39 protein-coding genes and 2 rRNA genes (1 of these 41 only partly in view) are annotated in these 42,353 nt (G+C 35.7%); 13 read left to right on the forward strand and 28 right to left on the reverse strand.

The features are described from left to right. The 6 genes from gltB to ybaK all read left to right on the forward strand — a co-directional run. Positions 1–2,031, forward strand: the final stretch of a protein-coding gene (gene gltB, locus A9G41_RS12200; RefSeq protein WP_065582326.1) for a glutamate synthase large subunit. It extends 2,427 nt beyond the left edge of the window; the window shows 2,031 of its 4,458 coding nt (coding positions 2,428–4,458); its start codon lies off the left edge, out of view; the stop codon is at positions 2,029–2,031. Between the two features lie 16 nt (positions 2,032–2,047). Then, positions 2,048–3,460 carry an FAD-dependent oxidoreductase gene (locus A9G41_RS12205; protein WP_065582325.1) on the forward strand — a complete coding sequence of 471 codons (1,413 nt, stop codon included), beginning with the start codon at positions 2,048–2,050 and terminating at the stop codon, positions 3,458–3,460. Between the two features lie 1,194 nt (positions 3,461–4,654). After that, on the forward strand, positions 4,655–5,587 hold the full coding sequence (gene glyQ / locus A9G41_RS12210) for a glycine--tRNA ligase subunit alpha (protein WP_065582324.1): 933 nt from the start codon (positions 4,655–4,657) through the stop codon (positions 5,585–5,587). A gap of 10 nt (positions 5,588–5,597) precedes the next feature. Then, positions 5,598–7,670, forward strand: a complete 2,073-nt coding sequence (glyS, locus tag A9G41_RS12215) for a glycine--tRNA ligase subunit beta (protein WP_065582323.1) — start codon at positions 5,598–5,600, stop codon at positions 7,668–7,670. A gap of 75 nt (positions 7,671–7,745) precedes the next feature. After that, positions 7,746–8,564 (forward strand): hypothetical protein, encoded by an 819-nt coding sequence (locus tag A9G41_RS12220; RefSeq protein ID WP_065582322.1) that lies wholly within the window; start codon positions 7,746–7,748, stop codon positions 8,562–8,564. 91 nt (positions 8,565–8,655) lie between these two features. After that, a complete protein-coding gene (gene ybaK, locus A9G41_RS12225; protein WP_065582321.1) occupies positions 8,656–9,150 on the forward strand; it encodes a Cys-tRNA(Pro) deacylase in 495 nt (164 codons plus the stop codon). Between the two features lie 214 nt (positions 9,151–9,364). Here ybaK and A9G41_RS12230 read toward each other — a convergent pair whose 3' ends face one another. The 4 genes from A9G41_RS12230 to A9G41_RS12245 form a co-directional block, all read right to left on the reverse strand. Next, the gene (locus tag A9G41_RS12230) at positions 9,365–9,637 is read right to left on the reverse strand and encodes an HU family DNA-binding protein (RefSeq protein WP_065566205.1); all 273 of its coding nucleotides are present in this window, start codon (positions 9,635–9,637) and stop codon (positions 9,365–9,367) included. A gap of 174 nt (positions 9,638–9,811) precedes the next feature. After that, positions 9,812–10,405, reverse strand: coding sequence for a YjaG family protein (locus A9G41_RS12235; RefSeq protein ID WP_065582320.1), 594 nt, complete (start codon positions 10,403–10,405; stop codon positions 9,812–9,814). Beyond that, complete coding sequence (gene hemE, locus A9G41_RS12240) at positions 10,402–11,472, reverse strand: uroporphyrinogen decarboxylase (RefSeq protein ID WP_065566207.1); 1,071 nt, start codon at positions 11,470–11,472, stop codon at positions 10,402–10,404. The genes A9G41_RS12235 and hemE overlap by 4 nt, the downstream gene beginning before the upstream one ends. A 108-nt stretch (positions 11,473–11,580) precedes the next feature. After that, complete coding sequence (locus A9G41_RS12245; protein ID WP_065566208.1) at positions 11,581–12,474, reverse strand: LysR family transcriptional regulator ArgP; 894 nt, start codon at positions 12,472–12,474, stop codon at positions 11,581–11,583. Positions 12,475–12,682: 208 nt separating this feature from the next. On the opposite strand from A9G41_RS12245, the gene rpiA reads away from it, so the two are divergent. Both rpiA and serA read left to right on the forward strand, forming a co-directional pair. Beyond that, positions 12,683–13,339 carry a ribose-5-phosphate isomerase RpiA gene (gene rpiA / locus A9G41_RS12250; RefSeq protein ID WP_065582319.1) on the forward strand — a complete coding sequence of 219 codons (657 nt, stop codon included), beginning with the start codon at positions 12,683–12,685 and terminating at the stop codon, positions 13,337–13,339. 81 nt (positions 13,340–13,420) lie between these two features. Next, on the forward strand, positions 13,421–14,662 hold the full coding sequence (gene serA, locus A9G41_RS12255) for a phosphoglycerate dehydrogenase (protein ID WP_065582318.1): 1,242 nt from the start codon (positions 13,421–13,423) through the stop codon (positions 14,660–14,662). A 272-nt stretch (positions 14,663–14,934) separates the two neighbouring features. Here serA and A9G41_RS12260 read toward each other — a convergent pair whose 3' ends face one another. The 7 genes from A9G41_RS12260 to srlA form a co-directional block, all read right to left on the reverse strand. Continuing rightward, complete coding sequence (locus A9G41_RS12260; RefSeq protein ID WP_065582317.1) at positions 14,935–16,269, reverse strand: hypothetical protein; 1,335 nt, start codon at positions 16,267–16,269, stop codon at positions 14,935–14,937. A gap of 707 nt (positions 16,270–16,976) precedes the next feature. Further along, positions 16,977–17,756 carry a glucitol operon DNA-binding transcriptional repressor SrlR gene (srlR, locus tag A9G41_RS12265; RefSeq protein ID WP_065582316.1) on the reverse strand — a complete coding sequence of 260 codons (780 nt, stop codon included), beginning with the start codon at positions 17,754–17,756 and terminating at the stop codon, positions 16,977–16,979. A gap of 99 nt (positions 17,757–17,855) precedes the next feature. Next, positions 17,856–18,224, reverse strand: a complete 369-nt coding sequence (locus A9G41_RS12270; RefSeq protein ID WP_065582315.1) for a transcriptional regulator GutM — start codon at positions 18,222–18,224, stop codon at positions 17,856–17,858. Positions 18,225–18,297: 73 nt separating this feature from the next. Beyond that, positions 18,298–19,077, reverse strand: a complete 780-nt coding sequence (gene srlD / locus A9G41_RS12275) for a sorbitol-6-phosphate dehydrogenase (RefSeq protein WP_065582314.1) — start codon at positions 19,075–19,077, stop codon at positions 18,298–18,300. 11 nt (positions 19,078–19,088) lie between these two features. Then, positions 19,089–19,457, reverse strand: coding sequence for a PTS glucitol/sorbitol transporter subunit IIA (gene srlB, locus A9G41_RS12280; RefSeq protein WP_065568332.1), 369 nt, complete (start codon positions 19,455–19,457; stop codon positions 19,089–19,091). A gap of 93 nt (positions 19,458–19,550) precedes the next feature. After that, on the reverse strand, positions 19,551–20,537 hold the full coding sequence (gene srlE / locus A9G41_RS12285; protein WP_065582313.1) for a PTS glucitol/sorbitol transporter subunit IIB: 987 nt from the start codon (positions 20,535–20,537) through the stop codon (positions 19,551–19,553). A 21-nt stretch (positions 20,538–20,558) separates the two neighbouring features. Continuing rightward, positions 20,559–21,107 carry a PTS glucitol/sorbitol transporter subunit IIC gene (srlA, locus tag A9G41_RS12290; protein ID WP_065582312.1) on the reverse strand — a complete coding sequence of 183 codons (549 nt, stop codon included), beginning with the start codon at positions 21,105–21,107 and terminating at the stop codon, positions 20,559–20,561. Between the two features lie 257 nt (positions 21,108–21,364). Between srlA and A9G41_RS12295 the strand changes: the two genes are divergently transcribed. From A9G41_RS12295 to mutH, 3 genes are all read left to right on the forward strand, one after another. Further along, entirely contained in the window at positions 21,365–21,901 is a 537-nt protein-coding gene (locus A9G41_RS12295; protein WP_065580888.1) for a Dps family protein, read from the forward strand. A gap of 71 nt (positions 21,902–21,972) precedes the next feature. Continuing rightward, complete coding sequence (locus A9G41_RS12300; RefSeq protein ID WP_065582311.1) at positions 21,973–22,521, forward strand: NADPH-dependent FMN reductase; 549 nt, start codon at positions 21,973–21,975, stop codon at positions 22,519–22,521. An 80-nt stretch (positions 22,522–22,601) separates the two neighbouring features. Beyond that, positions 22,602–23,276 carry a DNA mismatch repair endonuclease MutH gene (gene mutH / locus A9G41_RS12305; RefSeq protein ID WP_065582310.1) on the forward strand — a complete coding sequence of 225 codons (675 nt, stop codon included), beginning with the start codon at positions 22,602–22,604 and terminating at the stop codon, positions 23,274–23,276. Between the two features lie 119 nt (positions 23,277–23,395). Here mutH and argA read toward each other — a convergent pair whose 3' ends face one another. The 5 genes from argA to aroE all read right to left on the reverse strand — a co-directional run bounded on the left by argA (position 23,396) and on the right by aroE (position 28,576). Then, the gene (gene argA, locus A9G41_RS12310) at positions 23,396–24,724 is read right to left on the reverse strand and encodes an amino-acid N-acetyltransferase (RefSeq protein WP_065582309.1); all 1,329 of its coding nucleotides are present in this window, start codon (positions 24,722–24,724) and stop codon (positions 23,396–23,398) included. Between the two features lie 303 nt (positions 24,725–25,027). Continuing rightward, positions 25,028–26,224, reverse strand: coding sequence for an MFS transporter (locus A9G41_RS12315; protein ID WP_065582308.1), 1,197 nt, complete (start codon positions 26,222–26,224; stop codon positions 25,028–25,030). A 273-nt stretch (positions 26,225–26,497) separates the two neighbouring features. Continuing rightward, positions 26,498–27,010, reverse strand: a complete 513-nt coding sequence (gene aroL, locus A9G41_RS12320; protein WP_065583008.1) for a shikimate kinase AroL — start codon at positions 27,008–27,010, stop codon at positions 26,498–26,500. Between the two features lie 218 nt (positions 27,011–27,228). Continuing rightward, positions 27,229–27,582, reverse strand: coding sequence for an Aca2/YdiL-like domain-containing protein (locus tag A9G41_RS12325; protein ID WP_065583007.1), 354 nt, complete (start codon positions 27,580–27,582; stop codon positions 27,229–27,231). A 163-nt stretch (positions 27,583–27,745) separates the two neighbouring features. Continuing rightward, on the reverse strand, positions 27,746–28,576 hold the full coding sequence (gene aroE, locus A9G41_RS12330) for a shikimate dehydrogenase (protein ID WP_065583006.1): 831 nt from the start codon (positions 28,574–28,576) through the stop codon (positions 27,746–27,748). A 372-nt stretch (positions 28,577–28,948) separates the two neighbouring features. Between aroE and rpmB the strand changes: the two genes are divergently transcribed. Further along, positions 28,949–29,185: a 50S ribosomal protein L28 gene (gene rpmB / locus A9G41_RS12335; RefSeq protein WP_034884345.1), complete on the forward strand. Its 237-nt coding sequence runs from the start codon at positions 28,949–28,951 to the stop codon at positions 29,183–29,185. A 15-nt stretch (positions 29,186–29,200) separates the two neighbouring features. Next, positions 29,201–29,368, forward strand: a complete 168-nt coding sequence (gene rpmG, locus A9G41_RS12340) for a 50S ribosomal protein L33 (protein WP_034884348.1) — start codon at positions 29,201–29,203, stop codon at positions 29,366–29,368. Between the two features lie 267 nt (positions 29,369–29,635). Here the strand turns inward: rpmG and gltP are convergent, their stop codons facing one another. From gltP to A9G41_RS12400, 12 genes are all read right to left on the reverse strand, one after another. Continuing rightward, positions 29,636–30,946: a glutamate/aspartate:proton symporter GltP gene (gene gltP, locus A9G41_RS12345; protein ID WP_065582293.1), complete on the reverse strand. Its 1,311-nt coding sequence runs from the start codon at positions 30,944–30,946 to the stop codon at positions 29,636–29,638. 94 nt (positions 30,947–31,040) lie between these two features. Then, positions 31,041–33,731: a DNA topoisomerase (ATP-hydrolyzing) subunit A gene (gene gyrA, locus A9G41_RS12350; RefSeq protein WP_065582288.1), complete on the reverse strand. Its 2,691-nt coding sequence runs from the start codon at positions 33,729–33,731 to the stop codon at positions 31,041–31,043. Between the two features lie 96 nt (positions 33,732–33,827). Beyond that, complete coding sequence (locus A9G41_RS12355) at positions 33,828–34,406, reverse strand: SIS domain-containing protein (RefSeq protein ID WP_065568336.1); 579 nt, start codon at positions 34,404–34,406, stop codon at positions 33,828–33,830. A gap of 15 nt (positions 34,407–34,421) precedes the next feature. Then, on the reverse strand, positions 34,422–34,793 hold the full coding sequence (locus tag A9G41_RS12360; RefSeq protein WP_218057389.1) for a YraN family protein: 372 nt from the start codon (positions 34,791–34,793) through the stop codon (positions 34,422–34,424). Continuing rightward, positions 34,759–36,600, reverse strand: a complete 1,842-nt coding sequence (locus A9G41_RS12365) for a penicillin-binding protein activator (RefSeq protein ID WP_065582289.1) — start codon at positions 36,598–36,600, stop codon at positions 34,759–34,761. The genes A9G41_RS12360 and A9G41_RS12365 overlap by 35 nt, the downstream gene beginning before the upstream one ends. Before the next feature lie 20 nt (positions 36,601–36,620). Then, positions 36,621–37,703 (reverse strand): 23S rRNA (cytidine(2498)-2'-O)-methyltransferase RlmM, encoded by a 1,083-nt coding sequence (rlmM, locus tag A9G41_RS12370; RefSeq protein WP_065582290.1) that lies wholly within the window; start codon positions 37,701–37,703, stop codon positions 36,621–36,623. 46 nt (positions 37,704–37,749) lie between these two features. Next, positions 37,750–38,700 carry an LpxL/LpxP family Kdo(2)-lipid IV(A) lauroyl/palmitoleoyl acyltransferase gene (lpxL, locus tag A9G41_RS12375; RefSeq protein ID WP_065568311.1) on the reverse strand — a complete coding sequence of 317 codons (951 nt, stop codon included), beginning with the start codon at positions 38,698–38,700 and terminating at the stop codon, positions 37,750–37,752. Between the two features lie 248 nt (positions 38,701–38,948). Beyond that, a complete protein-coding gene (gene thyA, locus A9G41_RS12380) occupies positions 38,949–39,743 on the reverse strand; it encodes a thymidylate synthase (RefSeq protein ID WP_065582291.1) in 795 nt (264 codons plus the stop codon). Next, the gene (gene lgt / locus A9G41_RS12385) at positions 39,740–40,609 is read right to left on the reverse strand and encodes a prolipoprotein diacylglyceryl transferase (protein ID WP_075539753.1); all 870 of its coding nucleotides are present in this window, start codon (positions 40,607–40,609) and stop codon (positions 39,740–39,742) included. The genes thyA and lgt overlap by 4 nt, the downstream gene beginning before the upstream one ends. Beyond that, a complete protein-coding gene (rppH, locus tag A9G41_RS12390) occupies positions 40,606–41,178 on the reverse strand; it encodes an RNA pyrophosphohydrolase (protein WP_065568308.1) in 573 nt (190 codons plus the stop codon). The genes lgt and rppH overlap by 4 nt, the downstream gene beginning before the upstream one ends. A gap of 588 nt (positions 41,179–41,766) precedes the next feature. Beyond that, positions 41,767–41,882, reverse strand: a 5S ribosomal RNA gene (gene rrf, locus A9G41_RS12395). Between the two features lie 170 nt (positions 41,883–42,052). Further along, positions 42,053–42,353, reverse strand: a 23S ribosomal RNA gene (locus A9G41_RS12400); the annotation flags it as partial.

The following is a 42,353-nucleotide window of genomic DNA, read 5'->3' on the forward strand; positions in this document are numbered from 1 at the left end:
TATGAAGATTACAAACGTTATGCTGATATTGTTAATCATCGCCCTATTACCACATTACGCGATTTATTAAAACTCAATCCACCTGAAAATGCAGCCATACTGCTTGAGCAAGTCGAACCCGAAGAGTCATTATTTAAACGCTTTGATTCAGCAGCCATGTCCATTGGAGCACTAAGTCCAGAAGCGCACGAATCCCTTGCCACAGCGATGAATACACTAGGCGGATTTTCCAATTCAGGGGAAGGGGGGGAAGATCCTGCACGTTACAACACCATAAAAGTTTCACGTATAAAACAAGTTGCATCTGGTCGTTTTGGCGTAACACCAAGTTACTTAATGAGTGCTGATGTTATCCAAATAAAGGTAGCACAAGGCGCAAAACCAGGTGAAGGCGGTCAATTACCAGGCGACAAAGTCACACCATATATTGCAAAATTACGCTTTTCTGTACCCGGTGTGACATTAATTTCACCACCACCACATCACGATATTTACTCGATTGAAGATTTGGCACAACTAATCTTTGATTTAAAACAGATCAATCCACACGCCATGATTTCGGTTAAACTCGTATCTGAACCCGGTGTTGGTACCATCGCAACAGGCGTTGCTAAAGCCTATGCCGATTTAATTACTATTTCAGGTTATGACGGTGGCACAGGGGCTAGCCCATTAACCTCGGTAAAATACGCCGGTTCACCTTGGGAACTTGGATTGGTTGAAACACAACAATCATTAGTTACCAATGGGTTACGTCACAAAATACGCCTGCAAGTTGACGGCGGCTTAAAAACAGGTGCTGATATTGTAAAAGCTGCTATTTTAGGTGCTGAGAGCTTTGGATTTGGTACAGGTCCTATGGTTGCTTTAGGGTGTAAATATCTACGTATTTGTCACTTAAATAACTGTGCAACTGGCGTTGCAACGCAAGACGAAAAATTACGTAGTGAGCACTATCACGGCCTGCCTGAAAAAGCGATGAATTACTTCCGCTTTATTGCTCGTAATACTCGAGAAGTCATGGCAGAACTTGGCGTAAGTCGTATTGTCGATCTAATTGGGCGCACAGATCTACTATTAGAACTTGAAGGGATCACCGCCAAACAACAAAAATTGGATCTATCAGGATTGCTAAAAACAGCAAAACCAATTGATGGTAAACCAGTTTATTGCGTTGAAGACAATAAGCCATTTGATAAAGGTGTACTAAATAAAGAGATCATCACACAAGCGCAACAATGTGTTGATAATCGCCAAAGCAAAAGTTTCTATTTTGACATTCAAAATACTGACCGTTCTGTGGGCACTAGCTTATCTGGCTATATTGCCAAAAAATATGGCGATCAAGGTTTAGCGACTGATCCTATTTCGCTCAATTTTAATGGGACTGCTGGTCAAAGCTTCGGCGTATGGAATGCTGGTGGCGTAGACTTAACGCTAACTGGTGATGCGAATGATTATGTTGGTAAAGGTATGACCGGTGGGCGTATTGTTATTCGTCCACCACAAGGTTCGGCATTTTTAAGCCATGAAGCAACTATTGCCGGAAATACCTGTTTATATGGTGCAACAGGCGGCAAACTATTTGCTGCCGGTCGCGCGGGTGAACGTTTTGCTGTGCGAAACTCAGGCGCAATTAGTGTGGTTGAAGGAATAGGTGATAATGGCTGTGAATATATGACTGGCGGTATTGTCTGCGTGTTAGGAAAAACAGGCATTAACTTTGGTGCAGGAATGACTGGTGGTTTTGCTTATATCTTAGATGCAGACGGTGATTTCCATAAACGCATTAACAAAGAACTCATAGAATTGCTCAATGTTGCTGATTACTCTATCCACGAAGAACATTTGCGTGGTTTAATCATGGAACATGCTCAACTTACGCATTCATCACGAGCTGAGGACATTTTAGCTAATTGGGATGACTTTGCTAAACAATTTGTCTTAGTCAAACCTAAATCCAGTGATGTCAAAGCCTTATTAGGGCACCGTAGCCGCTCATCAGCAGAACTACGCATTCAAGCACAGTAAGTAAGGAGAGCACGAAATGAGTCAAAATGTTTACCAGTTTATCGATTTACAACGTGTTGAACCGCCCAAAAAATCGCTAAACATTCGCAAAATAGAATTTGTTGAAATTTATGAAGGCTTTTCCGCCTCACAATCCCAAGCGCAAGCAGATCGCTGCCTAGCTTGTGGCAATCCTTATTGTGAATGGCGTTGCCCTGTACATAACTATATCCCAAATTGGTTAAAATTGGTTAATGAAGGTAAAATATTAGAAGCGGTTGAACTATCTCACCAAACCAATAGCTTGCCTGAAGTATGTGGACGCGTTTGCCCACAAGATCGCCTTTGTGAAGGATCATGTACTTTAAATGCAGAATTTGGTGCTGTCACCATTGGCAATATTGAACGTTATATAACAGATACCGCGTTTAAAATGGGATGGAAACCTGATTTATCCAATGTCGAAAAAACAGGATTGAAAGTTGCCGTAATTGGAGCTGGTCCTGCTGGTCTTGCTTGTGCCGATGTATTAGTGCGCAATGGTGTAACGCCTATCGTCTTCGATCGTCATCCTGAAATTGGTGGATTACTTACATTTGGGATTCCTGCCTTCAAACTTGATAAAGACGTATTAATCAATCGCAGACGTATATTTACTGAAATGGGTATTGAATTCCGTCTCAATACTGAAGTCGGCAAAAATATTCAATTAAATGATTTGATTAATGAATTTGATGCCGTTTTTGTCGGTGCTGGTACCTATCAATCCATGCGTGCAGGACTAAAAAATGAAGATGCCAACGGTGTTTATGATGCCTTACCATTTTTAATAGCCAATACAAAGCATCTTATGAATCACCCACAAACCCAAGATACACCATACATTGACATGAAAGGTAAGCGTGTTGTGGTATTAGGTGGTGGTGATACAGCAATGGACTGTATACGAACATCTATTCGCCAAGGAGCAAGCGAAGTCACCTGCGCCTATCGCCGAGATGAAGCCAATATGCCAGGCTCAAAACGAGAAGTCAAAAACGCCAAAGAAGAAGGTGCAAACTTCCAATTCAATGTCCAACCCTTAAGTATTGAAATTAATGGTACAGGGCAAGTAACGGGGGTAAGAATGGTCAAAACTGAACTTGGTGAACCTGATGAAAAAGGACGATGCTCACCAATTATTATTGAAGGTTCTGAATTTATTCTACCTGCCGAAGCCGTAATAATGGCATTTGGCTTCAAACCCCATGCCATGCCTTGGCTGACTGAGCATGGTGTTAATTTTGACCCACAAGGCCGAATCATCGCGCCAGAAGCTAACAGTTATCAAACCAGCAATCCCAAAATCTTTGCTGGCGGCGATGCTGTTCGTGGCTCTGATCTAGTAGTCACTGCTATTAGCGAAGGACGAAAAGCAGCCGAAGGAATATTGGATTATTTAGACGTTTAATAATCATTTACTATTAAATTAATAAACCCGCTGATTGCAAGCGGGTTTATTTTTGAATGATTAATGACAATAAAAGCTTAAGGAATTACGGAATGAAGAGCATCGGTAAATTTATCTTCATCAGCTGCTTTGTTATTACATTAATAGGATGTGATAATAAAACAAAGTTTGATCGAATACAGGCGTTTAATGAATATTCTCCAATTATTGAATATCCCCCCTTATTCAAGACATATTAAAAAAACAAACTATTGGTACTTACTCTGATGGTTTATTAGAAAGCATTACAACTATTTTGGGTGATAAAAAGGTAAGATTATATCATCTTATCATAATAGGAATGAGTATGGAGATTGGACAGCCGCAACAAGAATTTTAACAGACGATAATGAAGAAAATGCGGAAACAAAATTGGTGAATATAGAGAGAAAAATAGTACGTGGAATAGAATATTGGTAATGTAATTTTGCTTTACTTAGATTTCTAATAAAACTAGAAAGCATTATCAAAACTTTCACGTACATTTGTGTTTAGGTATAAAATTAGTTATTTTGGCTACTTTGGCTTAGGGTATTTTTATACACCTCACCCAATTCCCAAAATAACCTTAATTATACGCAAAAAACATTCAGAAAAGCAATTGATTTTATTTAATTTTTTTACCTTTTATAAAAACTGAATCCTTTTGTATCACTAAAAAGTTATTAAAACTATTTTTATTGGCATCAGAATTGGAGTTGCGCCCACCAAACAGGGATATTTGGTGAGATACCATTTTATCGGGAACAAATTAGTGCTAGTGTATTAAAACCGCGCAACAAAGCCTGGTGGCTGTAGACAACATTCGGCAACCATGCATATGGTATGTTTTTTTTATCATAAAAATCAATAAGCAGCGAATTTTCATCAACCGTTAATTTTATCCACAAAATTCTTAATCCCTCCATTTTTCCCCTAAAAACATTCAGAAAACATATTGATTTTATTTGATTTTTATTTTTATTTAAATCAATGAATTATAAAACACGACATTTGTTTATTGGGTAGCCTTTTATGTCTTTTTAACAACTTCAATCCAATTAGGCAATATATCAAATAGAATAAAATTAGGCATTTCACAAGTATTGATAAAAAGTATAAACTATAGCACTATTTAAATAGTCGAAATATCAATTCAACCATAAAGATAACATCATGCAAAAGTTTAATGTCAAAACCTTTCAGGGGTTAATTCTTACGTTACAAGATTACTGGGCGAATCAAGGCTGTACAGTGATTCAGCCTTTAGATATGGAAGTGGGTGCGGGGACTTCTCACCCTATGACCTGTTTACGCGCATTAGGCCCAGAACCGATAAATGCAGCTTATGTTCAGCCATCACGTAGGCCAACTGATGGTCGCTATGGTGAAAACCCAAATAGGTTACAACATTATTACCAATTTCAAGTTATCTTAAAACCATCTCCAGATAATATTCAAGAGCTTTATTTAGGTTCATTAAAAGAGCTAGGGCTCGATCCAACTATTAATGATATCCGTTTTGTGGAAGATAACTGGGAAAACCCAACACTCGGGGCATGGGGGCTAGGTTGGGAAGTTTGGTTAAATGGGATGGAAGTAACCCAATTTACTTACTTTCAACAAGTTGGTGGACTTGAATGTAAGCCTGTTACTGGTGAAATCACTTATGGGCTTGAACGCTTAGCGATGTATATTCAAGGAGTGGATAGCGTTTATGATTTAGTTTGGAGCGATGGTGTATTTGGTAAAACCACTTATGGCGATGTATTTCACCAAAACGAAGTTGAGCAATCCACTTATAATTTTGAATATGCGAATGTTGAATTTTTATTTTATTGTTTTGAGCAACACGAAAAAGAAGCAAAATTTTTGCTTGAGTTAGAAAAACCACTTCCATTACCAGCTTATGAACGTATTTTAAAAGCCGCCCACTGTTTTAATTTACTTGATGCACGTAAAGCGATTTCAGTGACTGAGCGACAACGTTATATTTTACGCATCAGAACATTAACCAAAATGGTGGCGGAAGCCTATTACGCATCACGTGAAGCACTTGGATTTCCTATGTGTCAAAATTCACAGTCTAACGAAAGTGCATCAAAGTAGGAATTAAAAGATTATGCAAAAAACATTTTTAGTGGAAATTGGTACCGAAGAGTTACCACCAAAATCACTCCGCACTTTAGCAGAAAGCTTTGCGGCTAATTTTATACAGCAGCTTGATAATGCCAATTTAGAACATGGCGAAGTACTTTGGTATGCATCTCCTCGCCGTTTAGCGTTAAAAGTCTTAAATTTAAATAACACACAACCCGATAGCCAAATTGTTAAACGCGGTCCGGCGATCAGTGCGGCATTTGATGCCAATGGTAATGCAACTAAAGCGGCCGAAGGTTGGGCACGAGGTTGTGGTATTACGGTTGATCAAGCCCAGCGTATAAAAACCGATAAAGGCGAATGGCTTTCTTATACTCACAATCAAAAAGGTCAACCAGTAGTCAATCTTTTATGTGATATGGTTAAAACGGCATTAAGCAAATTACCTATCCCTAAACCAATGCGTTGGGCTGCTCGTCAAGTCGAATTTATTCGCCCATGCCATACGGTCACAATGCTTTATGGGGATGAGATTGTAACAGGTACAATTTTAGATATTGAATCAAACCGAATTATTCGTGGTCATCGTTTTATGGGAGAACAAGAGTTCACTATCGATAATGCCGATCAATATCCCGACATTTTAGAACAGCGTGGTAAAGTCATTGCTGATTATGGCAAGCGAAAAGCTATGATTAAGCAACAAGCCGAAAGCGAAGCGGCTAAACTTCATGGTAAGGCTGATTTAACTGACACGCTACTTGAAGAAGTCTGTTCTCTCGTTGAATGGCCTGTTGTACTAACCGCTAAATTTGAAGAGCGATTTTTACAAGTTCCAGCCGAATCACTGGTTTATACCATGAAAGGCGATCAAAAATACTTTCCTGTTTATGATAAACAAGGCAAATTATTACCAAACTTTATTTTTGTGGCGAATATTGAATCGAAAGATCCACAAGTTGTGATTTCGGGTAATGAAAAAGTGGTTCGCCCACGCCTTGCTGATGCTGAATTCTTTTACCAAACCGATTTAAAACAGCGTTTAGAAGATCGCTTGCCTCGCCTTGAAACAGTCTTATTCCAACAACAGCTTGGAACAGTTAAAGAGAAATCAATTCGCATTGAGCTACTATCCGGCTTTATTGCTGAAAAAATTGGCGCAAATATTGAACAAGCGAAACGAGCAGGTAAATTAACTAAATGCGATTTAGTAACCAATACCGTTTTCGAATTTCCTGAAACACAAGGTATTATGGGGCGCTATTTAGCGCTTAAAGACGGCGAAAATATTGAAGTAGCTACTGCAATTGAAGAACAATATAAACCACGTTTTGCTGGTGATGAGTTACCAAGTACTGTGGTTTCTTGTACGGTTTCTATTGCTGAAAAAATGGATACCTTAGCGGGTATTTTTGGCATCGGTCAGCATCCTAAAGGTGACAAAGATCCTTTTGCATTGCGCAGAGCGGCTATTGGAATATTACGCATCATTGTTGAGAAAGTATTGCCGTTAGATCTTGTTGAATTAGCAAATTATGCCACATCGTTATATGGCGAAAAACTGAATAATAAAAATGTAGTTGAAGATATTGTTAATTTTATGCAAGGTCGTTTCCGCGCTTGGTATCAAGAACAAGGCTTTGCTATTGATACTATTCAAGCGGTTTTAGCGCTTAATCCAACAAAACCAGCTGATTTTGATGCGCGCATTAAAGCAGTCACTCACTTTAGAACCTTGCCAGAATCCTCATCATTAGCAGAAGCGAATAAACGAGTATCAAATATCTTATCTAAAGCCGAGATAGCTATTCCAGAGCAGATCAATGCAGCCTTGCTAGAAGCAGGCGCTGAAGGCGAATTAGCTAAAAAATTGGCAATTTTAACCGATAAACTTACGCCTTATTTTAACCAAGGTCGTTATCAAGATGCGTTAGTTGAATTATCGTCGCTAAAAGACACTGTAAACGCATTTTTTGATTCAGTCATGGTTATGGTTGACGATGAAAAAATTAAACTTAATCGATTAGCACTGTTGAAAAAGCTACAAAACCTATTCTTAAAAGTCGCTGATATTTCATTATTGCAAGCTTAGCTTAGAAGCTTGATTATTTATATTATAAATTGTGGTAACTAAAGTTGTTACCACCTATAAGGAACTTATATAGAAATGCAAAAACAAATCCCTTTTTCTTTAACTTTTACACAAACTCGCAATTTTATTTGTAATCGTATTACGCAATTTGTTCTTGTTAGTATAACGCTAGCTTTAATTCATGCGTTTTTTAATTCTTTCTTTGACAAACAAAATCTAGTTGAACAAATCTATTTTTCACGAAATTTAACTAACTATGTTTTATTCGTGATGTTAACATTGTTAATTGGCATTATTTTAAAAGCAATTAGTATAGCAACAATTTCTAACCTTTATATCAGCGATAAACTTAATTTTAATCTATTACTATCTAAAGCGTTATCAAATACATTAAAAATTATTATTTTTTATCTTATCATTGGCGTCTTTATATTTTTAGTCTCATTTATGTTATCTATAGTGCTTATTAGTCTAAATTTGTTTTTACCTAAGGCACTTATTTTTATATTAATTTTTTTAGTACTACTAATTCCAACCCTAATTTTAGTTATCTTTTGTAACTTCTTTTTTGCTTCGCTGGTTGAGCCTAATCAAAGCAATATTCTTGACTCACTTTCATTAAGCATTCAGTTATCAAAAACACAGTGGCGCTCAGCTATTTTGATGGTATTAATCTACCTAGCATTTGTGATGGCTTTTGCTCGATTAGCTATTGCATTTGATAGTGACAATTTTGTCCTTGATACAATCTTCTCTTTCTGTAGTATCTTTTTTGATGCTTTTGTTACTAGCTTCTTCTATCGTCTTTATACGCTAGCAAATAGTGCATCTAACTCAGTAGCACCGCCTAACAATGATGATAAAAATCAAGAAGACCACAAATTAATTCTTTAATTGTTATTCATATCCTTCCCAACTTTATTTTGGTAAGGATATCATTTTCCCTATACTATTTTGATTTAACTAAATCTATTGGATAAAAACTATGACTCCTGCAATTGATTTACTTAAAAAGTTAAAAATCAAATTTAATATCCACCAATATAAACACGATCCCAACCAAACTAACTATGGGCAAGAAGCGGTTGATAAACTCGATCCCAGTTTAAATGTCACCGCATCACAAATATTTAAAACGCTGATTGTCAATTTAAATGGTAATAATAAAACATTAGCGGTGTGCGTATTACCTGTTAATGAGCATTTAGATTTAAAAAAAGTAGCACAGAGGCTAAACTGTAAAAAAATAGATTTAGCCGATGCTAATTTAGCCCAAAAGGTAACGGGGTATTTGGTGGGTGGAATTAGCCCATTAGGTCAAAAACAACAACTTTTTACACTCATTGACAGTAGCGCCAACCAACACAAAACCATGTTTATATCAGGCGGTAGAAGAGGGTTAGAAATTGAAATTGCACCTCAAGATCTAACTGATATATTGCAAGCCCAATTGACTGATATCACTATTAAACATGATTGATCACATTCATATTTAATAAGATTTATAGGGTAGATTCGTTAAGATGATGATGAAGCAGAAAATGAAAATAATCGACGTTCTTTGATATGCGTATTTTATTTTTTTAATTGATACAAAAATAATGAAATAACAAATTAAAGCGACAAGGTCATGAAAATATGCTCATGACCTTAAAATAACTCCCATCAATAAAATCGACAGAAAGGCAGCAAACTTATTTGATTGCTTCTTTTAAACTTTTACCTGATACAAATGCAGGCACTTTGCTTGCTTCAATTTTAATTTCTTTACCTGTTTTCGGGTTACGACCAGTACGTGCTTTACGCTCGTTGACTTTGAATGTACCGAAACCAACTAATTGAACTGGCTCACCTGCTTTTAATGATTCAGTAATAGCAGCTAATGTAGCTTCCAATGCTGTTTTAGCAGCTACTTTAGTAATATCAGCTTTGCTAGCAATAGCGTCGACAAGTTCTGTTTTATTCATGGATATATCCTTACATATTATTTTATTGTTAAAGTTAACATTATAAACAAAGCTAAAATTTAGCTTCGCTACTGTAAACAGTGTTTAGATTACATTGCGGTTAAATGTAGTCTATATTCATCTAATATTAAAGAAAAATTTAATAAAAAATAAAAAAATTACACTTTAAACCGCTTAACCGCACAAAAAAACACCAATATTACTTACTCCAGATGCTCGAATTTCATCTTTTAAGCCTTTTATCAGCTCAATCATCTCATTATTTTCATCACGTAATAATCGTAATATCTCCCACTGTAAATCAAATTCATCAATCACACTGGGTAAAGTTTGTTGCGCATCTGGTGAAAGATTAACATTAGTTTTAGTCATTTCAAATTCAGCAATGGTGGTTGCCGATATGCTACTTACTTTAGCGGTATGATCAGCCATTTCACCACTCAAATAAGAGTGTAAAACCTCACCAAGCGCCTGACAAGCATCGATAGCGGGGTAAATCATATAAGGACTGTCATCTGTTACCGTTGGAATGATAGCTTCTAATTTTTCAAGTTGTAAATCAAAATTGATTTTTGCCTCTTCAACTAATAGTGATTCCCAGACTAAATCCAGTATTTTTTTGTAGCTTTTAGCGACTTCTTCGGTATGTTGTTGTTGACAATAAAAAACCAAATTCGGGTACATACGTTCACATAAACAAACCATAAACAAACGTTGCTGCCAAGGGGCTAACTTTGCTAATCTTAATTGGACTGGATTTTTAATCATGACAAAACCTTTTGGGACCGTTGATGCACAGCATCAATCAAATACTGCACATGTTCTACAGGAATATCTTGATGAATACCGTGACCTAAATTAAAAATATGCCCATTATAAGCACCAAATTCTTTCAGAACGGCATCAACATTAGACTCGATTATTAATTTGCTAGCATAGAGGACTGACGGATCCAAATTACCTTGTATCGCAATTTTTCCTTTTTGGTGAATATCGCGCAAATTAACGCTCCAATCAACACCAATCGCATCACAACCTGTGTTGGCAATACTATCTAACCACAGCCCCCCCCCCTTTGTAAAAAGCGTAACAGGAACATATGAGCTGATATCGTCAGTTTTAATGCCTCGTTTTAATTTTGATAAGATAAGTTGCATATAATGCAGCGAAAACGTTTGATAGCTCTGATGGCTCAATACACCACCCCATGTATCAAATATCATTATCGATTGTGCCCCAGCTTCGATTTGGGCGTTTAAATACAAAGCGACGCTTTCAGCGAGCTTTTCGAGCAGCAAATGTAATACTTTAGGTTTGCTATAAAGTAAGCGTTTAATTTTAGTAAAAGCTTTACTACTGCCGCCTTCTACCATGTAAGTTGCTAATGTCCATGGGCTACCCGAAAAGCCAATTAATGGAACCTTACCATTAAGCTCTTTTTTGGTTAAACGAATCGCATCCATTACATACTTAAGCGATTGCTCAGGATCAGGGATCGGTAATTGCTCAATATCAGATAAACAGGATATTGTTTTAGCAAATTTAGGACCTTCACCCGCTTCAAAGTGCAAACCCAGCCCCATAGCGTCAGGAATGGTCAAAATATCAGAAAAAATAATAGCAGCATCAAGATCAAAGCGTTTTAATGGCTGTAGCGTCACTTCACAAGCTAATTCAGGTGTTTGGCACATAGTCATAAAATCGCCCACTTTTGCTCTTAACTGACGATACTCCGGCAGATAGCGTCCAGCTTGACGCATCATCCAAATAGGGGTGTAATCAACAGGTAAACATTGCAATGCACGCAAATAACGATCGTTTTTTAATTGGCTCATATCTTCAGCTCTTTAAATCAAGTGTTTATTTTGTCAAAGAAGTTTTAGGTAAGCAGCGTTTTAATATAACATCATCTCACTTAACTATTATTTATTTGTGATTTGAAGCTAAGGTTGTGATAATGTATTTTTTGCATAACAAATCAACGTTTCAGAAATATTTTGCATGACACTGCTTTCAGGTGCAAAACGATGCCAATATAGCATACGCCTTTGATATAGCCCTTCTGTTAAATTAACCAATTCACCATTCTTCAGCTCTTGTTCAATCTGTAACTTTGGTAGCATACAGCACGCAGAGCCTTGTTTAGCTAATTGCACAAACGCCTCAGATGAACTGGTGATATGACACACCACACTACCTGGGGTAAGGTTAAAATTTTCTTGTAAAAAAGCCTGATGCATATCATCTAAATGGTCGAATGCAACCGCTGGCGCTTTAAGTAAAGACGATCGCGTGACACCATTTGGAAAGTACTTTTTAGCAAAATCAGGAGAGGCAACAAAAATATAGTCTAATGCACCTAATAAATCAGACAAACATCCTGGTAAAGGGTTAGCTTGAATACTAATTGCACCAACGACTGTGCCTAAGCGTAGCAATTCTAAAGTATGCTCTTCATCTTTTACTTGAATATCGAAACGTAAAATATTTTTATCTAAAACAGGCTTTAACGCAGGTAAAAGCCATGTTGCTAAAGAGTCAGCATTAATCGCAATCGACAATGACAATGGTGTAGTATTTTGTTCATTATCACCTAGCCATTGTTGTTCTAATAATTCAACTTGGTGTAGTAACCCCAAAAGGTGCTCGCCTTGTTTGGTTGCTTTTGGCGGAATGGTTCTCACTAATAGTTGTTGACCAAAAAAGCTTTCTAACTGCTTAATGCGTTGCGATACCGCGGGTTGTGTAATACACAGCTTATCAGCTGCTCGCTCAAATCCTCGTTCTTTTATCACTGCATCTAATGCTTGTAATGCTCTATAATCTGGACGCTTCATAATCTCTTTACTAATGATTTGATCACTGCTTGAATCTTCAAGCTACTTTAACATCGCAATAAGTTTTAAACATATCAAACATTGATATATTTTCTTAAAATCCTAATGATTTTTACTTTCTAATTGGGTACTATGCCATATCTTCAATAATTTTGCTTTTAAAATTTTATTTTTTTAAGAAAAAGTATCCTCAAAAATAGGTGATACCATGACACAAGACGAATTAAAAAAAGCCGTAGGCTGGTCAGCATTGAAATTTATTAAGCCTGACTCTTATGTTGGTGTGGGAACCGGTTCGACAGCATCCCACTTTATTGATGCATTAGCTACAATAAAAGATCAAATCAAAGGTACTGTATCAAGCTCTGAAGCATCGACACAAAAATTAAAGAGCTATGGCATTACTGTTCTTGATTGTAATGAAGTAGATAGTTTAGATATCTATGTTGATGGTGCTGATGAAATCAATCACCAGTTACAAATGATTAAAGGTGGAGGCGCTGCTTTAACACGTGAAAAAGTGGTTTCAGCCATTGCCAAACAATTTATTTGTATTGCCGATGAATCAAAAGTTGTTGATGTATTAGGTAAATTCCCGTTACCCATTGAAGTGATCCCAATGGCTCGCTCTTATGTTGCTCGTGAATTATTCAAACTAGGTGGTAAACCAATTTATCGCCAAGGCGTCATAACGGATAATGGTAATGTTATTTTAGACGTTCATGACCTTATCATTGCCAACCCCATAGAATTAGAAAATCGAATAAATAGTATTGCTGGCGTGGTAACGGTTGGGTTATTTGCCAACAAAGGGGCAAATATTGCGCTTATAGGAACACCTTCGGGAGTAAAAGAGCTAAAATAAATTTGTTTATCATAATCAAATTTATTGCTTTTATATCACTATAAGACTCAATTTATATTCTGAAAGCAATGAGAGGAAATAATGACTATTCAAACGTCAACCAAAGATGAAAACAAATTTTTATTACTTGAGGGTATTCATCCTAGTGCCATAGAAATATTAAAATCGGCAGGTTTTACCAATATTGAGTACCATAAAAGTGCATTATCGCCCGAAGAACTTAAGCAGGCATTAAAAGATGCTCGTTTTATTGGGATCCGCTCAAGAACTCAATTAACCAAAGATATTATTGATGCCGCCCCCAAACTTGCTGGCATTGGTTGCTTTTGTATTGGCACTAATCAGGTTGATCTTGATGCGGCAACGGTGAAAGGGATTCCTGTATTTAATGCACCATTTTCTAATACACGATCTGTTGCCGAGCTGGTCTTAGCTGAAGCGGTATTGCTACTGCGCCGAGTGCCCGAAGCCAATGCAAAAGCTCACCGAGGTAAATGGAATAAAATGGCTACTGGTTCACACGAGGCTCGTGGTAAGAATTTAGGTATTATTGGTTATGGACACATTGGTAGCCAATTAAGTATTCTAGCTGAATCGTTAGGAATGAATGTTTATTTTTACGATATTGAAACCAAATTACCGTTAGGCAACGCTAAACAAGTGTCATCAATGAAAGAGCTGTTAGCGATAAGCGATATCGTTTCAATGCATGTACCCGAAAATTCAACAACGATAAAAATGATAAGCGATAGCGAAATAGACGCCATGAAACAAGGTGCTATTTTAATTAATGCTTCGCGCGGTAAAGTCATTGACCTTGATGCATTAACTCATGCACTACAAACCGATAAAATTAGTGGTGCAGCAATTGATGTCTTTCCAACAGAACCGGCTAGCAACAACGATCCATTTGAATCGCCATTGTGCCAATTTGACAATGTCATTATCACCCCTCATATTGGCGGTTCAACCAGTGAAGCGCAAGAAAATATTGGCATTGAAGTAACCACTAAACTCGCAAAATACTCTAATACAGGTGCAACACTTTCTGCGGTTAACTTTCCCGAAGCATCGTTACCAATACCCGCTAAAGGCTCAAGTCGCTTTATTAATATTCACCGTAATCAACCGGGCGTATTAACCGCGATTAATACCTTATTTGCTGAGCAAGGGCTTAATATTTCAGCGCAATATTTACAAACCGATGCCAAAATTGGTTATGTTGTGATTGATATTGATAGAGTCAATCCCGATAAAGCCGAGGAATTGCTTGATAAACTAAAAAATGTCTCAGGCACTATCCGCACAAGGTTGCTGTTTTAATTTAAATGCACTCAATGCCGCCTATCTTTCTTTAGGCGGCTAATAAATTAGATATCAATAAAAACCAAAGAGCACTAATATCCTAATTAAGTTCTATTAGTTAGTCATGTTACTTTATAAAAGGGATTTAAAGCATAATGCACTAAAAGGCGATAAAATTACCTAGCATGATCAAATTACCCGTTATACCCGTTTTTTGCTGTTTGCCTATTTCACCCAATTAGTTTGCACAATTCACTACTCGCCGTTTAACAACGAGTAGTGACAGCTAGTTAACGTACGCACACCACTCTAGTTTCATTATGCACAAAATAATAGTGCCCAACATTACCTTGCTTTGAAAAAACAGTATAATTTTGTACTCCCCCATGAAAAGGGTCAGCAGTCCAGTAATCAAAATTGATATCATCCTTTATAAAATCACTATTCGTGTAGTATGTATTATCCGTATACCCCCACTCTGCAAAGAATCCTCCCCCAATCCGACGTTGGAAATTATTGGGTTGTCCTGGTAATCCTCCTGCCCAAGCAACAATATCATTATTTGCATTCGTCATTTCAACAATATGGGGAATCCTATAACCATTTCCTAAACTACTACAGTAAGCTTTAGCTGCTTCTAAACCTCCGCTATAAGTCGGTTTTGCAACAAACCATTTACTTATCATAAAACGATATATAACGTTTGTCTTTGCTCTATCTGAGTAAATATTAAAGTAAGTTGGAACAACTGATGAGGCTTGACTTTTATTAGAATCGCTAGGCCCTGTTAATTCTACTTTAGCAATATTATAACGGCTTCCTTGTTTTATACTTAAATCTATACTTGAGTCTGTTGGCCATTTGCTGTAAGTTAACTCTTTTGCCGATGCACCTGCCACCGTTAAATCAAAGTACATCCCCTTGGCCCCTATAGTTGGGAAATTTGATTCAGGGGAATTTATATCCTGCGGTTTAAAGCCTTTATCGTCATCCCACTGTTCAACTGGACCACGATAACCAATAAATACATTTCCATTATACTTTAACGTTGGTTGAGCAAAGCATGCATAAGGAACTGCAACTTTAGGTGTTAGATAATAACTAACGCTTCCACCTTTAAACTCAGTTGATCTTGGATCTCCGTATTGGGTAGATAAAATACCACTATCACTCGTTAAAGTTATTTTATAAGGCGAATAACATGCATTTAATTCTGTATTCTCATTAACTATTTTTCCATCAACATCTTGCACGGTCATTGTAAAATTACCCGTTACAGAGATCGAACCATCACCATCATCATCTTCCCAAAATTTGTTAGTTGATATTAAATCTATTAAAGTGACTACTGATTTCCCTTCGGGAATGAATTTCTTAATATCTTTCAGTTTTTGATCTACAGCAGGCAGCTCAATTGGATTATTTTCCGATGATGGATTATTACGGATGCTATATTGCCTACCATCAGACAATGTAATACTCAACAGATCTTCTGTTGAATTTGCTTTAGTCGCCTTTCCATCAAACGTTAAATAAGGTGCACTACCTTGAATTGTCTTTACCGTTATTGCTGATAGTGCAATTGTATTACTCGATATCGTTAAACCTAACAATACCAATATCATTCTCAAAGCATAATTTTTTATATTTGGTTGCGTTAACCGTAGAGTTAATTTACAAATCTTTGCTATTTTAGTCAGAAACTTCGGTTTTATCTTCGGTAGCAAAAATGAAGTTGTAATTAAATACAACTTATAACTACAAGGACTTGAATATGTGAAAATTAACAGTATGTATAAAAATAACTTTTTAAGTTGTTCAGAGGGTGACCTGTGTACCTGTGTACCTGTGTACCTGTGTACCTGTGTACCTGTGTACCTGTGTACCTGTGTACCTGTGTACCTGTGTACCTGTGTACCTGTGTACCTGTGTACCTGTGTACCTGTGTACCTGTGTACCTTATTGTTTTGATTATATCATTTTCTAGTCCATATTGCAATTCTTTCATCACTTAACCAAATGATTTTTATATAAAAATTTATTATAGTTCTTTTATTAACTAATTACGTTTTGCAAATATACGAGTAAATATTGCGCTTTTAAAAGTATAAAATACTGACATTAGCTATTAAAAAAAATTAAGCTAACTATAAACTAAACTACATGACTTTTTAAAGTAAATTATTATTTTTTTTGTAAATATAAAATTAACATAATTATTAGGAAAAATGATTAATCAGAAATATATAAGACTTACTCGCATTGTTTACAGCGATTAAAAAATACTACAATGCATATACATAAAAAACAAAACTAACGCCTTCAATGTAATTTATTTTCCGTTTATCTTCACTTTAATCAGGTTAAGTCCTTTTTGTGTTAGCGCTTCAAAGTACCTATTATCTAAATTATCGTCGGTGATAATTGTATGAACAGCACTTAAATCACACACAACATTGGGGCTACGACGACCAAATTTTGATGAATCAACTAATAAAATTAACTTTGCAGCAGCCTTACTCATTGCCACACTACCATGGTAACTTTCATTAAACGTTGTAACGCCACCAACTAAATCAACACCATCAGCCCCCATAAATAACATATCAAAGGTATAAGATTCAAATGCGGCAATAGCTAATGCATTGTTGCTATGAAAAGAGGCTGATTTTCGACGAAACGTGCCTCCCGTTAAAATAATAGTTTGATCATTATCGTTCGCAACCAATTCATTAACCATATGCAAACTATTGGTCATAATCGTGAGGTTATTAAATTTAGCTAGCGTTGGGATCATTTGAGCAACGGTGCTTCCAGCGTCAAAAATGATTGAATCCCCCTCATGAATCAGCTTAGCGGCCTCTTCTGCTATGGCTTTTTTTTGTGCGGTATTAATATAAGTTTTGTGATCAATAGCTCTATCACCAATTTCGCGGTTTAACATGGCACCGCCGTAAGTACGTAAAACTAAACCACTTGCATAAAGTTGTGTGAGATCCTTACGAATTGTTGTTCCTGTTGTTTTAAAATGCTCAACCAATTCATCTACACTAGCTTGCCCGTTACTTTGCAGGTATTCCAAAATCGCTGTTTGTCGTTGCTTCACTTTCATAATAAAATCCCATCATCATTAGCGTGCATATATAAACCGTATTACTTTAAAATATATCATTTCAGAATGAAAGGGAATGTTTTTCAGAATAAAAGTTAATTATTTCTTATCTGTGGCTAATGCCACAGTCAATGCACTTTGACAAGCAATATCATTGGGGAAAGTGTTTTCGGGCATAATATCAGCAACAGGTAATCCATGTAGCTGAATGATGGGTTTTGGTGAGGCAAAAACAGTAATACCTTTCATTAATACAGAGTCAATAACCACTTGATTTTCATCTAATGAAATAGCTATTAATACTCTTGGTCTAAATCGTTTTGTTTTGCTACGACCAATACCTAAATAAGCCCCCTTTTTCATCGCTAAAAAGGCTTGATTAAAACGCCGAATTTGTAGCCAGCTAAATACAATTTGAAGACACCAAGCAATAAGTGCAATTACAATTAAAGTATTACTCATATTCATGGTTGCTCTCCATTATATGTTAGGTGTAAAATATGCGAAAATTGCTTGATTTAATTTTCGCATATCATCTTAACTAAAACATTACTTGCCCACCAGTAATGTTAATAGATTGCCCTGTACAATAAGAAGCCTTATCACTTGCATAAAATAACAGCACATCTAGAACATCTTGATAATCACAACCTCGTTTAAGTGGCACTTTATCAATATAAACTTGCTCTACTTGATCATCTGGAATACCTAATTTTTTAGCGTATTGTGGTATTAATGATTGAAACATTGGTGATTTTAATAAATTACCCAGCATCAACGAATTAACAGTGATACCATGATCAGCAAGATCTAAGGCTAAAGATTGTGTTAACCCGACCCCTCCAAATTTGGCAGCACTGTATCCTGAATTATGTTTACTGCCCACTTTACCTGATTTTGAGTTAATTTGAATAATGCGACCTTGCGTATTGTATTTGATCATTAATTTGGCAAATTCACGTGCACATAAAAAATAACCAGTGAGATTAACATTGACTGATAACTGAAAATCATTCAATACAAAATGGGTAATAGGTGCTGCTTTTGCAACGCCTGCGCTATACACCATTAAATCAACACGCTTAAACATACTATCAACACCTTGCGCTAATTGCAGTACACTTTCTTCGTTGGTAGCATCAACCCCAAACCCTTGAGCTGAACCTGCACCATGTTTATGCTTAATTGCTTCTGCTACCTTATTTGCATTGTCAATATTCAAATCAGCAACAATAACTTTGTATCCTGCATCAGCGATACCTTTGCACAAAAACTCACCTAAAGTTTGACCGCCACCTATAACAACTGCTACTTTTTTCATTTTTATATTCCTTAATCATTTAAAATTCTAATTTCATCACCCACAAAAAGTTGCGCAGGAATTTCCCCTTTTACGTGAACAGTGCCAGGTAATTCAGCTTGGCTATTACCATCAAATCTTAATGTGATGTGACCTAATTCACGTAAGTTAACATTAGCAACTTCGCCAACCGATGTGATGTTATAAATATGATTGCCTAATTGAAGTATCTGCCCCACTTGTAATTCCAGTTTTAAATCATCATGGCTATGAACAAAACAGTAATCAGCTAAATCAGCAGGTGCACCGTTTTTAAACAGGATTAACATACCGTCAGCTAATGCTTCTTGGGCAAACTCACCAATTTGATCAATTTTTGAATGATAGATAACATTTGACATGATTAACCTTCTTATCTTTTACACTTAATACGGGATTTTTTATTTTTACCATTGCTTTAAATTAGGAGCTGATGCTCTCATCTTTAAAACAATTTATTGGTATATAAATAACGAAACCGCCCATGCTATTAATACTGTTGGTGCACCCGTTAAAAAACGGCTCACCAATACAGATGGCACGCCCACTCTCACCGTGTTTTGCTTGGCTTCAGCAAGCGATAAACCAACAGGAATAAAGTCACATGCCGCTTGTGCATTAATTGCAAACAACGCTGGCAATGCTAAATGAGGCGGAATATTGCCAAGCCCAATTTGTACACCAACCAAAGTGCCAATAACTTGGGCAATAACCGCACCGGGTCCTAAGAATGGAGAAAGCAATGGGAAAGAACAGATCAAGGCTAATATAATAAGTCCTATAGGGTTATTGGCTAACGGAACCAGCCCATGTGCAATAAGGTTGCCTAATCCAGATGCAATAATGATCCCAATTAGTGCCGATACAAACGCCATAAAAGGAAGTATTGTTTTCAGTACAGTGTCAATTGTATCTCGGCCAGCTTGGAAGAAGACAGCAACGCCCGATCCCATACCAATACCAATTTTTGCTAATAATCCATCGCTTTGTTCAGTAATTTTTTTGCGGCTGTCATAATCTTTAAATTCAGGCGATTTATTGTTTGTCGCCGGTTCGCTTACTACATCGCTTTCTTTTTCTATTAGTTTGATATTGTGAGGTTTTACTGCAGAAACATAAATATCTTCAACAATATATTGAGCCAGAGGGCCTGATTTACCTGTGGCATGAATATTGATAGTTGGTATACGATTTTTTGGGTAAATTCCGCAGCGTAATGTTCCTCCACAATCAATTACAGCAACACCAATTTCTTCTTTAGGCGGCTCGCCATCTTTAAAACCATCAATAGCTTCCCAACCTGTTAGCTCAACTAAAGTATCAACTATGGCTGGACGAGTACCTGCTGCAATATAAACAATTTTTTTACCGGCAATAACAGGAAGCTCCAAAGGTCCACCCCAACCTGCTTCGCCTTTTTCTATGTGGATAAATTTTTCCATTTTTTATATTCCTTATTTTTATTATAGATGAACTTTTCTTTCTAACTTGATGCCCATTTTTCTTTCAAAAATGGTAGTGCAAAAGTCAGTAATCCAACCTCTAAAGAAATTAGTACCTAAACCGACAAGGAAATAACTCACAGCAAGAGGACCTAAAGGTAAATTTAGGGTAGTTAAACCAGCCGCTATTCCCAAATAAACAAAAAGTTCACCAGGGTTAACGTGTGGAAAGAGTCCATTCATTGAATGGCAACTGTAAGACGAAGCTGCGTAGTAACTTGGTTTGTAAAACTCTGGCATAAAGCGCCCCAAACTTAATGTCATTGGGTTACAAAAAACAAAAGTTCCAATGAGCGGTAGTAATAAATATCTAGAAATTGGGTTACCAGCACATGCTTGCGCTAAACGTTCGATACGTTCCTGCCCTATAAATTTAATCACTGCATTCATCACTACAAGTAATGAAATTAATAATGGCAAAATGTTAGTTACCATTCCCATAAATACTTTGCCTCCTTCTTGGAATAAACCAATAAACCACTCGGCACCAAATGAAATAGCATCAATCATGTTGTCTCCTATTAAGTTAAATTTCAGGAAAATACTATCAATTCTAGAAACAAAAAACTTTTAAGATGATCACAATTTAAAATATTTTATTTCATTTTGAAAAATAATATTTCAAATAAAAAGAAATGAGAAAAGTAATAGGTTAATAAAATAGCAACGATAGTAAAAAATTAACGTTTTTTTATTGGACATTAGCCTTAAGTTGGCGTAATTTTGTCAATACGGGTATTTATTATTCACTTTAAGGAGAATATATCATGGCTAAAAGTACGACTTCTGCTAAAAAGCTACAACAAGCAGCGATTTTGTTTCCAACTGATTTAGGTCAAAAGGCATCAAAAGATATTTCTGGAGCAATGAATTCTGTTTTAGCAGATGTATTTGCTCTATATTTAAAAACCAAAAACTTTCATTGGCATGTTAGTGGCCCGCACTTCCGTGACTATCACTTAATGCTAGATGATCAAGGTGAAGAGCTATTTGCAATGACAGATCCAATTGCCGAACGTGTACGTAAATTAGGCGGTACAACACTTCGTTCAATCGGTCATATTGCTAAATTGCAAAGCATTGCTGATAACGACGCTGATTTTGTTGAGCCATCAGATATGCTTGCTGAACTTTGCCAAGATAATGTAAGATTGACAGAACGCATGCGTGTAGCGCATGATATCTGCGATAAATATAACGATACTGCTACTGCAAGTTTAATTGAAGAGTGGATTGATCAAACCGAACAGCGTGCATGGTTCTTATTTGAAGCCGGCCGAAAAGTCGACTCATCAGGACATTAATAAATAATTATTAATGATAATAATAAGAGGCATTGATTATGCCTCTTATTAAAAATATGTGGAGATTTAAGATGAGTAAAAAAATTGCTGTATTAGTAGGAAGTTTACGTAAAGACTCTTATAACTTAAAAGTAGCAAAATTTTTCCAAAAAATCGCACCACCATCACTTTCATTACAAATTATCCAAATTGGGGATTTACCTTTATATAATGAAGATATTGATACTGATGCCCCACCTGCCTCTTACACTCGTTTTCGTCAAGAAATAGCTGATTGTCAGGGCGCTATTTTTGTAACGCCTGAGTATAATCGTGGCTTACCCGCCGTTATCAAAAATGCAATTGATGTGGGTTCTCGACCTTATGGTAAAAGTATCTGGTCTAAAAAGCCTGCTGCAATTATTTCTGTTTCACAAGGTGTGATTGGTGGGTTTGGTGCTAACCATCAGCTACGTCAATCATTAGTATTTCTTGACATGCCAACATTACAACAACCTGAAGCTTATTTTGGCAGTGTAAGTGCGGCTTTTGATGATCAAGGCAATGTTACCGAAAAAAGCAAAGAATTTTTGTCATTATTTATTAATTCTTATGCTGCTTGGGTTGAAAAACTAAGCTAATTGATATACATTTACATCATCGCAGCCAAAATGACTTGGCTGTGTGTTTTATTCGGTAAATCAATTTATATTCCTCTGTAATGACATTATCTATTCCCAAGAGCGAACAAGAGCTATTAGATCGTGCACAATTAGTTGCAGGATATTCTTTTGGAGATATAGCACAATATTTAAACATTCCAATACCCGATAATTTAAATAAACAAAAAGGTTGGGTTGGTAATCTTATCGAAACTATTTTAGGTGCAAATGCGGGCAGTAAAGCTGAGCGCGATTTTGCTAATCTAGGTATCGAGCTAAAAACAATTCCCGTCGATAAACAAGGTAAACCTTTAGAAACTACCTTTGTCAGTGTTACGCCATTAATGGCTAATCATGGCGTTATTTGGGAAACAAGCCATGTAAAATATAAACTCGCCAAAGTCTTGTGGGTTCCAATTGAAGGGGAAAGAACAATTCCGCTTATTGATCGAAAAGTGGGGAAGCCTATTTTATGGACACCAACTCAAGCACAAGAACAGCAGCTTAAACAGGATTGGCAAGAATTAATGGATATGATAGCACTAGGGCAAGTTGAAAAAATTACTGCAAGATACGGTACTTATCTACAAATTAGACCAAAGGCAGCCAATGGGCAAGCGCTCACCGAAGCAATTGGTGAAAATGGTGAAATTATTTTAACTCGCCCACGAGGATTTTATTTAAAAAAAACATTTACTATGCAAATTCTAAATGCTGTTGTAAAATATCAATGATTTCTTATAAAAACTTAGCTAGCTCACTTTACTTTTTATAGCTTATTAAGAATTGTTTTTTTAATACAAACCATTAATGCTCGAAACATCAATAACTTCCAATTTTATTTGAAAATAAATTAAGAAATATCAAGCATTAAAATTTTTGAGTTTCTTTGGTAATTATAGAGCTGTTTCTTTTTAATTGGCAAATCATCCACTTCAGCTGGATAGAATCCTTTTTCTCTAAACCAGTGAATGCTACGTGTCGTTAAGACAAATATTTTTTCTAATCCTAAATTATTAGCTGTTTCGACTATTTTTTCTATTAATAAATCACCACGAGACGAATTGCGATACTGTGGGTGAATAGCAACGCAAGCCATTTCACCCATTTTTTCTTCTGGATAAGGATAAAGCGCTGCACATCCAATTGTCATGTTATCACGTTCAATAATAGTAAATTTGTCAATCTCAATCTCTAATTGTTCACGTGAGCGTTTGACTAAAATACCTTGTTCTTCAAGTGGGCGAATAAGCTCTAAAATTCCCCCTATATCATTAATCGTTGCTAAGCGAATCTGCTCAGAATGCTCCATAGAAACTTGTGTTCCAATCCCATCACGCGAAAATAATTCTTGTAAAATAGATCCATCTAGCAAATAACTGACTAAATGACTTCGTCTTACTCCGTTACGGCATGCTTTCGCCGCGGCTCGTAAAAAGCGTGATTCGCTCGATAAATGTTTTCCTTGTTGCTCTTTTTGATTGACATAATTGTCAGCGTCAATAGGATAAAGATCAGTGATAACCAGACCATGCTCATCTAAAACACCTTGCTCAGCACAAAAACTGATTAATTTATCCGCTTTTAAGCGAATAGCAACTTCAGCAGCAACATCTTCTGACGCTAAATTAAAACTTTCACCAGTAACCGATACCCCAACAGGCCCCAATAGTACAATAGATCCTCGCGCTAATTGCTGTTCAATAGCCTCTTTGTTAATACGGCGAATTTTGCCTGTATGACAATAATCAACGCCATCGTCAATCCCCAAAGGTTGCGCAATAACAAAGTTACCACTGACAACACTAATGTGAGCTCCTTGTAACGGTGTGTTATTTAAGCTCATAGATAAACTGGCTGTAATATTAAGCTGCAATAACCCAGTAACTTGCTTAATAATATCTAGCGTGATTGCATCAGTGATGCGAGTATTTTTATAGTATTTAGGTTTAATATTATAATTTTTAAGGGACTCGTCAATTTGGTTGCGTGCGCCATTGACAATAACAAGTTTAATACCAAGGCTGTAGAGTAAGCCAATATCATTGATAATACTTGAATAATTATTACTTTTTAATACTGCACCTGTAAGCAAAATTACAAACGTTTTGCCATGATGTGCATTAATATACGGTACCGAATGTCTTAATCCATCAACTAATTCAGTGGTACGTTCTTTCATTTTCACACCGCCCAAAATGAATATTTATTCATATTTTATGTATTTTTATTTATTTTTAATTTAATAGCAAGATATTTTTATAAATATTTGTAAGAGTAATTTTTATGAAGATATAAGCCAAGTGCTCATATGGTGATATTTAATAAAGATATGAAAGGTCAGAAGATAGGGGTTTAATCGCCAGCTAAATAAGGAGCATGCTATTGCTTCCATGCTCCTGATATAAAATACTGGCTATTTTTTAACTACAAATAAGATTAATTATAATCAATTATTTTGTTTTCTATTCATGAAGCTTGTGATTTATATTTTCGTAAAATCAATCACCTTTTTAAAACGATAAAAAATAATTGAGCCAAATATGACACTTAATAATGCGATAAAAAAGTCAATTAAAATAGCATAACTTACATTGATCATGGTTAATTTGGGTACGATAAGTGGTATAACTACAAACGCTAATCCACTGAAAGTATACATACAACCGACAGCAAGACCTTTACGAGTTGGAAACATTTGTTGCATCACAACCAAAGTTAATTGTAGCACACCCCCTGCAGCAGTAAATCCCATGCCAATTGCAGCTATAACACACATTACTGGCGAGATATGAAAATAAAAAATAATTAATACCAACGCAGATAAAGCAGGCAAAATAATGATACAAAAGATTGGTTTTAATAAATGTTTTACAACAAAAGCAGTAACAAATACAGAAATAATCGATGCTACGCTATAATAACTTATAAGCTGTTTAGCATCAATATCACTCATATTAACACCTTTAATAGCTATAGTCGGCAGCCATTGCAAAATAATGACAAATGTGGCTGTTGTTGTAAATCCCATCAAAATCAATAAAATACCTTCACAGCCAAATGCAGGATTAGATTTAAAATAATTTACTTCCCCTTGGTATCCTTTAATTACTGTATCTTTATGAGGAAATTGTTTTGGCAATAATAAGCCATTAATGACTAAATAAGCAGTAAAACCAAGAAATGCCCAACCATACCATATTTGATTGGCATAAAAGAAAGTAGCAATTAATGGAAGAATTAGGGTGCCAATAGAAATAAATGCTTTTATTAGTACACTTGCCGAACCCGCTGAGCGAGGAAAACATTCAGTCAGTGCAGGCATTGAACCTGTATCTAAAAAAGAGTTGCCAACCCCAATAGCAATTGCTAAACAATATGCAATATTAATATTAGTGCAAAAAATCATTCCAATAAAGAAGATAGCGTAACAAGTCATACCAAGATAAATAAATAACTTTCTGCCAAACTTATCGGATAGCACACCACCAACAAACATTAAACATATCTTGCCAATGCCTATACCTGATGCAACATAACCAAGCCCAACTATATCAGTATTTAATTGCTGTGAAAGCGATTGAGAAAATTGCATAATCACAATTAATGCAATGCTTTGAATAATATAGTTAGCATAAATAGATCCAACAATTCCATAAGAATTGACTTTTTGATTATCCATGTGTCGTGCTCCATATGTACAACATAACATTTTAACTTTATTTAAATATATAATTATTAATCAAAAATATAGCCAGTATAAATTTGTTGCTTAACTTGTACCTTCTTTATTCCTAATTGGCATTATCCTTGTCCTGAAGAACAAGGCTTTGCTATTTTTTAGATAGAATAGCAAAAGTTTAATTAAGATATAAATTTATATAGAATTCTTTATTAAATTGATTATTTGCTTTTATTAAACAACACCACTTTTTAGGTAATATTTTGGCTAAATTTAACGCTTAAGCATTTCAAGGATTTTCGTGAGAACCAAGTTTTCATCTTGATCAACATTGACCTCATAATGTGCAGCATCATGATATAAAGGTAGTCTTTCAGTTAATACCTTTTCCAGTTCATCAAAAATAGACAAACCTGTTAGTGATGGGCGCTGAGCAACATTAGGATCTTTCATTAAACGCGCTGCCAGTGTTGCTGCAGGTGCTGATAAAAAGATAACCGTGCCATTTTGTTTCATAAAATCTCGGTTATGCTCAGCTAATACCATTCCTCCACCAGTTGCAATAACATGATTTGGTTTAGCTATATCAACAAGTACTTGGCTTTCTCTTGCTCTGAATCCTTCCCAACCTTCTTTTTCAACAATTTCAGCTACTGTTTTTTGAGTGGTGTCAAATAAATGCTTGTCAGTATCAACAAAAGAAAACGATAACTTGTCAGCTAACATTTTTCCCATTGTTGTTTTACCCGCAGCTCTAGCACCAACTAAAAAAATTGTTTTATTCATATTGGGTTCTGCCCTTTTAGATTTACAGAATATAGTCACCATGCTAGTGATTCACATTTGTTTTTGCAATATATTTTTACACATTATCGGTACAATTGAAAAAATATTTATTTTTCAATAAATTAACTAAAATTTTTTAACTTAAATTTGTAAATTAAAATTTACATTATTTGTAAATATACTCTATTAGGATCCTAAAATAATCTTGGTTAAGTTAATTAGCATAGTTTTTCTAAACCTCGGAAATAAAGCTCTGTGGCAATTGATTGATGTAGTCGCCATTGAATGATGTCAAGCTCTGGATTTACCTTTTTAAACTCTTCATATGTCATAAAATAGCGAATAGTATTACTACCAACACGATCATTGATGCTATTAATGATAAGATTAATTTTTTCGTTTCGAAGCTTTTTTAGCTCTTGCATAGCCGTTATAATGAATTTGGGCACAGGTGTTATACCTTTTTCCCAATCAAGCCATGTATTTGTATCTGTTTTACCAATATATTCGCTTGCTTCTGACACTTTTATCATAAGAAAACGACGATACGCTTGCAATTCTACGCTAGTCATAAATACTCCTTATTATAATGCTTTTGATCTATCCACTTAATGTGCTAATTTTTATTAAGCTAATTTATTAATGCAGAGAGTTATTAATTACTAACCTAATGATAAAATCATAAAAAAACACAGCTAATTCCAATGTCGTTAGATGTGTTTATCTGTTGAGTAATTATTTTCCGGCTAAAGCATCAATTACAGATTGTTTTGCTCGTTCAGAAAGATCTTTTCCTGTCCAAATTTTAAATTGAGCATTTGCTTGACCAATAAACATTTCACGCCCTGATATTGATTCCCAGCCCGCTTTTTCTGCTTCTTGTCTAAATCGAGTATTGTATGGTGTATAGACAATATCATACGCCAAGCCTTTCCCTTTAAACCAAGCCTGTTCATAAGGCGTCTGATCTTCAAATCTACCTTGCATACCTAATGGGGTAGAATTAATAATAATTTGTGCTTCAACTTGGCTGCGTTCTTCCCAAGCTATTGCTTTTAGATTGAACTCTTTTGCTAATGCTTTGGCTGAGTCGAGCATAATGTCTGTCACAGTAATTTCGGTATAACCAAGGTCTTGCAATCCAACAACAGCAGCACGTGCTGCGCCTCCCGCTCCTAGTAATAAAACTTTTTTATATTCAACAGGTAATTTCTTTTGTTCCAGTGGCTGCATAAAGCCAACAATATCCGTATTATCGCCACAAAGCTTATCGCCATTCCAATAAACTAAATTAGCTGCCCCTGCTTTTTTGACATGCTCAGTTACTTCGTCTAAATAAGGAATAATAGCCTGCTTATGTGGAATAGTGACACATAACCCTCTAATATTTAATAGTCTTACTGATTTAAATAGTGTTGATATTTCTTCAGGTGGCGTAGCAAAAGGCACTAAAACGGCAGGAATACCATAATCTTGAAATGATGTAGTATGAATAAGAGGACTCATACTATGCCCTAACGGATAACCGATAATGCCGTATATACTATATGGCGTGAACTGGCTCATACAATCTCCTTGAAAATTAGATCTAATAGATAAAAGCGATAATTAATAGTATTAAACCATATTTATCATAAAATTAAACGGTTTTTATATTTATCTAAATTAACCTTAGCCATAATAGTGTTATCACAACAATTATTATTTATTTGTTAATAATTATTTGGATAATGATCTTATTTTTACACTTAAATAAGATAATGCTTGAGAATTTGTGTATAACAGCGTATACTTCGCTACCTCATTATTATGGGTGTAGTGTGAGAGGTTAGACTGCTTCTCAGATAGAACTGCAGCAAACTAAAAGCCTGACGAGGTTAATTCCATTAACATATTACGCCCAGGGCTTAAGCATTGAAATTTCGGAGAATTATTGACATGTCACGAGTATGCCAAGTAACAGGAAAAGGCCCTTTAGTAGGAAATAATCGTTCTCATGCGATGAATGCTACTAAACGTCGTTTTCTACCAAACCTTCAAACTCACCGTTTCTGGATTGAGAGTGAAAAACGTTTTGTAAAATTGCGTGTATCTGCTAAAGGTATGCGTACTATCGATAAAAAGGGTATTGATGCGGTTTTAGCTGAACTTCGTGCCCGTGGTGAAAAGTACTAATAAGGAAACCATATCATGGCAAAAGGTGTACGCGAAAAAATTAGATTAGTTTCTTCTGCTGGTACAGGTCATTTTTATACCACTAGCAAAAATAAAAGAACTATGCCTGAAAAGATGGAGATCAAAAAGTATGATCCTGTTGTTCGTCAGCATGTAGTTTATAAAGAAGCTAAAATTAAATAGTTTTAGATAAATAAAAAACCCAGCAAATGCTGGGTTTTTTATTTTCTTTTCTATACATAACCATCATAACTATCAATATCTGCCTACCAACTTATTACCCATACTTGCATGTTAGCCTGCCTTTTTTACTATTTTAAATTAAGAATAACTTAAGCCCAAAATCATACAACTGATAGCAATTAAGATGGTTAGCTATTTAAAAGCACTCCTTGAAAAAATAAAAAAGCGCCAGTTGTTAACGGCGCTTTTGTCAGTAAACAAATAACTCTATTTCAAATATTGTTGTTCATAGGCTCTTGCTTTTTTGTCATCAAAAACATGTTCCCAGCGAGCTATAACAATTGCAGCTAATGCATTGCCAACCACATTAACAACCGTTCTACCCATATCTAAAATACGCTCTACCCCCATAATATAACCAATCCCTTCAAGGGGAATGCCAACACTGCCAAGGGTTGCGGATAACACAAGGATTGAAGCACCTGGTACTCCTGCTATACCTTTAGAAGCTATCATTAAGGTAATGACAACTATAATTTGATCTAAAATAGTTAAATCAATATGGAATAATTGGGCTAGAAAGATGACTGTAATACTTTGATAAAGCGTTGAGCCATCAAGATTAAATGAATAACCAGTTGGAATAACGAAACTTGTAATTGATTTTGGTGCACCATATGACTCCATTTTTTCAATAATTTTCGGTAATGCTGTTTCAGAGCTTGCAGTTGAAAATGCGATAACCAGTTCTTCTTTCAATATTTTTAGCAGTGTGAAAATATTAAAATGACAAATTTTACAAACAAGACCAAGTACCACTAATGTAAATATAATCATCGCTGAATAAACAGTTAGAATCAGTTTAAGTAGTGGTAATAAAGATTCAAAACCATATTTGGCAACTGTCACAGTAATGAGAGCAAATACACCAATTGGGGCATAACGCATAATCATGTTAGTAACTTTAAACATTGTGTCAGAGATAACCTTTAAGAAAAATACAAAAGGCTCGCGCTGTTTATCTGGTAACGACATTAGACCTAAGCCGAAAAAGACACAGAAAAAGATAACAGGCAATATAGCTCCATCAGCCATTGCTTTAAAGATATTTGCAGGAATCATATCAAGAATCATGACAATTAAGCCATGAGGTTTTCCACTTAATTCTTCAGCAGCCTTTGCATATTTGCTCACATCTGCTGTTGCAAGTGTTGAAGAGTCAATTCCCGCTCCCGGCGCAAAAATATTTCCCCAGCAAAGACCTAATAAGATAGCAATCGTGGTAATAATCTCAAAATAAAGTATTGTTTTTAGACCTAATGTCCCTAATCGTTTCGAACCACCAATACCAGCAATACCTAAAGTTAATGTACTAAGTATAATAGGCAAGACAATCATTTTAATTAAACGAATAAAAATATCGCCCGCTGGTTGGAAAATGTTGACTATCGAAAATTGATAATAAGAGTGTAAAGGGTGGCTAGGAGTAGAGAGTTCAAATAAATAAGCCCCCACCGCTATCCCTAAAATTAATGCAATCAAAATCTGCCATGCAAGATTAGTTAAGACTTTTTTTATTGAGAAAGACATGTAATTCTATTCCTTTTCACGATATTGGAAAACAAAAAAGGACTAGCAATACCGACTAATCCTTTTTTGTAATTAAAAATTATTATTCAGATTCTTGAGTGGAATCATCACTATCGTAAGCATCTTGAGATAATTCTGATTCAACTTCATCTTCCGTTTCAGCAATTCGCTGCAGTCCAACAACTTTTTCGTTTTCGGCTGTTCGAATCAGGGTTACACCTTGAGTATTTCGACCAACAATACTTACTTCAGATACTCGAGTACGCACTAAAGTACCTGCATCAGTAATCAGCATGATTTGATCGGTTTCTTCAACCTGTACTGCACCAACAACTGCACCATTTCGTTCGCTCACTTTAATAGATATCACTCCTTTAGTTGCGCGTGATTTAGTTGGGTATAACTCTTTCTCAGTACGCTTACCATAACCGTTTTGAGTTGCTGTTAGTATTGCACCATTTCCTCGAGGAACTATCAGTGATACGACTTTGTCATCGCCCTCTAACTTAATACCTCGAACGCCCGTCGCGGTTCGCCCCATGCAGCGAACTTTATTTGCTGGGAATCGAACAACTTTACCATTTGCAGAGAACAACATAATATCTTCTGTATTAGAGATTTGAGAAACTTCATCATCATTCTCAATCTCATCAACAATGGCATCATCATTAAGTTCTTCATCATCAACGGTATCAGACGTTTCATTACTCGTTAAATCAACGCCAATTAGCTCGTCATCATCACGTAAGTTAATCGCAATAATCCCCCCACTTCGAGGGCGACTAAATTCAATTAATGACGTCTTCTTAACGGTACCTTGCGCTGTTGCCATAAATACGCAATGTTCATCATCAAATTCTCTAACTGGTAGAATTGCGGTAATGCGTTCATTTTCTTCAAGCGGTAATAAATTAATTATTGGGCGCCCTCGCGAACCACGACTAGCTTCAGGAAGTTGGTAAACTTTCATCCAATACAATCTGCCACGGCTAGAGAAGCAAAGAATAGTATCGTGAGTATTAGCAACTAATAATTTTTCAACAAAGTCTTCTTCTTTAATTTTAGTTGCCGATTTACCTTTACCACCACGACGTTGAGCTTCATAATCTGAAAGCGGCTGATATTTGACATAACCTTGGTGCGAAAGCGTAACAACGACATCTTCTTGAGCTATTAAGTCTTCAATATTGATATCTGCACTGCTTGCCGTAATTTCAGTTCGCCTTGCATCTTGAAATTGGTCACGAACACTTTCTAGTTCTTCGCGAATCACTTCCATTAGGCGTTCTGAACTAGCTAAGATGCGCAATAACTCACCAATTTGAACTAATAGATCTTTATATTCATCAAGAATTTTTTCGTGTTCTAGGCCTGTTAAACGATGTAAACGAAGATCTAATATAGCTTGTGCTTGTGCCTCTGATAGGTAATAGTGCTCTTGGCAAATACCAAATTCTGGTGCTAAATCTTCAGGGCGAGCAACATCATTACCCGCCTTTTCAAGCATTGCAGCAACATTACCTAATTGCCAAGCTTGCGCTAATAATTTCGTTTTTGCTTCGCTAGGCGTTGATGCAGCTCGAATAAGTTCAATCACAGGATCAATATTAGCAAGTGCTATCGCTAAACCTTCTAATACATGAGCACGCTCACGAGCTTTACGTAATTCGTATATTGTTCGACGTGTTACTACTTCTCGACGATGAAGGACAAAAGCTTCAATCATGTCACGTAAGTTTAAAAGCTTTGGTTGACCTTTATGTAAAGCAACCATATTGATACCAAACGAAACTTGTAATTGAGTCAACGAGAAAAGATTATTTAATACAACTTCACCAACCGCATCTCGCTTGATTTCAATAACAATACGCATACCATCTTTGTCAGATTCGTCACGTAATGCTGAGATGCCTTCTACTTTTTTATCTTTAACTAATTCTGCGATTTTTTCAATCAATTTTTTCTTATTAACTTGATATGGGATCTCGTGGACTATAATGGTTTCCCGCCCACTATGATCATCGACTTCAATTGTCGCTTTAGACCGAATATAAATAATGCCACGACCTGTACGATAAGCATTTTCAATGCCTTTACGGCCATTAATTAATGCTGCGGTTGGAAAGTCTGGCCCATGAATATACTCCATTAAACCATCAACCGAAATATTTTCATCTTCAATAAAAGCTAGGCAACCATTAATAACTTCAGAGAGATTGTGTGGAGGAATATTTGTTGCCATACCAACAGCAATCCCTGAAGAGCCGTTAATTAATAAGTTTGGGATACGAGTCGGTAATACATCGGGGATCATTTCTGAACCATCATAGTTAGGTGAAAAATCAACTGTTTCCTTATCAAGATCAGTCAATAACGCCCCAGCAAATTTTTGCATCCGAATTTCGGTATAACGCATTGCCGCTGCTGAATCACCATCAACAGAACCGAAGTTTCCTTGACCATCAACCAACATATAACGTAATGAAAATGGCTGAGCCATCCGCACAATTGTATCATAAACAGCTGAATCACCATGTGGATGGTATTTACCGATAACGTCCCCAACAACACGAGCTGATTTTCGATAAGGTTTATTCCACTCATATCCCGCTTCATGCATAGCAAATAAAACACGCCTATGAACAGGCTTTAAGCCATCTCGGACATCAGGTAAAGCACGTCCAACAATAACAGACATTGCATAGTCAAGATAAGAGGATTTTAGTTCATCTTCAATATTAACGGGGGTTATTTCTTTGGCTAATTCGGTCATAACACCATGTTCTCTTATTAATTTAAGTCATCATAACAGGCTATAATATAGCATAAAAACGCTATTAATGCAGAACTAAACTGTTTTTATTTCAACTTATTCGCTATGAATAAACAATGTATTTTCAATTAATTGGCATAAGCAATTTAAAATCATTGCGTGCATTTCATATGCCATCACTTTGTTGTAAGATGGGACTCTTATTTCAATATCATTTTGCCCAAGCAAACCAATAACTTCGCCTCCATCAAAAGCAGTTAAAGCGACAATTTTCATGTCTTTAATTACTGCCTCTTGAACGGCTCGAATAATGGCTCTGCTATTTCCTTGGCACGTTGCTATAATTAAAACATCACTTTGCTGCCCTAATGCTTGAATTTGGCGAGCATAAATTTCTTCATGGTTGGCAATCGCACTTAATAAAACATTGTCCGATACAAGAGCTATTGCAGGAATGCTTGGTCTTTCGATATTAATACTGGTGATCAAACGCGAAGTAAAGCTTTGTACATTAGCAGCAGATGGGCCATTACCACAGCTCATTATTTTATTGCCATTAAGTAAACTCTCAACAATAATATTTGCTGCTTTTTCAATAGAATAACCAAGTGATTCTGCCATCACAATTTGAGTTTGAATACTTTCAGTAAAATAATTTTTAATTAAATCTTGCACGCTTTCACCCAAAAATTAAAATGCGTTAATAATCCATTTTTGACTTTTACCTGTAATAGCAAAAACATCAAACCTAAACTCTGTATCTTCAATATTTAAATTTTGCGTTATCATCCATTGCTGAGCAGCTTGCTTTATTTTATTTTGCTTATTTAACGTCACAGTCGTTTCAGCATGGCCAAAATTGGCATTTTTTCTATAACGTACTTCAATAAAAACAAGGCATTTACCATCTAGCATAATTAAATCAAGTTCACCAAAGCGAAATTGGGCATTATAGGCCAGAAGTTTGAGTCCTTGCTTAAGTAGGTATTGGCAAGCAATATTTTCATAATACTCACCAATTTGTTTTTTATTCGCTTTTCGAATCAGAGTTAGCTCCGCTATAAATGTATTGCTGCCAAGAGAGTGAGCGAGTCACTTCACATTGATCACTTGTTGATAATTTACCAGTCATACCATCTAGAAAATTGAGTTGATATGAATTGAGTTGATTAAATCGATTGGTAAGCCTCCACGCATCAATCCCCATGGCATATAAACGCATTAACGAATAATCTTTCTGAACATTGCTAGGTATCTTTGTATTCACATTATCCTTTTGAATCATAGGAATTTCAGCATATTCAGTTTTATTCATATCATAATAAAAATCATCAGAAGCATTAGCAACATGGCTTTTTGAGCTTGAATAAAGCATGACAGCAGATGAGTTACCAATATTCTTATTAGCGCCCATATCAAGCATTGGTTTTATCAACGTCAATTCATCATATGATGCGTAAATGTAAATAGCATCAAACCCAGCCGATATCATTTCACCTGATGATACTTCATCATTCGAAATAGGGCTTCCCGCAAGGCTAATACCGACATTGTGATTCATATTAGCACTTAGTGTTTTAGCGTTACCAAAATATTGTACGTAAGCTTGTGAACTATTTGCCGACAGTTGTGCCCATTGTGCTGCAAAGCTTTGCGCAACACGCCTTCCCAAATCATTTTGAGGCACTAATACCAGTGGTTTTATTTTATTTTGGGAATAAATATGGTCAGCTGCATCTTTTGCTTCATCTTCTGGAGATAAAGCAAAAAAACACATTTTATTAGCAGAAGTAGTTGTTTTATCAACTTTGTTCAAGGCTAAAACAGGGATAGCAGGCGCTAGCTCTTTTATTTTAGTTACTTCATTTTTTAATAAAGGACCGACAATTAATTCAACATGTTGTTCCTGTGCTTGCTGGATTAAAGCATCCATAGGAGCGCTAGTTGTATCGACTACAATTACATTTTGTTGCGGTTCTTGTGGAAAAAACTTTATAGCATCAATGTAACCTTGACGAATAGTTTCACCAAATATACGAGAAGAACCACTTAATGGTAACAATAAAGCAACCTTTTTTCCATTAGCATCAACTGCAAGCGTTTGTTCACCAGTCAATATTGATATAATTTCTTTAGCTGGATGATCAGGGTATTGTATAGCCCAATTATTAATGGCTTGTTTTAATAATTGCTTTTGATTTTGAGATTTTGTAGCAATTGTGTCTGGCGTATCATCATCTTGTGGAACAGGTACATCATTATTTTGTTGATAAGCATATGCCAAATCAATCCAACCTTGTAATGTAATGTCATCTTCACCCACTAAAACTTTACCAATTTTATCAGCCTTTAACTTACTAAAAAAATTCCATGTACTGTTTAATAGTTGCCTTTTTTCAGTTTCAGATACATATTTTTCTAATTGAAGATAATCATGAGCTTGGGCATTAATATCTTTACTATTTATATCTAAGCCTAATTTTATCATATAATAGCGATATAGCTGTGAGTTATTCAAATCAACAATCGTTAATTGATTAAGGTCAAATGGACGCCTTTTTTTTACAGCAATTTCACCTTGTGATAATAATTTTTCTTCTTTCTGTTCAGCATTAAGATCGGAAGGTAAATTTGATAATAATGTGTTTGCTTGTGTCAATTTATTTTCTTTTATTAGGGCTCGAATAGCTAATAATTGCCAATTAACTTTCACAGAGCCAGAACTATTATCTGCTTGTGATAAATAATAACTAGAATTTTTGTTATTATCAAAGCTAAGTGATTGCTTTGATGTTTCAAAAGTACATCCTGCCAAAAATGTAAATAGTGACATAATTAACATAATATAAAAGGAGCGTTTTAAATTCATACCCATTCTCTTGTAAGTTGTTATCCCCAAATTCGTTGTACATGAACGGTCACTTCTTCTCGATCATGATAAAGCTGCTTAGCCTGAATTTGTACATTGATTTTTTTATTATTTAATTCATCGTTTAACAATTGTAAACTTTGTTTTACTTCTTCATAACGCTTTTTCATTGGTAGTTTGAGGTTAAAAATAGCCTCTCTGCACCAGCCATTAATCAGCCATTTGGCTATTAATTCAGTTACCTTGGCTGGTTTTTCAACCATATCACAAACCAACCAGTAAATATTATGCTTTTTAGGCACAAATTTGAAGCCATCTTCACGATAATGTTTAACTTGCCCTGTTTCCATTAGTTTTTCATTCATAGCCCCATTATCAATGGCATAAACCATCATACATCTTTTAACCAACTGATAAGTCCAACCACCAGGACAAGCACCTAAGTCAACCGCATTCATCCCCCCCTTTAAACGCTCATCCCATTCTTCATAAGGAATAAAAATATGAAAAGCTTCTTCTAATTTTAGTGTAGAACGGCTTGGCGCATCAGTTGGAAATTTTAGTCTAGGAATGCCCATATAAAAAGGTGAATTATTTTGGCTTAGCGAATAACCAACATAACAGCTATTATTATTGATAAAAAATAAGTGAATTACAGGTCTTAATGGATTTTGGACTTTTAATAAAATACGTTTACTGCGCAATGCTTGGCGAAGGGGAACAGTAAATTTTCGGCAAAATCCAGAAAGCACTTTGCCTTCATTTGAATCGGCAACTTCAACACGCAAATCGCCAGCTTTATCGATAAGACCAGCTAATGCATCAATAATAGGAGAAATTCGATCATTTGTCGGCAAATCTGTTAATAAATCGCCCGATACAAACATTTGTCTTGCAAAAATTAATGTTCGAAAAGCTAAATCTTTTATTATCAATTGTGCATCACTATCTTGATAACATTCAAAGACAACATAGCCACTGCTTTCTCTCACTTTTGCATAGCCGTATATTTCTTTTTTTGCTGCTCTATCGGTAATTTCTGCTGCACACTCTTTTTCAAATCCACAGCGACAATATAAAATAATTTTATTTAGTTTTTGCATATTGTAATTTTTACTCTTTCAACAAAAGCTATAAATAACAGCAATTTTAATCGGATTGAACATTATCGGTATATAAAGGAGCATCTCCCTTTGGGCGAGTTTTAAATCGCCGATGTAACCACATATATTGTTCTGGTGCTTTTAAAATTTCTTGCTCAATGACTTTATTCATAAAAGTAGCAGCACGTACATCATCATCTATTGGATAACCTTCCAGTTCTGAGGTAACGTAAACTGTGTAGTGACCATCCTTTTCACGTTTTGGCGTAAAGGGAATAATTGCAGGCTGACCTAATTTAACTAATATGCGAGTTCCCACCGTTGTTGCCACTTTTTCAACTGAAAATAGTGGTGCAAATACGCTATTTTTAGGACCATAATCGTGGTCAGGCGCATACCACAACAGCTCGCCATTTTTTAGTGCACGAATCATCCCTTTTGTGTTATGACGGTCTAGCATATATTTATTTGACTTGAGCCGACCTTTAAGTTGAACATAATCCATGACCGGATTATCATTGGGTCGATAAACACCTACACCAGGATGGCTCATTCCTAAAATACGAGCACCTAATTCCAAAGTTAAAAAATGAATGCCAATAAGCAAAACACCTTGGCCTGATTGTTGCACTTTTGTAATGTTAAAGTCGCCAACAATAGAAACATATTTCGCAAGCCGTTTATCTGACCAAAACCAAGCCATACCTGTCTCAAAAATAGCCAAGCCAGTCGAAATAAAATTTTCACGCAACATCTGCTCTCGTTCTTGTTGCGATTTTTTTGGAAAACAGAGCTTAAGATTTTGCCTTGCTGTTTCTTTACGTTTTCCGATCAGTCGCATTGAAAGTAAACCTAGTCCTTTACCAATTTGGTAAATAACTGGGTAAGGTAATAAAACAGTTACATATAAAACGCCGATACCAAACCACGTTAACCAATAACGAGGGTGCAGTAACCGTTTAGTAAAAATAGGGCGAATTTCCTGATTTGGGCTCATAGTAAGATCAAATAGCTATTTAAACAGTAGTAGATTATTATATACCATATCTTGATTTGCGAAGCAGAAAATAAAATACTTACATTTAAATAAATACTTCCTTTAATTTTTGTTTTGAGTAAAAATGATAATTTAAAATAAACATTAGGAAATAATTTGATTAATCCCTAATATTTATTTTCTCATTTTTATTTAGTAATAAAACATACACAAAATGTATCTATTTCCTAAAAATTCTTTACCAAGCTTTAAACTGCAACAGGGGCTTTAATCGCTGGGTAAGGATCATAATCCATAATTTCAAAGTCCTCAAAATTATAATCAAAAATTGTTGAAGGTTTACGTTTAATCATTAATTTTGGTAATACTTTTGGCTCACGACTTAATTGTAAATGGGCTTGTTCCATATGATTTGAATAAAGATGTGTATCACCACCGGTCCACACAAAGTCCCCCACTTGTAAGTCACATTGCTGTGCGATCATGTGAACTAACAAAGAATAGCTTGCAATATTAAACGGCAACCCTAAAAATACGTCACAAGAACGCTGGTACAGCTGACAAGAAAGCTTACCATTTGCAACATAAAATTGGAAAAAAGCATGGCACGGTGCTAATGCCATTTTGTCTAATTCACCGACATTCCAAGCAGAAACAATCATACGTCTAGAGTCAGGATCATTTTTAATTTGCTCAATTAACTGCGAAATTTGATCTATTTGACGACCATCATCAGCACCCCATGCTCGCCACTGTTTACCATATACAGGACCTAAATCACCATTTTGATCAGCCCATTCATCCCAAATAGTTACTTTATTGTCTTTTAAATAGTTAATATTTGTGTCACCCTTCAAAAACCAAAGTAATTCATGAATAATTGAACGTAAATGGCATTTTTTAGTCGTCACAAGGGGAAAGCCTTCTTGTAAATTAAATCTCATTTGATGACCAAAAATAGATAGCGTTCCTGTGCCTGTTCGATCTGACTTAGAGGTACCCTCATCTAAAATTTTTTGCATTAACGCTAAATATTGTTTCATCGTATTTTTGCCTTCTTGTTAAATCTATACGCAAGTAAGATCATTAAAATGCCACCAATAATCATTGGTAAACATAGAATTTGCCCCATACTAAAAATATTTAAAAATAAACCTAATTGCTCATCTGGCTGTCTAAAAAATTCTATAACAAATCTAAATAAACCATAGCAAAGCAAAAATAACCCAGATACAGCCCCCGTTGGTCTTGGTTTTCGAATAAAAATATTTAAGATAATAAACAGCACAACACCTTCAAATAGCATTTCGTAAAGCTGCGATGGATGTCTTGGTAAAATACCATCTAACTGAGAATATAGAGAAAACCATTCTGGATGAGTCTGAACATACATAAAATCGGCATGCGAGGAAGCTGGAAATAGCATGCCTATAGGCGAATCAGTTACTCGTCCCCAAAGCTCCCCATTAATAAAATTACCAAACCGCCCAAACATCAGACCAATAGGAACTAGAGGAGCAACAAAATCGCCTACTTGCATAAAACTTTTATTTGTCTTTTTAGCAAAAATAGCAATAACACAAACAGCGCCAATTAAGCCACCATGAAAAGACATACCTCCTTCCCAGACTTTAAATAAAATCACAGGATCTTTAATAAAAGCATCAAGGTTATAGAAGAACACATAACCTAACCGCCCACCAATAAAAAGGCCTAAAAATCCCCAAAATAATAAATTTTCAACTTGCTGTGATGTCCATTGGCTATTCGGTTTATTTGCTCTGCGTTTAGCCAAGTAAAGAGCACCGAGTACCCCAAATAAATACATAGCACCATACCAATGAAGTGATATAGGTCCAATAGAAAAAACTATCGGATCAAAATTAGGAAAGTGTAAATATTGATTCATTTTTTAATACGCTTTTTGTTTTTTCGTTTATGAGCAAAGAAGTTAAACCGTTTCTTTTTTGAAACATTAGTCATCGGGGGTGCAATTTCAGATTGTATAGTAAACACAGGTAAAGAAAATTCCTTCATTGCCTTTCTATAAACATCTCTTTTAAAAGCAATAACCTGACGAATAGGGTACCAATAACTTACCCATCTCCAATCATCAAATTCAGGTGTTGAAGACATATTGAGATTAATTGCTGACACATCAGATATCAATTCTAATAAGAACCACTTCTGCTTTTGACCAATACAAACTGGCTGATTTTCCCAACGGATCATCCTTTTGGGTAGTTTGTATCGCAACCAACCATTAGTAACAGATAAAATCTTCACATCTTTTGACGATAAACCAACTTCTTCATTTAATTCACGAAACATTGCCTGTTCAGGCGTTTCGTTTATTTTTATTCCGCCCTGAGGAAACTGCCAAGAATTTTGCCCATATCGACGAGCCCAAAGTACTTGACCATACCTGTTGCAAATAACTATTCCTACATTTGGACGGTAGCCATCATTATCGATCACTGACTACCTCAAAAAAATTATTTTTAATACCTAAATTGTTTCATACATGTGGCAATAAATAAATAAAAAAATGAATTAATCATGTAAATATATCTTTATATAAACTATATAATAGTTCATAAAAAGTTTGCTCAACAAAGTTACCTAATTTACCAACCCGCAAACTACTAGCGAGGATGTCGGTCAGCATAAAACTGTAGTTTTATTCACGTCGGTATTAAGCCAAACTTAGTAACCCCTGCCATCATTAAAATTTTTTCATCTCAATTAGGGAAAAACCTTTTATAACCAGTTGATGAACTAACAATCAACGTACTCTAAGTAAAAAGCTATTAGTATAATAACTGTCTTTTAACATTTGATATTTTTCATGCGCCGAAAATTGTGTCACAACATTAAACGGCTTATTAAAGGCAATTAGTGAACTCATTTCATTCCAACATCAATTCAACATCAACTTATCATCTTCAATCCGTTATTCTTCGGACTATCCGCTCTAGATATTACTATACAAATCAGAGCTCCATTAAATAAAATACCAAACGTAAAAAAGCCCAGCATCGCTGCTGAGCTTCACTAAATTTAAAAGTCTGGCGGCACCCTACTCTCACATGGGTAATACCCACACTACCATCGGCACTACGGCGTTTCACTTCTGAGTTCGGCATGGGGTCAGGTGGGACCACCGCGCTATTACCGCCAGACATATCCTGTCTTCTCTTCTCTCAATTACCATGTATTATCTCATATCCACAGCAATTGCTCAATCCGGAACAAACTGCTCTCTCATTTATTAAACAATTTAAAGTCAATCTCTCTAAATATATCAACTTCAATCATCCTATCGCGTAACTCCAAAACAACTCCGAGTTGTAAGGTTAAGACTCTCGGTTCATTAGTATCAGTTAGCTCAATGTATCACTACACTTACACACCTGACCTATCTACGTCTTAGTCTCAAACGGACCTTACTGAATCTCTTCAGGGAAAACTCATCTCAAGGCTAGTTTCGTACTTAGATGCTTTCAGCACTTATCTATTCCGCACGTAGCTACCGGGCAATGCAATTGGCATCACAACCCGAACACCAGCGGTGCGTTCACTTCGGTCCTCTCGTACTAGAAGCAAACCCTCTCAATTTTCCTACGCCCATGGCAGATAGGGACCGAACTGTC

It is taken from the genome of Gilliamella sp. Nev5-1 (genome assembly GCF_001690895.1).
GTDB classification, from domain to species: domain Bacteria; phylum Pseudomonadota; class Gammaproteobacteria; order Enterobacterales; family Orbaceae; genus Gilliamella; species Gilliamella apicola_C.

Coding starts and splice junctions, on each gene's coding strand:
- gyrA (WP_065582288.1), bottom strand. CDS start 33,731: ATGACCGAATTAGCCAAAGAAATAACCCCCGTTAATATTGAAGATGAA.
- A9G41_RS12260 (WP_065582317.1), bottom strand. CDS start 16,269: ATGATATTGGTATTGTTAGGTTTAACGATATCGAGTAATACAATTGCA.
- srlE (WP_065582313.1), bottom strand. CDS start 20,537: ATGGAAAAATTTATCCACATAGAAAAAGGCGAAGCAGGTTGGGGTGGA.
- srlB (WP_065568332.1), bottom strand. CDS start 19,457: ATGTCAAATGTTATCTATCATTCAAAAATTGATCAAATTGGTGAGTTT.
- ybaK (WP_065582321.1), top strand. CDS start 8,656: ATGACTCCTGCAATTGATTTACTTAAAAAGTTAAAAATCAAATTTAAT.
- rpiA (WP_065582319.1), top strand. CDS start 12,683: ATGACACAAGACGAATTAAAAAAAGCCGTAGGCTGGTCAGCATTGAAA.
- rpmB (WP_034884345.1), top strand. CDS start 28,949: ATGTCACGAGTATGCCAAGTAACAGGAAAAGGCCCTTTAGTAGGAAAT.
- argA (WP_065582309.1), bottom strand. CDS start 24,724: ATGAAAGAACGTACCACTGAATTAGTTGATGGATTAAGACATTCGGTA.
- srlR (WP_065582316.1), bottom strand. CDS start 17,756: ATGAAAGTGAAGCAACGACAAACAGCGATTTTGGAATACCTGCAAAGT.
- A9G41_RS12365 (WP_065582289.1), bottom strand. CDS start 36,600: ATGAATTTAAAACGCTCCTTTTATATTATGTTAATTATGTCACTATTT.
- A9G41_RS12325 (WP_065583007.1), bottom strand. CDS start 27,582: ATGACTAGCGTAGAATTGCAAGCGTATCGTCGTTTTCTTATGATAAAA.
- lpxL (WP_065568311.1), bottom strand. CDS start 38,700: ATGAGCCCAAATCAGGAAATTCGCCCTATTTTTACTAAACGGTTACTG.
- A9G41_RS12220 (WP_065582322.1), top strand. CDS start 7,746: ATGCAAAAACAAATCCCTTTTTCTTTAACTTTTACACAAACTCGCAAT.
- srlD (WP_065582314.1), bottom strand. CDS start 19,077: ATGAAAAAAGTAGCAGTTGTTATAGGTGGCGGTCAAACTTTAGGTGAG.
- glyQ (WP_065582324.1), top strand. CDS start 4,655: ATGCAAAAGTTTAATGTCAAAACCTTTCAGGGGTTAATTCTTACGTTA.
- A9G41_RS12300 (WP_065582311.1), top strand. CDS start 21,973: ATGAGTAAAAAAATTGCTGTATTAGTAGGAAGTTTACGTAAAGACTCT.
- thyA (WP_065582291.1), bottom strand. CDS start 39,743: ATGAAACAATATTTAGCGTTAATGCAAAAAATTTTAGATGAGGGTACC.
- aroL (WP_065583008.1), bottom strand. CDS start 27,010: ATGAATAAAACAATTTTTTTAGTTGGTGCTAGAGCTGCGGGTAAAACA.
- A9G41_RS12315 (WP_065582308.1), bottom strand. CDS start 26,224: ATGGATAATCAAAAAGTCAATTCTTATGGAATTGTTGGATCTATTTAT.
- hemE (WP_065566207.1), bottom strand. CDS start 11,472: ATGAGCCAATTAAAAAACGATCGTTATTTGCGTGCATTGCAATGTTTA.
- mutH (WP_065582310.1), top strand. CDS start 22,602: ATGACATTATCTATTCCCAAGAGCGAACAAGAGCTATTAGATCGTGCA.
- srlA (WP_065582312.1), bottom strand. CDS start 21,107: ATGATTGATGCTATTTCATTTGGTGCCGAGTGGTTTATTGGTTTATTC.
- A9G41_RS12230 (WP_065566205.1), bottom strand. CDS start 9,637: ATGAATAAAACAGAACTTGTCGACGCTATTGCTAGCAAAGCTGATATT.
- rpmG (WP_034884348.1), top strand. CDS start 29,201: ATGGCAAAAGGTGTACGCGAAAAAATTAGATTAGTTTCTTCTGCTGGT.
- A9G41_RS12245 (WP_065566208.1), bottom strand. CDS start 12,474: ATGAAGCGTCCAGATTATAGAGCATTACAAGCATTAGATGCAGTGATA.
- serA (WP_065582318.1), top strand. CDS start 13,421: ATGACTATTCAAACGTCAACCAAAGATGAAAACAAATTTTTATTACTT.
- A9G41_RS12235 (WP_065582320.1), bottom strand. CDS start 10,405: ATGATTAAAAATCCAGTCCAATTAAGATTAGCAAAGTTAGCCCCTTGG.
- lgt (WP_075539753.1), bottom strand. CDS start 40,609: ATGAATCAATATTTACACTTTCCTAATTTTGATCCGATAGTTTTTTCT.
- rlmM (WP_065582290.1), bottom strand. CDS start 37,703: ATGCAAAAACTAAATAAAATTATTTTATATTGTCGCTGTGGATTTGAA.
- A9G41_RS12205 (WP_065582325.1), top strand. CDS start 2,048: ATGAGTCAAAATGTTTACCAGTTTATCGATTTACAACGTGTTGAACCG.
- A9G41_RS12270 (WP_065582315.1), bottom strand. CDS start 18,224: ATGAATATGAGTAATACTTTAATTGTAATTGCACTTATTGCTTGGTGT.
- aroE (WP_065583006.1), bottom strand. CDS start 28,576: ATGAGCCAGTTCACGCCATATAGTATATACGGCATTATCGGTTATCCG.
- A9G41_RS12295 (WP_065580888.1), top strand. CDS start 21,365: ATGGCTAAAAGTACGACTTCTGCTAAAAAGCTACAACAAGCAGCGATT.